We start from the raw sequence: 56,546 nt of genomic DNA on the forward strand, positions 1-56,546 counted from the left end.
CTCACCGCGGGCGGTGCGCCGACCTCGGCGGCGGCCCGCCCGATCAGGGCCTGGCAGGCCAGCGCGGACAACGGCGTCAGCTCGGAGGGCTTCCATACCACCGTGTCCCCGCAGACCAGGGCCACCGCGGTGTTCCACGCCCACACGGCGACCGGGAAGTTGAACGCGGTGATGACCCCGACCACGCCCAGTGGATGCCAGGTCTCGGCCAGCCGGTGCCCGGGGCGCTCCGAGGCGATGGTCCGGCCGTAGAGCTGGCGCGACAGGCCGACCGCGAACTGGCAGATGTCGATCATCTCCTGCACTTCGCCCAGGGCTTCGGAGGCGATCTTGCCGACCTCGAGCGTCACCAGCGTCGCGAGGTCGTTCTGGTGTGCGGTGAGCAGCTCGCCGAGGCGGGCCACCAGGGCACCGCGCACCGGGGCCGGGGTGGCGCGCCACGTGGTGAAGGCCCGGGCGGCCGCGGCGATCGCGCGGTCGGCCTGCTCGGGCGAGGTCTCTGCGACGGTGAAAAGCACCTCGCCGGTGATCGGCGTGCTGGCCGCCAGACCATGTTCGTCGGGCTCGCCGAGGCTGACGTCGGCGCCGGTCGCCCGCAGGGCCCGACGTGCCCGGTCGCGCAACTCGTCAGAGGTCGTCATGCCGATGCCTCCTCGTAGAGAAGATAGGGGTCATGGATATGGTGGCCGATCGACCCGGCCAGCCACTCGGCGCTGTAGCCAGAATCGTCGTCGCCGTCGGCTGCCCGGGCGTCGCGGTCCAGGTTGGACCGGAAGATGCCCGCCGCCGAGGCCGGCAGGAAGTCTTCGTAGACGATCGGGGCCGCCGGGTCACCGCCGCGGTAGTAGGCCAGCCCCTCGGCGGCCATCTCCGTGTCGGTCGGCGGGAAGTAGTCGCTCCACACTTCGGCGGGCTCCTCGGTGGCCATTGCGGCGTCGTAGCGTCCGCGCCCGCGCGGGGTCAGCGCCACCCCGCGCGCCTCGACCTCGCCGACCCGACCCCGCAGACTGCCCGCCGATACGGTCCCGTCGCGGCCGCGAAACAGGCATGATTCGGCCAGCGCGCGAAATGACGTCTGGCGCAACAACACCGCGGGTCCGTCGGTGCGCGGCGGGCCCTGGATTGCATCGATCATCGTGATGCCGCGCCCGGTCATCCGCTGGTACAGCTCGTCGATGTCCAGGACCCGCGGCGTCAGGTGGTTGAGGTGGGTCGAACCCACGCCCGCGATGTCGGCGGCCACCGCACACACCCGGGACAACTCGTCATACCAGGCCTTGTTGATCGGTTCCCGCGACAGCGCGAAGGCGCCCACCGCCGCGGCGACGAACGCGTCGGCTTCCTCGGCGTCGCAGGCACCCTCGGCGGCGATGAGCCGGGCCCGACCGAGCAGCGCGGGGTCGAACAGCTCGCGGCGCGCGATGAACGTCTCGACGCGGCCCCGCAGGTCGGGATCGAAATACCGCGCGTCGCGGGTGGCCAGCATCGACGTGAACACCCGAAAAGGATTGCGCGCCAACTCGTTTGTATCGATGGGCCGAAAAGCCGTCGATACCACCGGAATCGGCGTGCGGGCGCGACGCAGGTCGTAGTACCCGACGGGTCTCATGCCGAAGGCCGCGAACAGGTCCGCGATCGCGGCCAGTTCGGCCGGGCTGCCCACCCGGATGGCGCCATGGCGTTCGGCGGTGACCCGCGCCAAGGAGCCCAGACGTTCGGCGCTCCGATGGCGTGCCACGTACTCGGCGTTGACCTGTCCGCTGACCTCGACCAGGGTGCCGTAGGCGGGCACCTCGCCGGCGTACATCGCCGACAGCCCCGCCGCGAAGCGCTCGCGGAGCTGCCAGGTCACCAGCCTTTTGACGCCGCTCACGGTTAATCTCTGGCCATGAGTGAGACGCTCGACGACATCGACCGGATCCTGGTGCGCCGGCTGGTCGCGGACGGACGCGCCACCCTCGCGGAGTTGGCCGCGAGTGCCGGCCTGTCGGTTTCGGCGGTGCAGTCCCGGGTGCGCCGGCTGGAGGCCCGCGGCGTGATCTCGGGATACTCCGCGCGGATCGACCCCGAGGCGGTCGGGCACGTGCTATCGGCGTTCGTGGCCATCACTCCTCTTGATCCTTCCCAACCCGATGATGCGCCCGCCCGGCTGGCGCACATCGAGGAGATCGAGGCGTGCCACTCGGTGGCCGGCGAGGAAAGCTACATGCTGCTGGTGCGCGTCGAGTCTCCGCGGGCGCTCGAGGATCTGCTGCAGCGAATCCGGACCGCGGCGAACGTCCAAACCCGAAGCACCATCATCCTCAACACTTTTTACAGTGATCGCCAACACATACCATAAAAACTACGACAATATCGTCATAAATCCGTAAATACTCGGCTAGAATGGCCGGTATGACTGCCGTCCTGTCGCAAGCCCACGGCGTCCACGACGTGCTGTCGCGCAACCTGCTGGTCGATGGTTTCGATTTCGTGCTCGACCTGACCCGGTCGTCCGGCTCCTATCTGGTCGACGCCCGCGACGGCCGGCGCTACCTCGACATGTTCACCTTCTTCGCCTCGTCGGCGCTGGGGATGAACCATCCGGCACTGGCCGACGACGAGGAGTTCCGCGCCGAACTCACCGTGGCCGCGCTGAACAAGCCAAGCAACGCCGATGTGTACACCGCGGCCATGGCCGGCTTCGTCGAGACCTTCGCGCGGGTGCTCGGCGACCCGGCGCTGCCGCACCTGTTCTTCATCGACGGCGGCGCACTCGCGGTGGAGAACGCCCTCAAGGTGGCCTTCGACTGGAAGAGCCGGTACAACGAAAGCCGCGGCTTGCACTCGGGCGGCCCTGAACTGGGCACCCGGGTGCTGCACCTGCGCGGTGCCTTCCACGGCCGCAGCGGCTACACGCTGTCGCTGACCAACACCAAGCCGGTCACCGTGGCCCGGTTCCCGAAGTTCGACTGGCCGCGCATCGACGCGCCCTACCTCCGGCCGGGCCTGAACAAGACGGACATGGACGCGGCCGAAGCCGAGTCGTTGCGCCAGGCCCGGGCGGCGTTCGAGGCCCACCCGCACGACATCGCCTGCTTCATCGCCGAACCCATCCAGGGCGAGGGCGGCGACCGGCACTTCCGGCCCCAGTTCTTCGCGGCGATGCGCGAGCTGTGCGACGAACACGATGCGTTGCTGATCTTCGACGAGGTGCAGACCGGCTGCGGGCTGACCGGAACTCCTTGGGCCTACCAGCAATTGGGTGTGCAGCCCGACGTCGTGGCATTCGGCAAGAAGACTCAGGTGTGCGGGGTGATGGCCGGCCGGCGGGTCGACGAGGTCGCGGACAACGTCTTCGCGGTCTCCTCCCGGATCAACTCGACGTGGGGCGGCAATCTGACCGACATGGTGCGGGCGCGGCGCATCCTCGAAATCATCGAGGCCGACGGACTGTTCGATCGGGCCGCCGAGCGGGGCCGCTATCTGCTGGGCCGGCTGGTCGAGCTCGCCGGCGAGTTCGGCGCGCTGGTGTCCGACCCCCGCGGCCGCGGGCTGATGTGCGCGTTCAGCCTGCCGACCACCGCCGATCGCGACGAGTTGATCCGCCGGCTGTGGCAGCGGGGCGTGATCGTGTTACCCACCGGAGACGACGGCGTGCGATTCCGTCCCGCGCTGACGGTGTCGCGGGCAGAAATAGACGTGGCCGTCGCGGCGGTGCGTGACTGTCTGAGAGAAACGGGTAACTAATCCAGCAGTGCGGACGAAACACCACACGGAGTCAGCACGCGGAGTATGAGGTTCTCGATGCCGAAAGCAGACGAGCGATCACGAGGTGATCGTCTGGGTTCCGAAGACGGCGAGGTGCGCGCCGCCATCCGCTTTGCCGTCTTGGCGGCGGCCGCGGGGGTCGGATTCATCGTGATGGCCGCCTTGTGGGTCAGCACCTGCCCGGGAACGGGCGTGGACACGGCCGCCTGCGGGGCGCCGCAGCGCACCTTGCTGGCCGTCGGAGGTCCGCTGATCCTGTTGGCCGGCGGCCTATGGGCCTTCGTGCGGACCTACCGGGTATGGCGTGTCGAGGGCACCTGGTGGGGATGGCACGGCGCGGGCTGGTTCTTGTTGACGCTGATGATCGTCGCCGTCTCCATGGGTGTTCCGGCGATTGCCGGTCCGGCGCTGGGAGGCTCATAATCAGAGGTGCGACCCTAGGAGCAGCCATGGGAGACACCTATCACGACCCCGTCGACCATTTGCGGACGACGCGGCCGCTCGCCGGCGAATCACTGATCGATGTATTGCACTGGCCCGGATACCTGATGGTGGTGGCCGGGGTGGTTGCGGTGTGCGGAAGCCTCGCGGCCTTCGGCACCGGACATCAGCACGAGGGCATGACCGCTGGGGTGACGGCGCTCGTCGTCACGGTGGTGGGCCTGGTGTGGCTGGCCGCCGAACACCGTCGGGTGCGCCGGATCTTCGATCGGTGGTATCTCGACCACCCCGATGCCGTCAGGCAGTCGCCAGATTCGTAGGTTATCCGCGACGTCGACTGGGTATCAGGTCTAAACCATGATGAGTGCCCATGATGATTGTGCGCGCAGCGCCTACCGCATCATCGGGCGATGACGATCAGAAGGACCAGTGTGATTTCGGATTGCCGGTGGAGTCTGGCGCGTCCATACCGAGCGACATCCCCGGCCGCGATGAGGGCCAACCAGGCGGGCTGTCCCGACCAATGGAGCGCCCCTAAGCGAGGGGTAGTGTGAGCCAAACGTTGCCGGGAGACCAAATGACCGATGTTGGATTGCGCGCTGACAAGCGTCAGCGCGGCCACAGAGCCGTCGAATTACATGTTGCTGCGCGCCTGGAGAACCTGGCCATGCTGCGCACGCTGGTGGGTGCGATCGGCACCTACGAGGACCTGGACTTCGACGCCGTGGCGGATCTCCGGCTCGCGGTGGACGAGGTGTGCACGCGGTTGATCCGGTCGGCCACCCCGGATGCGACGCTGATCGTGGTGGTCGACCCGCGCGAAGACGAATTGGTGGTCGAGGCATCCGCCGCATGCGCCACCCACGACGTGGTGTCGCCGGGCAGCTTCAGCTGGCACGTACTGACGTCGCTGGCCGATGACGTCCAAACTTTCCACGACGGTCGTGAACCCAGTGAAACCGGCAGCATCTTCGGTATCAAGTTGACGGCGCGACGGGCGGCCGCTAGCCGGTGACAGCGCAAGCTGACGGCGGTTCGGGCTCGTCACGCCCAAACGAATACGCCGACGTTCCGGATATGTTCCGTGAGCTGGCCACTGTCGCGGCCGACTCCGCGGAATTCCAGCGCCAACGGGACAAGATCGTCGAGCGATGCCTGCCGCTGGCCGACCACATCGCCCGCCGGTTCGAGGGTCGCGGCGAGCCGCGCGACGACCTGGTGCAGGTTGCGCGAGTGGGATTGGTCAATGCCGTGGTCCGCTTCGACGTCGACGCCGGATCGGACTTCGTGTCGTTCGCGGTGCCCACGATCATGGGTGAGGTCCGCCGGCACTTCCGGGACAACAGCTGGTCGGTCAAGGTGCCGCGGCGCCTCAAGGAGCTGCATCTGCGGCTCGGCAGCGCGACCGCCGACCTGTCGCAGCGCCTCGGGCGGGCGCCCACCGCAACCGAACTCGCGGCCGAGCTGGAAATGGATCGCGCCGAGGTCGTCGAGGGTCTGGTAGCGGGCAGCTCGTACAACACCCTGTCCATCGACAGCGGTGGGGGCGGCGGCGACGAAGAGGACGCCCGGGCCATCGCGGACACGCTGGGTGACGTCGACGCCAGCATCGATCGAATCGAGGACCGCGAGTCGCTGCGTCCGTTGCTGGAGAGCCTGCCCGAGCGAGAGCGAACGGTGTTGGTGCTCAGGTTCTTTGAGTCGATGACGCAGACTCAGATCGCCGAACGAGTCGGCATCTCACAGATGCACGTCTCGCGGCTGCTGGCTAAATCGCTAGCTCGGCTCCGCGACCAGCTGGAGTAGCGGCCGAGCGTTGGGACCCGCGGGCCACGCGACCCGCTCCAGCAGCGGCTCCTCCATCGGTGTCGTCACCGGCAGGGTGCCATCCGGGTCGCACACCCGCAACAGCCGCATGACCGCCGGGCTGGGCACCATCGCCCAGCTGAGTTGGGCGCCCGAGCACACCACGTTGATGCGGTGCAGCGCCGAAAAGCCGGACGTACCAATGAAATCGAGACTGCGTAGATCCAGGATCACTCGCTTGGCGCGACGCGCGTTGCGTTGCACGTAGATCGCGAGCTGGTCGGAGTTCGCGGCGTCGAGTTCACCGTCGACCGTGATGACCGTGCCCGACGCGCTCCAGGTGGCGCTGAATTGAGCCGTGCGGCACTGCTGCCAGGATTGAGTCACAGACATTGCTTCACTCCCTCATACCGAGGATTGGTGTGAGGACTACGCCAACGGCGAAACGCTGAAAGCTGGGAATTCGCCTTCCGCGCGGCGCTCACATAGTCCGGGCGGCTGTGAACTCAACCTGACTCGAACCCTACCCCCGGTGCCGGAGACCGACAACGTTTACTTAGCTGATTCCCAGGTAGCCTGGTCAGCAGCTATTTGATTTCGGCGAGGACCGTGCCCTGGGTGATGGCGATGCCGGCTTCCACCGCAAGGCCGGTGATGGTGCCGTCCTTGTGGGCGGTGACCGGGTTCTCCATCTTCATCGCCTCCAGGACCACGACCAGTTCCCCGACCACGACCTGCTGGCCCTCCTCGACCGCGACCTTGACCACGGTGCCCTGCATCGGAGCGGTGACCGCGTCGCCCGAGGCCGCCGCGCCGCCGTGCGCGCCGCGCTTGCGCGGCTTCGGCTTCTTGCGGACGACGCCGGCACCGGTCACGCCGGTACTGCCGCCGTTGGACAGCGCCAGATCGCCGGGCAGCGACACCTCGAGCCGGCGGCCGTCGACCTCGACGACCACCTTTTGCCGGGGCTGAGTCTCCTCCTCGTCGAGCGGCTCACCGCCGGTGAACGGCTCGACGGTGTTGTCCCACTCCGTCTCGATCCAGCGGGTGTGCACCGCGAAACTCTTCCCGTCGCCGATGAACGCCGGGTCCGACACCACGGCGCGGTGGAACGGGATGACCGTGGCCAGGCCCTCGACGTGGAATTCGTCCAGCGCGCGGCGCGAGCGCGCCAGCGCCTCCTCGCGGGTGGCGCCGTACACGATCAGCTTGGACAGCATCGAGTCGAACTGGCCACCGATCACCGAGCCCGCCTCGACGCCGGAGTCCAGCCGCACGCCGGGGCCGGTCGGGATATCGTAGCGGGTGACCGGGCCGGGCGCCGGCAGGAAGCCGCGGCCGGCGTCCTCGCCGTTGATCCGGAATTCGATCGCGTGCCCGCGCGGTGTCGGGTCCTCGGTGATGTCCAGCTTTTCGCCGTTGGCGATCTTGAACTGCTGCAGCACCAGGTCGATGCCCGCGGTCTCCTCGGTGACCGGGTGCTCGACCTGCAGACGGGTGTTGACCTCCAGGAACGAGATCAGACCGTCCTGGCCCACCAGGTATTCGACCGTTCCCGCGCCGTAGTAGTGCGCCTCTTTGCAGATCCGCTTGGCCGACTCGTGGATCTCCTTGCGCTGCGCGTCGGTGAGGAACGGCGCCGGGGCCTCCTCGACCAGCTTCTGGAAGCGGCGCTGCAGCGAGCAGTCGCGGGTGCCGGCGACGATGACGTTGCCGTGCTGGTCGGCGATCACCTGGGCCTCGACGTGGCGCGGCTTGTCCAGGTAGCGCTCGACGAAGCATTCACCGCGGCCGAACGCCGCGACGGCCTCACGGGTGGCCGACTCGAACAGCTCGGGGATCTCTTCGAGGCTGCGGGCCACCTTCATGCCGCGGCCGCCACCACCGAAGGCCGCCTTGATCGCGACCGGCACGCCGTACTCCTTGGCGAAGGCCACCACCTCGTCGGCGTCCTTGACCGGGTCGGGGGTGCCGGGCACCAGCGGTGCCTGGGCGCGGGCGGCGATGTGGCGGGCGGTGACCTTGTCGCCGAGATCGCGGATCGACTGCGGGCTGGGCCCGATCCAGATCAGGTTGGCGTCCAGGACCGCCTGGGCGAAATCGGCGTTCTCGGACAGGAAGCCGTAGCCCGGGTGGATGGCGTTGGCGCCGGACTTGGCCGCCGCATCGAGAATTTTGCCGAAGTCCAGGTAGGACTCGGCGGAAGTCTGACCGCCCAGGGCGAACGCCTCGTCGGCCAGACGCACGTGCGGCGCGTCGGCGTCGGGCTCGGCGTACACCGCCACGCTGGACAGGCCCGCGTCGCGGGCCGCCCGGATCACCCGGACAGCGATTTCGCCGCGGTTGGCGACGAGCACCTTGGAGATCCTTGAGCTGGCGTGACTGGCCACTGCGCCTCCTGTTTGGGCCTATCGGCAGAGATTGTTCTGCGTGCGTCTCTAAGAGAATTTCTTACAACGATTTCGGGGGAAGTCTAAGCGCCGCGCCGTCGGGACGATGAGGCGGTGTCGGTATTCGGGGGTTACTCGGCGGTAGCTCGCAGCCGCCTTTTGATGCGGGCCAGCATCGCTGACATGCCCCGCAGCCGCAGCGGGCTGATCAGAGCGGCCAACCCCAGCTCGCTGTAGAAATCCTCGGGCACCGCCAGGATGTCGGCGGCCGGTTGCTCGTCGAGGCCGGCGGCCAGGATCGACGCGAATCCCCGGGTGGTGGGCGCTTCGGCGGGAGCGCTGAAATACAGCCGCACCCGGTTGGGGTCGCGCGCGTCGACATGCAGGAACAGCGGCGACTGGCACTCGGGAACCGGCTCCATCGCCGCTTCGGCCAGATCGTCGGGCAGGTCCGGCAGGTCGTCGGCGAACTCCAGCAGCAGCTTGAGTTTGTCCTGACCCTGCACTTCGGCGAAGTCAGACACCACCTCGGCCAGGGGAGCGGGCAGAGTCATCAGGCCGGTACGGCTCCCGGTGCCTGGCCCGGTTCGGAGCCCGCGACGATCGGCACCCGCACGGTGTTGCCCCACTCGGTCCAGGACCCGTCGTAATTGCGCACACCGGGCTTGCCCAGCAAGTGGGTGAGCACGAACCAGGTGTGGCTGGACCGCTCGCCGATACGGCAGTAGACGACCGTCTTGTCGTCGGGTTGCAGGAAACCGTAGAGCTCTTCGAGTTCCTGGCGGCTGCGGAACCGGCCGCTCTCGTCGACCGCCTTGCCCCACGGGATCGATCGGGCGGTGGGGATGTGGCCGGCACGCAGCGCGCCCTCTTCGGGGTAGTCGGGCATGTGCGTGCGCTTGCCGGTGTATTCGTCGGGGGAGCGCACGTCGATCAGTGGCTGGCTGCCCAGAATGTCGAGCACGTCGTCCTTGTAGGCGCGGATAGGCGGGTCGTTGCGGGCCACGACGGGGTAGCCGGTCGAGGTCTTGGTCGGCACCTCGAGGCTGGTGTCCCGTCGCTCGGACAGCCACAGGTCACGCCCGCCGTTGAGCAACCGCACATCGGGGTGGCCGAACAACGTGAAGACCCACAGCGCGTACGCGGCCCACCAGTTGCTCTTGTCGCCGTAGATGACCACGGTGTCGTCGCGCGAGATGCCCTTGCGGTCCATCAGCTCCGCGAATTGCTCACCGGAGATGTAGTCGCGGACCCGCGGGTCGTTGAGGTCGGTGTGCCAGTCGATCTTGACGGCGCCGGGGATGTGCCCGATGTCGTAGAGCAACACGTCCTCATCGGATTCGACGATCGCCAGACCGGGCGAGCCGAGGTGGCCGGACAGCCAGTCGGCGGTGACCAAGCGTTCGGGGTGGGCGTAGGCCGACAGCGTGGGGCTTGAATCGGGGGGTAGCGGCACATGGCAAAGCCTACTCAGCGCCGAGGTTCGGCGTTGTCCGCCCACAGTGCCGCGATGGACACCCCGGCGCGGCGCAGCAGCGCACGTGTCAGCGGCAGCCCAATTCCCACCACGGCCGATGGATCACCGTCGACGCCGTCGATGAACCAGCCGCCCAGGCCGTCCAGGGTGAAGCCGCCGGCGACCCGCAGCGATTCGCCGCCGGCCAGGTAGGCCTCCAGGTCGTCGGGCTCCGGTGTTCCGAAATGCACTGTGGTGATTGATGTTTGCGCTTCGCGATGGACAATGTCACTGTCCTGCAGCCGGATCACGCAATGGCCGGTGTAGAGCTGGCCGGAGCGCCCGGCCATCGACTGCCAGAGTTGGCGTGCGGCCTCGACGGATTCCGGCTTGCCGCACAGCGCGCCGTCCAGGTACAGCATCGAATCACAGCCGATCACAACACAATCCGTCGCGACGGCGGCATCCAGTTCGCCGGCCACCTGCTCGGCCTTGGCCTGGGCCAACGCACCGACCACGTCACCGGGCGCTGCGTCTTGGCCCAGACCGTCGATCAGGCGATCCTCGTCGACGCCGGAGACCACGACCAGGGGATCGATGCCCGCCTGGCGCAGCACCTTGAGGCGGCCAGCGGAGGCCGACCCCAGCACCACGCGAGTCATCGCTGCATGTGGATGCGTTCCTGCAGGGTGACTCGCTGGTAGTTGCTGATCGCGTAGCGCAGCTTGTCGACCGGAAGCCCCCAGCGGGTCTTTTCCGGTTGCTCGGGCGCCGCGCCACCCCCGGCACTGCCCAGCACGGTGATCAGCGCGGCCACCTCCGCGGCGGTGGGACGGCCCCGCAGAATCTGGATGTGCGGCTCACTCATAGCGGAATGTTCCCGTGCTTCTTCGGTGGCAGGTGGGAGATTTTGCGTTCCAGCAGCCGCAGCGCCGTGGCGATGTAGCCGCGGGTGTGCGACGGCGGGATCACCGAGTCGACGTAACCGCGCTCGGCGGCGACGTACGGGTTGACCAACGTGTCCTCGTACTCCTGCTGCAGCTGCAGCCGCAGCTCGTCGACGTCGCGGCCCTCGGCGGCGGCCTGCTTGAGCTGCTGGCGGTAGACGAAGCCGACCGCACCGGAGGCGCCCATCACGGCGATCTGCGCGGTCGGCCAGGCCAGGTTGACATCGCAGCCCATGTCCTTGGAGCCCATGACGCAGTACGCGCCGCCGTAGGCCTTGCGGGTGATGACGGTGATCTTGGGGACGGTGGCCTCACCGTAGGCGTACAGCAGCTTGGCGCCACGCCGGATGATGCCGTTGTATTCCTGGCCGGTGCCCGGCAGGAAGCCGGGCACATCCACCAGCATGATGATCGGGATGTTGAAGCAGTCGCAGGTCCGTACGAACCGGGCTGCCTTCTCGGAGGCGTTGATGTCCAGGCAGCCCGCGAACTGAGTGGGCTGGTTGGCCACGATGCCGACCGGCCGGCCGTCGACCCGGCCGAATCCGACGACGATGTTCTGCGCGTAACCGCCCTGAACTTCCAGGAATTCGTCGTCGTCGAGGATGCGGGTGATGACCTCGTGCATGTCGTACGGCTGGTTGGGCGAGTCCGGGATCAGCGTGTCCAGCTCGAGGTCCTCTTCGGTGAGGTTCTCCTCGATCGGACCCTCCGGGGCCGGCACCGCGTAGCGGGGCGCGTCGGTGAAGTTGTTGGGCGGCAGGTAGCCCAGCAGGTCGCGGACCCAGTCGAAGGCGTCCTGTTCACCGGAGGCGACGTAGTGCAGCGTGCCCGACTTGGCCATGTGGGTGTGGGCGCCGCCGAGTTCCTCCATCGTGACGTCCTCGCCGGTGACGGTCTTGATGACGTCGGGCCCGGTGATGAACATCTGGCTGGTCTGATCGACCATCACGACGAAGTCGGTCAGGGCGGGGGAGTACACGTGCCCGCCGGCAGCGGCGCCCATGATCAGCGAGATCTGCGGGATGACCCCGGAGGCCAGGATGTTGTTGCGGAAGATGCGGCTGTACAGGCCCAGCGAGACGACGCCTTCCTGGATTCGCGCGCCGGCGCCGTCGTTGATCCCGATCAGTGGGCGGCCGGTCTTGATGGCCAGCTCCTGGACCTTGACGATCTTTTCGCCGTAGACCTCGCCGAGGCTGCCGCCGAACACCGTGGCGTCCTGGCTGAAGATGCACACGTCGCGGCCGTCGATGGTGCCGTACCCGGTGATCACACCGTCGCCGAGCGGGCGGTTGGCTTCCAGGCCGAAGTTGGTGCTTCGGTGCTTGGCCAGCGCGTCGAGCTCGACGAACGAGTCCTCGTCCAGCAGGGCGAGGATGCGCTCGCGGGCGGTCAGCTTGCCCTTGGCGTGCACCTTCTCGACGGCCTCTTCACCGACGGGGTGCAACGACTCTTCCCGGCGCTTGTGCAGCTCGGCCAGCTTGCCCGCGGTGGTGTGGATGTCGATGGTGTGCTCGGCAGCGGGTTCCGCAGTGTGGTCGGTAACGCTCGTCATGGGAGTCGAGCTTAGCGGCGGGGGTAGGGTGCGCTGACTATGGGCACGCTGCAGTGGAGTGAAGAGTACGACGTGCTGGTCGCGGGGTCGGGTGGCGGCGGGGTCACCGGTGCCTACACCGCGGCGCGCGAGGGCCTCGAGGTGCTGCTGGTCGAGGCGACCGGGAAATTCGGTGGCACGACGGCTTATTCCGGCGGCGGCGGCGTCTGGTTCCCGTGCAACCCGGTGCTGGTGCGCGCGGGCCCCCCGGGCTCATTCGACGACACCATCGAGGACGCGCTCACCTACTACCGGGCCGTGGTCGGCGATCGCACGCCCCGCGACCTGCAAGAGACGTTCGTGCGCGGTGGCGCGCCGCTGATCGAGTACCTGGAGAAAGACCCCAACATCAAGTTCGTGCCGTTGCCCTGGCCGGACTACTACGGCAAGGCGCCCAAGGCGCGCCTGGACGGGCAGCGCCACATCGCCGCGAAGCCGCTGAAGGTGGCCGCGGCTCCTGAATTGCGCGACGCGATTCGCGGGCCGCTGGACACCGACCGGCTGGGCGCCGAGACGCCGCCCGACTACTACCTCGGCGGCCGCGCGCTGATCGCGCGTTTCCTCAAGGCCATCGAGCAGTACCCCAGCGCGTCGCTGCGACGCGACACCGCGCTGGTCGAACTGGTGATGTCCGACGGGCGGGTCACCGGAGCGATCGTCGAGACCGCCGGCCAGCGCCGCGCGATCCGCACCCGGCTGGGCGTGCTGCTGGCCGCCGGGGGTTTCGAAGCCAACGAGGAGTTGCGCCGCGCATACGGCGTGCCGGGCGTGGCGCGAGACACCATGGGCGGCCCGGGAAGTCGCGGTCTGGCGCTACAGGCCGGCATCGCCGCGGGCGCGGCCACCGACCTGCTGGACCAGGCGTGGTGGTCACCGGGGATGACCCATCCCGACGGCCGCTCGGCGTTCGCGCTGTGGTTCACCGGCGGCATCTTCGTCAACCAGCACGGCAACCGGTTCGTCAACGAGTCACGGGCCTACGACCGGGCCGGGCGCGAGATCATCGCGCAGCTGCAAGACGGCTCAATGTCGTTGCCGTACTGGATGATCTACGACGACAAGGAAGGCGAGGTGCCGCCGGTCAAGGCCGCCAACGTGTCCATCGTGGAGACCGAGCGCTACGTCGCCGCCGGGCTGTGGCACACCGCCGACACCCTCGAGGAGCTGGCCGCCAAGATCGGGGTCCCGGGGGATCGGCTGGCCGCAACTGTGGCCCGGTTCAACGGTTTTGCCGCATCCGGCGTCGACGAAGACTTCGGCCGCGGCGACGAGGCCTTCGACCGCGCCTTCTCGGCGGGCGCATCGCCGCTGGTGCCCATCGACTCACCGCCGTATCACGCGGCCCAGTTCGGTCTGTCCGACCTGGGCACCAAGGGCGGCCTGCGCACCGACACCGCGGCGCGGGTGCTCGACACCTCGGGCAACCCCATCCCCGGTCTGTACGCGGCGGGCAACACGATGGCCGCACCCAGCGGGCTGGCGTATCCCGGCGGCGGCAACCCGATCGGGACCAGCATGCTGTTCAGCCACCTGGCGGCGCTGGACATGCGAGACCGCCGGCACGCAGCTGCAGCCCTCTAGGCTGGACGTCGATGGATCGCGACTCATTGAGGCCGCCGCTGGATGCGGCCGCGCTGCGCACCGAGCTCGTCGGGACTGGATTGGGTTGGCGGCGACTCGATGTCATCGAGCAGACCGGTTCCACGAACGCCGATCTACTGGCTCGCGCCGCCGACGGCACCGACGTCGCCGGAGCGGTGCTGATCGCCGAACACCAGACCGCCGGTCGCGGACGGCACGGCCGTGCCTGGTCGGCGTCGCCGCGGGCACAGATCACGATGTCGGTCGCGGTGAGCGTCGTCGACGTCCCGGTCACCGGGTGGGGCTGGCTGCCGCTGGCCACCGGGGTGGCGCTGGTCGACGCTGTGGCCCCGCTGCTGCAGGGGGTGGAACTCGGCCTCAAGTGGCCCAACGACGTGCTGGCCGGGGGTGGCAAGCTGGCCGGGATCCTGGCCGAGGTGTCGCGCCCTGTCGTGGTAATTGGCTTGGGGCTCAACGTGACTCAGGCGCCTGAGGAGGTCGGCGGGCCGGGGGCGACCTCGTTGCTCGACCTGGGCGTGGCCGCCCCCGACCGCGATCAGCTCCTGCGCGCGGTGCTGCGCGAACTCGGCGGCCGGATCGTCGCGTGGCAGGCCGCTCGCGGGGCCGACTGGCAGTTAGCCGCCGACTACCGGGCACGCAGCCTGACCATCGGCACCCGGGTGCGCGCCCAGCTGCCCGGCGGTAAGGAAATCGTCGGGACTGCCAGCGGAATCGACGATCACGGCCGGCTGTGTTTGGAGACCGGCAACGAGACCGTCGTCGTTTCTGCCGGTGACGTCGTGCATTTGCGGGGCTAATGTCGCCACATGAGCTATCCCGACAACGCCCTGGCCGCCGGCGAACAGGTTGTCATACATCGCCATCCGCACTGGAAGCGATTGATCTGGCCGGTGGTGATTTTCATCCTGGTGACCGGGCTGGCGGCGTTCGGGTCGGGCTACGTCAACTCCACGCACTGGGAGCAGCTGGCCAAGAACATCATCCACGGCGTCATCTGGGGGATCTGGTTGGTGATAGTCGGCTGGCTGACGCTGTTTCCGTTCTTGACTTGGCTCACCACACATTTCGTGGTCACCAATCGCCGGGTGATGTATCGCCACGGATTGCTGACCCGCAGCGGTATCGATATCCCGCTCGCGCGGATTAACAGCGTGGAATTCCGGGACAAGATTTGGGAACGGCCGTTTCGCACCGGGACACTGATTATCGAGTCGGCGTCACAAGATCCGTTGGAGTTCTACAACATTCCGCGGCTGCGCGAGGTGCACGCGCTGCTGTATCACGAAGTCTTCGACACCCTGGGTTCCGAGGAGTCGCCGAGCTGATTGATCCGGCTGCGCCGGTTGCGCCAGGCGCGCAGCAGGGTGACGTTGCCGGACTCGACCTCGTCCTCGAACACCTCGGCGATCCCGCCCGCGGTGAGCGCGGATTCGATTGCCTTCTCGGGGTTGCGGGCGAACTGGTCGGGGAACACCCAGCGCCGGAACGCCCAGAAGCGGAAGGCCATCTGCAGCAGGTTGCCGATGATGTAGGCGGAGATGAAGTCGGCGATGTTCTCCACGGTCAGCGACACCATCGGTTCGCGCAGCTGCAGCACGTAGCTGGAGACCCACAGCGGCGCCATGCTCAGCAGCACGCCCACGCCGCTGAACGCGAAGAACAGCAGCGCTTCGTGGTGGCGCTCGCGACCGCCGCGGTCGCGGAAGCTCCACTCGCGGTTCAGCACGTAGGACGCGATGACCGCGACAATGCCCGCGATCACCTTCGCCGTCACCGGCTTGGTATCGAGAATCGTCAGCTTGAGCGTGTAGAAAATTGCCGAGTCGATGATGAAGGTGGTGCCCCCGACGATGGCAAATTTGATGAATTCATGATGGCGCTGTGCATAGGGCTGAAAAGCCCGGGGCAAGCGCGCGATTGTGGCATCGGCAAAGGACACAACACGTGAGTGTACGGACGGACTCGAAAACGGCGCAAAATGGTACATAACGATTTCGCGTCACGGCCGGTCAACACGCCTTCAACCAAGGAACCAGTGTGCCGTGACACCATGATGGCCGTGCCGAGTACACGCAGCCCGTTGGTCGCCATGGTCGGCGGCGGTCAACTAGCCCGGATGACGCACCAGGCCGCGATCGCGCTGGGGCAGAGCCTGCGGGTGCTGGCGTTGGCCGCCGACGAGCCTGCCGCCCAGGTCACCCCCGATGTGATGATCGGCTCGCACACCGATCTGGACGATCTGCGCCGGGTCGCCGCCGGCGCCGACGTGCTGACCTTCGACCACGAACACGTCCCGACGGAACTGCTGGAGAAGCTGGTCGCCGACGGTGTCAATGTGGCACCGCCACCGCAGGCTTTGGTGCACGCCCAGGACAAGCTGGTGATGCGCCGCCGGCTGGAGGCCCTGGGTGCCGCGGTGCCGCGCTATCTCGGCCTGGATTCCCTCGATCGCCTCGACGAAGTGGACGCCTTCGTGAGCCGTGTCGACGCCCCGCTGGTGGTCAAGGCGGCCCGCGGAGGCTACGACGGCCGGGGGGTGCGGCTGGCACGCGACCTGGCGGATGCGCGCGAGATCACCCGCGCCTACCTGGCCGACGGCGTACCGGTGGTGCTCGAGGAACGGGTCGAACTGCGTCGTGAATTGTCCGCGCTGGTGGCCCGCTCGCCGTTCGGTCAGGGTGCGGCGTGGCCGGTGGTGGAAACGGTGCAGGCCGACGGCATCTGCGTGCAGGTGATCGCGCCCGCGCCCGAGCTGCCCGAGGGCGTGGCCGCGACCGCACAGCAGCTGGCGCTTCGGCTGGCGGCCGAACTCGGCGTGGTCGGTGTGCTCGCTGTCGAGCTGTTCGAGACGACGAGCGGCGCGCTGCTGGTCAACGAGCTCGCGATGCGGCCGCACAACTCCGGGCACTGGACGATGGACGGTTCGCGCACCAGCCAGTTCGAGCAGCATCTGCGGGCGGTGCTGGACTATCCGCTCGGCGACACCGATGCCGTCGCGCCGGTGACCGTGATGGCCAATGTGCTGGGGGCTGCGCGCACCCCGGACATGACCGTCGACGAGCGGTTGCACCACCTGTACGCGCGCATGCCCGACGCGCGCGTGCACCTCTACGGCAAGGACGAGCGGCCGGGCCGCAAGGTCGGGCACATCAATTTCCTGGGCGACCAGGGCGCTGGGGTCGCCCAGGTGCCGAAGCTTCGTGAACGCGCCGAGCTGGCGGCACACTGGTTGTCACACGGGCAGTGGTCGGACGGATGGGATCCACACGCATGAGTAGCAACCCCCGCGTCGGGGTGATCATGGGCAGCGACAGCGACTGGTCGGTGATGGCCGACGCCGCCGCGGCGCTGGCCGAGTTCGGCATCCCCGCCGAGGTCCGGGTGGTCTCGGCGCATCGCACCCCGGGTGTGATGTTCGACTACGCCCGCGGCGCGGCCGACCGCGGCATCGAGGTGATCATCGCGGGCGCCGGGGGCGCTGCCCACCTGCCCGGCATGGTCGCGTCCGCGACACCGCTGCCGGTGATCGGGGTGCCGGTGCCGCTGGGCCGGCTGGACGGCCTGGACTCGCTGCTGTCGATCGTGCAGATGCCCGCCGGCGTGCCGGTGGCCACGGTCTCGATCGGCGGGGCCCGCAACGCGGGTCTGCTGGCGGTGCGGATTCTCGGCTCGTCCGACCCCGCGCTGCGGGCCCGGATCGTGGCGTTCCAGGAGCAGCTGGCCGACAGCGTGCGGGCCAAGGATGAGGCCCTGCAAGAGCTCCAGGGTAAAGTTACCGGCGAGTAGCAAGAGGGCTAGGAGATCTCACGATGGCTGGATGGGCCGGACACCCCGACTTCGATCTGTTCCAATTGCCCGAAGAGCACCAGGAGTTGCGGGCGGCGATTCGGGCGCTGGCGGAAAAGGAAATCGCGCCGCACGCCGCGGACGTGGATGAGAATGCCCGGTTCCCGCAGGAGGCGCTGGACGCGCTGAACGCCTCGGGCTTCAACGCGGTGCATGTGCCCGAGGAGTACGGCGGTCAGGGCGCGGACTCGGTGGCGGCGTGCATCGTGATCGAGGAGGTCGCCCGGGTCGACGCGTCGGCGTCGTTGATCCCGGCGGTGAACAAGCTCGGCACGATGGGCCTGATCCTGCGCGGTTCGGACGATTTGAAGAAGCAGGTCTTGCCGTCGATCGCTGATGGCACCGCAATGGCGTCGTATGCGCTGTCCGAGCGCGAAGCCGGCAGCGACGCGGCCTCGATGCGCACCCGCGCCAAGGCCGACGGGGACGACTGGATTCTCAACGGCGCCAAGTGCTGGATCACCAACGGCGGCAAGTCGAGCTGGTACACCGTGATGGCGGTGACCGATCCGGACAAGGGCGCCAACGGTATCTCGTCGTTCATGGTGCACAAGGACGACGAGGGGTTCACCGTCGGGCCCAAGGAGCGCAAGCTGGGCATCAAGGGTTCACCGACCACCGAGCTCTACTTCGAGAACTGCCGCATCCCGGGCGACCGGATGATCGGCGAGCCCGGTACCGGCTTCAAGACGGCGCTGGCCACGTTGGATCACACCCGCCCGACCATCGGCGCCCAAGCCGTGGGGATCGCCCAGGGCGCGGTCGACGCGGCCATCGCCTACACCAAGGACCGCAAACAGTTCGGCGAATCGATCAGCAGCTTCCAGGGTGTGCAGTTCATGCTGGCCGACATGGCGATGAAGGTGGAAGCCGCTCGGCTGATGGTCTACAGCGCCGCGGCGCGGGCCGAGCGTGGCGAGTCGAATCTGGGCTTCATCTCGGCGGCGTCGAAATGCTTTGCCTCCGATGTCGCGATGGAGGTCACCACCGACGCCGTGCAGCTGTTCGGCGGCGCCGGCTACACCGTCGACTTCCCCGTCGAGCGGATGATGCGCGACGCCAAAATCACCCAGATCTACGAGGGCACCAACCAGATCCAGCGCGTGGTGATGTCACGGGCGTTGCTGCGCTGAACTTGTGCCGGGACCCGTTAGCCTCACATTCAGCTCAACTAATAAGATCGAGCGCTACGACCAAGCTCAGCGTGTGCCGTTCGGAGGGTAGCGGCCACGCGTAGCGCCGAATGAGCAGGTTACGACTGCGGCAAGGGGTGCGGAATGCTTAGCCCTGTCACCCCGGCGGCGAACTGGCAGACGTTGTCGTTACTCCTGGTCGAAGACGACCGGGCCGACGCCGTGTTGGTCGAGGATCTGATAGCCGACGCGGTCGACGACATCCGGGTGACCTGGGCGCAATCGATGGCGCACGCCGAGCGCGAGCTGGCCTCGGCCCGGCCGGACTGCGTACTGCTGGATCTCAATCTGCCCGACGCCAGCGGCATCGATGCGCTGGACCGCATCGCCAAACACGACGCGACCGTCCCGATCGTGGTGTTGACCGGATTGAACGACGAGAACTTCGGGGCGTCCGCTGTCGCGGCCGGGGCGCAGGACTATCTGGTCAAGGGCCGCGTCGAACCCGAAATGCTGCGCCGTGCGCTGCTTTACGCGATCGAGCGCAAGCGCGTTGAGATCATCGCCGCGGACCTGCACGCGACTCAGCTTCGAGCCCGCGAGAACGCTTTGCTCGAACGCGGCCTGTTGCCGTCGCCGTTGCTGCTGGACAACCCGGGTGTCGAGATCGTCGCCCGGTACCGGCCGAGTCGGGTGGATGCGCTGCTGTGCGGTGACTTCTACGACGTCGTGCAGACACCGGACCGGGTTGTGCACGTCTTGATCGGGGATGTCGCCGGGCACGGGCCTGACGAGGCCGCCTTGGGCGCGGCGTTGCGAATCGCTTGGCGCGCACTGACATTCGCGGGTGTGCGTGCCGCCGAATCGATGCGCCAGCTGGAGCGGGTGCTGCAGGCCGAACGCGCCGGCAGCGGGGTCTTCGCCACGGTCCTGTCCTTGGAGATTCCGCCCGACACCCCGCGCATCACCTGTATCCGGGCCGGCCACCCGGGTATGTTGCGCCAAGACGCCGGCACGGCGGAATGGATCGAGCCGCCGGGCGGTCCGGCGCTGGGACTGCGCGCCGACGACTGGCCGCAGTCCGAGCTGGAACTGCCGGTGGGCCGGGGGCTATTGCTGCTCACCGACGGCCTCTTCGAGGGGTACAGCGGAACCGGCAACCAGCGACTAGGGGAGGATGGCTTGCTTTCACTCGCGCGTGACCATGCGGGGTTGCCCGGGACGGCATTCGTCGACGCGCTGATCGACGGCGCCGAGGAACTCGCCCAGCCGCGCGGTGGTCTCACCGATGACATCGCTGTGGTGCGGGTAGAGCGGACGGCGACATCATGACCGGCGCGCACCCGCGTGCTCAGCTGACCGTCCGCGGTTGGCTGTTCCTCGTCTTGTTGAGCATGGGCTTGCTGGTGCTTGCCGGCGCCGCGGCGGGCACGGCGTTGCTGAATCGCACCGACGAGGTGTCGCGAGGCCTGACCGACCAGATTCAGCCCGCGCGGCGGGCCGCCCTGCAGCTGCAGGCCGCGCTGCGCGACCAGGAAACCGGTGTGCGTGGCTATGCGATCGCCGCCGACCGGCAGTTCCTGACGCCCTACTACGACGGGCAGCATGCCGAACAGGCGGCGGCCGAGGAAGCCCGGCGGTTGCTCGGTCAGCGCGTGGACCTGGTCAACGATTTGGACGCCGTCGAGCGGGCCGCCGCCAATTGGCGGGCCAGCTCCGCCGAGCCGTTGATCGCGAGCGTGACCCCCACCGCCCCCGACGTGGTGAACAGCAGGATGGCGGATCGCGGAAAAGTCGAATTCGACCATTTGCGTGGACTTTTCGAAACCCAGAATACCGACCTCGCCGCGGCGGCAGCGCAGGCTAACGACGAATTGAACGACATCAAGGCATGGCGGGACCGCGTGCTGGCCGCGATTGTGCTGGTTTTCTTCGGCCTCGCCATCACGTTGGGGGGGCTGACCCGCAGTGCCATCACCCTGCCGCTGGCCGGGCTGGCCGCGTCATGCCGGCGGATCACCGAGGGCAACTTCACCAAGACCATCTCGGTCCCGCAGCGGCCCAAGGATATCCATGACATGGCGATCGATGTCGAGAACATGAGGCAGCGAATCGTTTCGGCATTGGACGTCTCGCGCGCGGCCGAGACGCGATTGGACGAGCAGGCAGTCGAGTTGAAGCGATCCAATGCCGAACTCGAGCAGTTCGCCTATGTCGCCTCACACGATCTGCAGGAGCCGCTGCGCAAGGTCGCCTCGTTCTGCCAGTTGCTCGAAAAGCGTTACGGCGACCAGCTCGACGAGCGTGGCATCGAATACATCAACTACGCGGTCGACGGTGCCAAAAGGATGCAGGTGCTGATCAACGATCTGCTGAGCTTCTCCAGAGTCGGCCGGGTAGGTGGCAAGCAAACCGAGGTCGACCTGGACATGGCGCTGGACGCGGCCATGGCCAACCTTGCCACCGCCATCGAGGAGTCGAACACCGAGATCGTGCGCCCGGCCCAGCCGCTGCCACAGGTGTTCGGAGATGCCACACTGCTGACAATGTTGTGGCAGAACCTGATTGGCAATGCGATCAAGTTCCGTCACGTGGATCGGTCGCCCCGGATCGTGATCGACTGCCGGCTGCGCCCCGATACTCACCAGTGGCTACTGACCGTGTCGGACAATGGTATCGGCATCGCCGAGGAGTTCACCGAAAAGGTGTTCGTGATCTTTCAGCGGCTGCACGGGCGCGAGGTATACCCGGGGACGGGTGTCGGCCTGGCGCTGGTGAAGAAGATCGTCGAGTATCACGACGGCGCAGTCCGGATCGACACGACCTACACCGACGGAACCCGATTCGAGCTCACGCTCCCCGCTGCCGTGGACGTAGCACACCCAGCCGCCCTGGAAGGAGCGCGCCCATGACACCCGCCAGCAGAGCAATCGAGATCCTGCTCGTCGAAGACGACCCGGGAGACGAACTCATCACACGGGAAGCATTGGAGCACAACAAGTTCCAGAATCGGCTACACGTCGCGCATGACGGTGAAGAAGGGCTCGACTTCCTCTACAAGCGCGGTCAATACGAGGGCGCCCCGCGACCGGATCTCATCCTGCTGGATCTGAACCTGCCCAAGTACGACGGGCGCCAGCTGCTGGAAAAGGTGAAGTCCGACGCGGATCTCGCGCGTATCCCGATCGTCGTGCTCACCACTTCTTCGGCGGAGGAAGACATCCTGCGCAGCTACAAGCTGCACGCCAACGCCTATGTCGCCAAGCCGGTCGACCTCGACCAGTTCATCAGTGCGGTACGGCAGATCGATGAGTTCTTCCTGCAGGTGGTTCGCCTGCCGGGCGTGTAGCCAGGGGTTCTTCCGGGCACACGATGCCGCGCGGCGTCACCTCGTACACCCGGGTGGTCGCGATGTCGAAGAAGATGCCGACCACCTGGACATCGCCGGCGGTGACCGCGGTCGCCAAGATCGGATGGCGGGTCAGTCTTTCCAGCTGGATGGCGACGTTGACGATGCTCAGCTGATCGATCTCCGAGTACCCGTTGGCCTGTGCGCTGGCGCGTGCCGGATGGTGATCCCGGTAGGCGGCCAGACTCTCGCCGGCGTATTGCAGCCACTGGCCCATCGGTGTCGCGGATTGACCGGGGTTGTCGTCTAGCAGCACCTTCATCGCCGCGCACGACGAATGCCCGCAGATGACAACCGAACGCACGCCCAACTGAGCGGCCGCGAATTCGATTGCGGCGTCGACCGATCGGTCGACGGGGTCGGTCGGCACCAGGTTGCCGAAGTTGCGGACGGTGTACAGGTCGCCGGGGCCACTGGCGGTGATGACGTTCGGCAGGATCCGGGAATCCGCGCAGGTGAGGAACAGCGCATACGGGTCCTGGGCACCGCCGAGTCCCGCGATGTGCTGGTGCAAAACGGCCGAACCATTGCGGTGGTACTCGTCAACGCGGTCGAGAATCGAAGCGTCGCCGTTGTTTTCGTGATTGGCGCGCGTCGACCGCCATGGCACCAGCCCGATCGGGGCGGACGCGAAGTGACGTTTCGGCGGACTCGCGTGCGCGTTCTGCAGCTTGGCTCCGGTGGTCTCCACAATTACCACGACTCCGCCGCGCGCCTCGTGGGTGCGTTGCCAATCCTCGATCGTTTCCGACACCGAGTCGTCGATGTAGTCCGCGTTCAGGTTCAGTGTCACCTCGGTCCCCTGCGGCACCGACGCGAGCGCTTTGGTCAGGCGTGGCAGCAGCAGGAAGCTCAGCGTGCCGTCGATATCGATGCGCCACTGCTTGGAGTGTTCACCGCCGATCGGTTGCACCGCGACCGGCGCGCGGGTCACCCTGATGAGTAGGAAGCCGATGGCCACGGCGAGCCCAATGAGCACACCTTCCAGCAGGTTCAGGAACACCACCGACAGTATGGTGACGGCGTATACGGCGAAGTTGCCTGTGCGCCAGGCTAATTTGATGTGAGCCAGCTTGATCAGCTGGGCGCCGACCACGATCAGCAGTCCGGCCAGCGCGGCCTTCGGGATGAGTTCCACCAGGTCGGTGAACAGCGATGCGAACAGCAGGATCCAAACGCCGTGCAGCACCGCCGACATGCGGGTGCGGGCGCCCGCCGCCACGTTGGCCGAACTACGTACGATGACACCGGTAATCGGGAGTCCGCCAAGCAATCCGGATACCACGTTCGCGGTGCCCTGCCCGATGATCTCCTTGTCGAAATTCGTGCGTGGGCCGTTGTGCAGTTTGTCGACACCGACCGCGCACAGCAGCGATTCCACACTGGCGATCAGGGCGATCGTCAACACACCGATGACGATGTCCTCGGTCTCGTCCAGCCACGGCTTGCCTTTCGGGGTCGCTCCCGAGAGGTGAGGCAGGTTGAGCGCGTCGAAGAAGTTGCCCGACAGTGAGATTCGATCAGTGTCCAGCCCCGCCGCGATCGCCAGCGCGGTCGCCGCGACGATGGCGACCAGCGGGGCGGGGATCATCCGAATCTTGGCGGGCAGCCTCGACCACACCAACAAGATCGCGATGACCGTTGCGCCGGTGATCACCTCGTGCAGTTCGTGATGCAGAATCCCGCTGGGTAATGCCACGAGATTCTGCCAGGCAGAGCTGTGTGACGATCCCCCCATCAGTACGTGAATCTGCTGCAAAATGATCGTGATACCGATGCCCGCCAGCATCGCGTGCACGACCACCGGAGCAATTGCCAGCGCGGCCCGCGCCAGCCGGCTCAGCCCGAACGCGATCTGCAGTGCACCCGCGCCGATTGTCATCAGGCACAGCATCGGGAACCCGAGGTCATCGATCAGTCCGGCGACCACGACGGTCAGGCCCGCGGCCGGGCCACTGACCTGGACCGACGACCCGCCGAAAGTGCCCGCGACGATGCCGCCCACGACCGCGGCGATCAAGCCGGCGGCCAGCGGGGCTCCGGAGGCGATCGCGATGCCCAGCGAAAGCGGCAGGGCCACCAGGAAGACGACGAGCGATGCGGGAACGTCGTGGCGCAGATTCTTCAGCAGCGGCCCGGATTTGGCCGTTTCTACCAGCGCATTCATAAGTCGACTCCTCCAACGGTTAGGAAGTCGGCAAGCGGCGGTCCGCTACCCCAAAGCTGACGACTCTTTATGACCGGTAGAACGTCGTGTGTCAATCATGCGCCCACCGGCCCCGGCGACCAAGACAAATCAGATAAGCGGACGACAAGACGTCGTGCCGCCTGCGGCTAGTTCGTGTGAGGAAGCTTTCCCCGACTGCCCGATCACCGGGATAAACGCCTACGAATTCATCGACAACTCAAAGAAACCCAGGTGTCCCGGCGTTGACAACACGTCGTTTCATCGGCGATTCAAAGAAAGCCGGTGCGCGAAATCAGGACTCGGCCAGAAACATGTCGTTGTGCTGGCCGGCCGCGGGTGGGGGATCGGCGGCGGCCGCATCGAAGCTGGAGTAACGGGCCGGAGTGCGGATCACCGTGATTTCATCGTCGCCACTGCCGACGGTCAGAGCCAGTTCGTTTTCCGCGAATAGCGGGGTGCTGACGACCTGCTTCCAGGTGTAGGCCAGGCAGGCCATCAAGCCGCCTTCTTGCAGTAGCTCAACCCATTCGGCGGCGGTCTTGGCGGCCAGCGCCGCCTCGAGTTCCTCGGTCAACTCGTGGTAGTTCATCGCACGGGACCGCTGGTCGATGAACCGTTCGTCTTCCAGCATGTCGGGCCGGCCGATGATCTCGCACAGCTTCGCCCAGTGCTTGGGCACATACGCGCTGATCACCAGGTACCCGTCTGCGGCCTTGAAGGCATCCGACGGCTGGGTGGCGAAGCCAACGCCCTTGCGTTTCTTGGCTGTTGGCGCCGGGTCCGGCTTCGGCTTGGGCTGCTCGGCGGGCTTGTTCAGGTGAATCGTGAGCTGGCTGGCCTGCAGGCCCACCGCGACGTCGTACATCGCGACTCGCACCACGTCGGCTACGCCGTGCCGCTCGCGATTGAGCAGCGCGGCCAGCACCGCCTGCGCCAGCACGTGGCCGCTGGCGGCGTCGACGAGCTGAAACGGAATGATCTGTGGTTTGCCGGTGGGCGTGGGCATTCCGGTGGTCATGCCCGACTCCGCGGCCACCATCAGGTCGACGCCCGGCCGGCTGCCCTGTGGGCCGTTGCCGCCGTAGGCGGACAAGCGGGCGTAGATCAGCTTCGGGTTGCGCGCTTGTAACTCATTGGGGCCCAGGCCCATACGCTCCATCACTCCGGGCCGGAACCCCTCCAGCACGACATCGGCGGTGTCGACGAGTCGCAAGATCTGTTGTTTGGCTTCGTCTTTGGTCAGGTCCACTGCCACCGACTTCTTGCCCCGGTTGTGGGGCCAGAACAGGGTGGGCAGCGGCGGCCGCCCGGGCAGCACCGCGACGATCTGCCGGGCCGCTTCGCCGTGGGGTGCCTCGACCTTGATGACCTCGGCACCGAGGTCGGCCATGATCTGTCCAGCCAGCGGCCCGGCGATGTTCTGCGTGAAATCGAGAACCCGGTATCCGTCAAGAGGCTTGGGCGGCTGGCTGTTTGGCATACTAGAGCCTTTCTCTTACCCTGCCTGGTGCAAAACTGCGGTGCAGTAGTAATTCTTGGCGAACGGGGCGTCGTCACCGTCGGGCTGCTGCGGTAATCCGTTGTCGGCCAACAGCTGATTCAGCGGGGTGCTGACCGGCTGCCAGCCGCGATCGGCCAGATACGTGGCCGCATCGCTGCGCTCACCGGGAAAACCCAGATCGTCGAGCACCACGTCGAGCCCGTGGTCCCGCCACCGCTGGCTGGCGCCGTTCAACGCGTTCTGATTGCGGCCGGTGTTGAGAAACACCTCGGCCACCAGCCGGCTGCCGTCGGCGGACAGCGCGGTGATGTTGTCCAGCAGGCGATCCTGGGCTTCGGGTGGCAGGAAACCGAGTAGGCCCTCCGCAGCCCACGCGGCGGGTTGGCCGGCATCGAACCCGGCCTGCTTCAGCGCCGACGGCCAATCGTGGCGCAGGTCGACCCCGACCGCGCGGATCTCGGCGGTGGGCTTGGCGCCGAGCGCTTCGATCGTGGTGGTCTTGAACTCGATGACTTCCGGCTGATCGATCTCGAACACCGTCGTTCCCGGAGCCCAGGGCAGCCGGTACCCGCGCGCGTCCAGGCCGGAGGCCAGGATGACGACCTGGCGGATGCCCGCGGCGGCCGCGTCGGCGAAGAACGCGTCGATGTAGCGGGTGCGCGCCGCCAGCAGGTCGGTCATGCGCTGCATGCCCCACGGCGCATCGGGCTCATCGACGTCGGCCGAGTCGATCTCGGCGTTGGCCCACCGGGTGAAGAAGTCGACGCCCACGGCACGCACCAGCGGCTCGGCGAACCGGTCGTCGATCAGCTTGTCCTTGGTGGCCCGGGCCCGTCCGGCGGCCACCATCGTGGCGGTAGCACCCACGCTCGTCGCGAGGTCCCAGGTGTCGTTGTCGCTGCGTGCCATGGTTAGACACAATAACTACGGGCGCTGCGGCGGTGACCAAAGACCTCCGGCGCGGTGGCATTACGCCCTTATCGACGACCGCCCGCCCCGGCAGCATCCAGGTAATGATCAGACGCCTCGGGTTGGAAGCCCGGTCGCTGTTGTGGTACGCGCGATCTGGCGGACTGAGGTTGATTCCGCCGAGTGCGATCCTGCCGGTGCTGCGTGCGGTGCAACGCTACGGCCTGCTGGGGGCGGCAACGGCGATCACCGCCGGGCGAGACCCCAACGGGTTGGCGCTGATCGACGAGCACGGTCCGCTCAGTTTCGGCGACCTGGACAGGCGGACCAACGCATTGGCCAACGAGTGGCGCCGCCTGGGCCTCGGCCCGGGCACCAGCGTGGCCATCCTGGTGGGCAACCACCGCGGCTTTTTGGAAGCGGTCTTTGCCGCCGGCAAATGCGGCGCGAGCATCCTGCTGCTCAACACCGGCTTCGGCAGCGTGCAACTCGCCGAGATGGTGGCCCGCGAGGGCGCCGACCTGCTGGTGTACGACGAGGAGTACGCCACCGTCGTCGCGGGCGTCCACCCCAGGCTGGGCCGCCTGCGCGCCTGGGCCGATACGCCCGCGGCGGACACGCTCGAGGGGCTGATCGAACGCGGCGACCCCGCTGCGCCGCCGCGTTCCGGCGGCCGTCCCAAGATCGTCATCTCGACCAGCGGGACGACGGGCGTCCCCAAGGGCGCGGTACGTTCGGAACCCTACTCGCTGATCCCGGTCGGCGGACTTCTCGGCAAAGTGCCCTTCCTGGGCCGCGAGGTCACCGAATGCTGTGTGCCGCTGTTTCATTCGAATGGATTCAGCCAGGCGATGTATGCGACGGTGCTGGGCTCGACGTTGGTGTTGCGCCGCCACTTCGATCCCGAGCAGGCCGTGGCGAGCGTGGCCGCACATCGTGCCAGTGCCATGATCGTCGTTCCCACCATGCTGCGGCGCATCCTCGATCTGGGCCCTGCGGCGCTGGCCGAACACGATCTGTCGTCGCTGCGCATCGTGTTCATCGGCGGCTCCCAGCTGGGCGCCGCGCTGGCCACCCGTGCCCTCGAGGCATTCGGCCCCGTGATCTACAACATGTACGGCTCGACCGAGGTCGCCTACGCGACCATCGCCACGCCCGCCGATCTGGCCGCCGAGCCGGGCTGCGTCGGTTCGGTGGCGCCCGGGTCGGTCGTCAAGGTCTTCACCGACGACGGGCGGGAAGCGCCCGTGGGAACGACGGGGCGGATTTTCGTCGGCAACATCCTGGCCTTCGAGGGATACAGCACCGGCGGCGAGAAGGAGTCGATCCAGGGCCTGATATCCACCGGCGATGTCGGTCATTTCGACCGCGCGGGCAGGCTGTTCGTCGACGGGCGCGACGACGAGATGATCGTCTCCGGTGGGGAGAACGTGTACCCGGGTGAGGTCGAGGATGCGCTCGAACACCACCCCGACATCGCGGACGTCGCGGTGATCGGCGTCGACGACGAGGAGTTCGGCCAGCGCCTGCGCGCCTACATCGTGCGGCGCCCCGGCGCATCGTTGACCGAGCACGACGTCCAGGAATACATCCGAAACCGGTTGGCGCGCTTCAAGATTCCGCGTGACGTGCTGTTCGTCGACGAATTGCCCCGCAACGCGGGCGGAAAGGTGCTCAAGCGTCTGCTCAACGCGCCGCAACGGCCGGCTTCGGCTAACCGGCCGAAAGCCCGGCTGCCGGTCGGCCCTCAGCCGAGGCGGTAGCGGATCAGGCGAGAACTGTTGGCCACCACGGCAACCGACGACGCGTTGTGCAGAACCGCGGCCAACACGGGGGACAGGGCCCCGCCCGCGCCCACGATCAGCCCGGCGGCGTTGACGGCGATGGACATGCCGTAGTTCTCCCGGATCACCTCGACTGCCCGAGCGCCCAGATCCCGGACGTCGAGCAGGCGGTGCAGATCGTCGTTGGCCAGCGCCACGTCGGCGGTTTCGACGGCGACGTCGGTTCCGGCCAGCCCCATCGCGATTCCGATGTCGGCGGCCGCCAGCGCCGGGGCGTCGTTGATGCCGTCGCCGACCATGCCCACGATGTAGCCTTCGCCCTGCAGATCGCGCACCACCTCTAGCTTGTCCTCCGGCAGGACCTCGGCGCGCCACTCGTCGATCCCCAGCTCGCCGGCGACTACCTGGGCGATGTCCGGATGATCGCCGGTGAGCATGACGATGCGGCGAATCCCGTTGGCGCGCAATTGCTGTAGCACCTTGGCGGCTTCGGGCCGGACTTCGTCGCGCAGGCTGATCAGGCCAACCAGTGTGCCGTCCACCGCGAGCAGCAGCGGGGTCTGCGCCTCGCGGCGCAGCTTGTCGACCCACTCCTTGGCCTTCTTGGACACCTTGACCTTCTCGGCCTGCAGCAGCGACGGGCTGCCCAGCAGCAGGGTCCGGCCGTCGGCCCAGGTCCGCATGCCCAGGCCGACCAGCACCTCGCACTCCTCGTGCGGCGGGATGCTGATGTGACGCTCCTCGGTGGAGCGGATGACGGCCTCGGCCAGCGGATGCCGCGAGTGGATCTCCGAGCTGGCCGCATACGCCAGAACTTGCTCGGGCTGCCAATCCTTGTGCATGGCAACGATATTGGTGACCACGGGACGTCCGACGGTGAGTGTCCCGGTCTTGTCGAACACGATCGCGTCGACCCGGCCCGCCTGTTCGAGGTGCGATCCGCCCTTGATCAGGATGCCGCGGCGCGCGCCGTTGCCGATCGCCGCGCTGATCGCGGTCGGGGTGGCCAAGCCCACCGCGCACGGGCAGGCGATCAACAGCATGGTCATCGCGCGCCGCACGTCCGCGGTGATCGCCAAAGTGATCGCCGAGACGATGAACGAGGTGGGAACGAAACGGCGAGAGAAGTTTTCGCCGACCGTCTGGATGGGGGCCCGGTCGTGCTGCGCCTCCTCGACGCGGGTGATGATGCGCCCGATCGTGGTCTGCTTCCCGACGGCCTCGGCACACACTACGACGCGGCCGCGCACCACGACCGACCCGGCGTGCACGTGGGTGCCCACACCGACGCTCACGGGCAGGTTCTCCCCGGTGATCGCGGATTGGTTGACGACGGCCTCGCCGTCGACGACCTGGCCGTCCACCGGAATCGCGACGTGGTCGTGCACCACCACCTCGTCGCCGATCTCGACGCTGTCGATCGGCACCTGGACTTCGTTGCTGTCCGGCAGCCGGATCCACGCCGTGTCCTGGCTGCCGCGCAACAGCTCCGAAATGGCCCGCCGGGTCCGTCGCAACGTCAGATCTTGCAGGTACTCACCGATATTGAGCAGCCACAGCACGGTCAGCGCGACCACGTTCTCGCGCAGGATCAGGCTCGCGACGGTCGCCGCGGAGACCAGCGCATCGGTACCGGCTCGGCCGGATCGCAGCGAGCGCAGCGCGCCGCGCAGGAACGGGTAGCCGGTGAAGATCGTGACGCCGGTGGCGACGACCCGCCCACTCGCGCCGAGCAGCGGTGGCCGGACGAACACGTAGCGGCGCACCCCGAGCAGGCTCAGCGCCAGGCCGCCGATCACCATGCGCAGCACGTCGGAGTTACGGATCTCCGCAGAATGTGGTGCGCGCGACGGAATCAGTTCGGCAGCAACATGTTTCGCGCTGCCGATCGCGGCCAGCACCTCGGTGCGATCGCAGCGGCGCGGTGAATACCAGACGACGACCGATCCGGTGCGCGGGTAAGCGTGCACGGCGCGCACGCCGGTCTGCCTGGCCACGGCCTCTTCGACCGCGACGGCCCGGCGGGAGCTTGAGCGCACCCACGGGACGGAAACCCGCATGCGGCCGGCCGCATCCGAAAGTATGTCGAGGGAAGGGTCTTTGGGAGTTGCGATGTCTTCAACGATCGCGAGGCTCATGGCGAGCGATCAGTGGTCGTGATCGTGGCTGTCGCCGACGGAAGGGGTGGGCGCCTCCTCGCCGATGCGCTCGCGGGCTTCGGCCATCACATCGGCGAGCCGCAGACGCGCCGACTCGGCGGCCGTTTCGGCTTTGCGGGTGCCGCGCAATCCGAGCTCCGCGGTCGCCACGGCGGTCTGGTGCAGCGGCGCCTTGGCCACGGCCTTACGGACGACCTCGTAGGCGGTCACTCCGACCAGACCGGTGAACACCGTTCCCGCCGCCTTTGCCAGTAGCCCGTATGCCGCCATCGCCTGATCCCTTCTCCCACCACGGTCGTTAATGACAATCATTATCAGATAGTCGTATCGCCGGCGACGCGAACAGCCAAGTTCCCGCGCCGTCCACCTGATGCTTCCACGAAATTAACATCGATGTATAGCGATATCAATATGTTTTGTCAGAGGACGCGGGTGACCTTTTCGGTCTCGACGCGGCGCTGCAGCGCCGCCGGATCGGGGTTGGCCACCTGCACCAGCGAGGCCCCGACGGACATGATCGCCAGCAGGCCGTCGACCAACTCGGCAGGGCCCGGCCACGCGGCGGTGGAAAGCACCCGATCCTTGGCCGTCAAACCCCTTGCCGTAGCGGAGCTTTCACAGTCGGCCAGGACTTCTTCGACGGATCGGCCGGCCAGCGCGGGACCGGGATGGGGCTCGGCGACGATCTGGTCGCCGTGCACCCGCACCGCGGTGGCGTAGTCGGTGACGCCGATCGGCAGATCGGGCGCGGGACGACCGAACGGGTCCAGCGACAACACCGCGACCTCGCCGCCGGGTTCGACCGTCGCGTCGGCCTCGTCGAGCCGTTCGATGGTGCACAGCGCCAGGTCGGCCGGCCCGTCGAGCACCGCCTCGGCCCCGATCCACCACACCCCGAACAGGACCGCCGCGGTCTGCCAATGCGCCGGCAATAGGATTGCCACCCGGCTGTCCGGGCCCGCCCCCAACTCGTCGCGTAATAGGTTGCCGGTCTTGGCCGCCCAGTTGGCCAGGGTCACCGCGGACAACTCGATGCGCTCGCCGGTGGCATCGTCGTAATAGGTGATGCGCGGACCGACCGGGTCGGCGGCCAGCATCGGATCGAGGATCGCCCCGGATAGCGTGGTCAGTTGATGCACTCCGGCTTGTCGCTGCCGGCGGTCAGGATCGGTGAGGGCGCGGGAACATTCGGATCGGTGGCCGATTGGTTCGTCACCCGTGCCGGTGCGGTCGTGCCGCCGGACAGGCCCGAGCCCGGTCCCGTGTAGTCGTTGGCCAGCACCACCCGGACCGATCCCGGCGCCAGCGACGCATCTCCGACGACGGGTAATCCGCCCAGCTCCTTGGAGACTTCCTGGGCTCCCATGTCGTCGGGCTTGTTGGCGCGCACCTGGCTGGATTTGACGTGGCCGCCGTCGTTGTTTCCCGCCGCACCGGTGGTGAATCCCTTGGAGCTCAACACATCTGACACCGCGGCCGCCAGTCCGTTGATGTCGGTGTCGTTGACGACGGTGGCGGTGGTCTTGGCGGGTGTGTAGGCCAGTTGTTCGGTCTTGCCCTGATCCTGGTCGTGCAACAGGCCGGCCACCCAGTCCTGAACCTGGTGCGGGTCCACCCGGACCACGCTCTGCATGCCGTCGTCGCTCCAGCCGGCCCCGTCGAGCACCGGGATGGTGGCGAAGGCGACGTTACCGCCGGCCAGCTTCTGCAACTGCTGGACGAAATCCATCACATCCCAGCCTTGGGAGATCACCACCGAGCGCTGCACCGCGGCTTCCAGCTTTTTCAGCGTGCCGGGGCTGGACAACGTCTGGCCCGAGATAACCCGGTGCGCCAGCGACGCCATCACGACCTGCTGGCGTACCACCCGGTCGAGGTCACCGCGCGGCAGGTCGTGGCGCTGACGCACGAAGCTGAGCGCCTCCGCGCCGTCGAGCTTTTGCGGACCCGCCGGGAAGTCCGCACCCGAAAGAGGTTCGTATACAGCGTCTTTGAGGCACACGTTGACGCCGCCGAGTGCATCGGTTATCAACGCGAAACCCAGCAGCCCGATCTCGGCGTAGTGGTCGACGGTGACGCCGGTGAGGTCGGCGACGGTCTTGATCAAGGCCTCGCGGCCGGCCTCGGTTCCCTGAGTGGCGGCGTCCTCGGCCGAATCGCCGGCCTTGACCAGGTTGGTCCGCTTGGCTTCCCGGGTTTGGCCGTAGACGCCATTGATCTTCGTCTTGCCCAGACCGGGCGCCACTACATAGGAGTCGCGCGGAATCGAGATCGCGGTGGCCGACTTACCGTTGTTCGGTATCCGGACCAGGATGATGGTGTCGGTGTTGGTGGCTTCCTCGTCGCCGGCCTTCAGCGTCGCCAGCTCCTCGGCGGTCAACGGGTTGCCGTGCGCGTCGGTGCGGCTGTCCAGGCCGACCAGCAGGATGTCGATCGCGCCGTCATCGCCGCCCTTGCCCAGCGAAGGTGCCGACATGTGGAAGATGCCGTCTTCGAATGCTCGGACGTTGTTCCACGCCACACCGGTGCCGAGAACGACGACGACGGCTAGCACAGTGGCAACAACACGAACCACACGATGCACAGGCATCACACTAGGTTACTTGCGACACAGTCGCTTCCCGGGTAGCGAGCAGCGGCGTGGCCCGAGCTTTCCGGTCCTTTCTGAGACATGCCAGACTCGAACCATGTCGGGCAGGATCGTCGTCACCGGAGCAGGTGGCCAGCTGGGCGGGTGTTTGGCGGCCCGCGGCGTTGAGCAGGGGCGCCACGTCCTCGCGCTGACGTCCGCGCAGTGGGACATCACCGACCCCGCCGCCGCCGAGGCGATCGTGACAAGCGGGGATGTCGTGATCAATTGCGCCGCCTACACCGATGTCGACGGTGCTGAGAGCGACGAAGCGCGCGCGTACGCGGTCAATGAGGCCGCGCCGGCGCACATCGCGCGGGCCTGTGCGCGCGCCGGCGCCCGGCTGATCCACGTCTCGACCGACTTCGTTTTCGCCGGTGATTACGCCGATCCCCACCCGTTCGAACCCGGCGACGAGACCTCGCCGCGCGGCGTCTACGCCTGCAGCAAGCGCGCCGGCGAGGTCGCCGTGCTGGCGGCGCTGCCGGAGGCCTCGCAGTGCGCTGTGGTCCGCACCGCCTGGGTGTACACCGGCGGCACCGGCAAGGACTTCGTCGCGATCATGCGCAAGCTCGCGGCCGGTGACGGCCCGATCAAGGTCGTCGACGACCAGGTCGGCTCGCCGACCTACGTCGCCGATTTGGCCGCGGCACTGCTCCAGATCGCCGATGACGGTGTGCCCGGGCCGATCCTGCACGCCGCCAACGAGGGCGCCGTCTCGCGATTCGAGCTGGCCCGCGCGGTGTTCGAGGAGTGCGGCGCCGACCCCGAGCGGGTGCACCCGGTGAGCACCGCCGAATTTCCCCGTCCCGCACCCCGCCCGACCTACTCCGCGTTGTCGGGCCGGCAGTCGGCGGCGGCGGGCATGACGCCGCTGAGGCCCTGGCGCGCCGCGCTCGTCGCCGCGCTGGCCGCGTCGCAAGGGCCTGTCCCGGCCGAACGACCGATAACCTCGACGCGTGACTGACGTCCTGCCGGTCGTGACGGTGACCTATTCGCCGGGCCACCACCTCGAACGTTTTCTGGCTTCGCTGTCGTTGGCGACCGAGCGCCCGGTCAGCGTCCTGATGGCCGACAACGGTTCCACCGACGGCGCCCCGCAGGCGGCGGTGGAGCGGTATCCGAACGTGCGGCTGTTCAGCACCGGAGGCAATCTCGGGTACGGCACCGCGGTCAACCGCGCGATCGAGCACCTGTCCGAACGCGGGGAGATCGACGAATGGGTGCTGGTTGCCAACCCCGACGTGCAGTGGGGCCCGAACAGCATCGACGCGCTGCTGGAGGCCGCTGCCCGCTGGCCCCAAGCCGGCGCGCTGGGCCCGCTGATCCACGACCCCGACGGCTCGGTGTATCCGTCAGCGCGCCATCTCCCCAGCCTGATCCGCGGCGGCATGCACGCGGTGATCGGGCCGTTCTGGAAGCGCAATCCCTGGACGGCGGCCTACCGCCAGGAGCGGCTCGAGCCCAGCGAACGGCCGGTGGGCTGGCTCTCGGGATCGTGTCTGCTGCTGCGCCGTTCGGCCTACGGTCAGATCGGCGGATTCGACGAGCGCTACTTCATGTATATGGAGGACGTCGACCTCGGCGACCGGCTCGGCAAGGCCGGCTGGCTCAACGTTTATGTGCCGTCCGCCGAAGTGCTGCACCACAAGGGCCATTCCACCGGGGACGATCCGGCCAGCCACCTCGCGGCACATCACCGCAGCACCTATATCTTTCTGGCCGACCGCCATACCGGTTGGTGGCTGGCCCCGCTGCGCTGGGTGTTGCGGGCCTCGTTGGCGCTGCGCTCGGCTCTGATGGTGCGCAACTCGCGCCGGCAGCGTTCGGAGAAGTCCTCGGAAGGGCGGCGCTGAGTTGGCGATTTCTTCAGTGGATGCGGTGATTCTGGTCGGCGGCAAGGGCACTCGGCTGCGGCCGCTGACGCTCTCGGCGCCCAAGCCGATGCTGCCGACGGCCGGGGTGCCGTTTCTCACCCACATGTTGTCGCGCATCGCCGCGGCGGGCGTCCAGCACGTCATCCTGAGCACCTCGTACAAGGCCGGGGTGTTCGAAGCGGAGTTCGGCGACGGGTCGGCGCTCGGTCTGGAGATCGACTACGTCACCGAGGAGGAACCGCTGGGGACCGGCGGTGGCATTGCCAACATCGCGGACCAGTTGCGCTATGACACCGCGCTGATCTTCAACGGCGATGTGCTCTCCGGCGCCGATCTCGGCCAGCTGGTGGATTCGCACCGGGCGAACGAGGCCGACGTGACGCTGCACCTGGTGCGGGTGGGTGATCCGCGTGCCTTCGGGTGTGTGCCGACCGACGAGAACAACCGCGTCTTGGCCTTCCTGGAGAAGACCGAGGATCCGCCGACCGATCAGATCAACGCCGGCACCTACGTCTTCGAGCGCAACATCATCGACCGGATTCCGCGCGGGCGGCCGGTGTCGGTCGAGCGCGAGGTGTTCCCGGCATTGTTGTCGGACCCCGGCGTCAAGTTCTGTGGCTACGTCGACGCCACCTACTGGCGCGACATGGGTACCCCGGACGACTTCGTCCGCGGATCGTCGGACCTGGTGCGCGGCATCGTCACGTCCCCCGCGCTGCAGGGCCATCACGGCGAGAAGCTGGTGCACGAAGGCGCGGCGGTGTCGCCCGGTGCGGTGCTGATCGGCGGCACGGTCGTCGGGCGCGGCGCCGAGATCGGTCCCGGTGTGCGGCTGGACGGCGCGGTGATCTTCGACGGCGTCAAGATCGAGGCGGGCAGCGTCGTCGAGCGCTCGATCGTCGGCTTCGGGGCCCGCATCGGTCCGCGCGCGTTGATCCGCGACGGGGTGATCGGCGACGGCGCCGACATCGGTGCGCGCTGCGAGCTGTTGCGCGGCGCGCGGGTCTGGCCCGGTGTCTCGATTCCCGACGGCGGGATCCGCTACTCGAGCGACGTGTGATCGCGAGCCAACGCCCGCGAGTGTGAAGCTGGCCGCACATTCGGCCTCGAGTGTGAAACTAGCCGCACATTCGACGGCTTACCCCGTCGTGCCGGTCGCGCGCGAAACCAGGTAGGCCAGCGCGTGGTCGGTGCCATCGGGCAAGCCGTCGGCCGGCCACCACCGCAAGTCGTCGGATTCCTCGCTGATCGCGATCTGCGCACCCGAAGGTGCGTGCGCGACGAATTGCAGGTCCAGATGCCGGGTCGGGACGCCCAACGAGCAGGTGACCGGGTGGACGTGAATCGCGGCCAGCTCCGGAGCGATGCGCAGATCGGGCACGCCGGACTCCTCGACGGCTTCGCGCAGCGCCGCGGCCACGATGTCGGCGTCGTCATCGTCGCAGTGGCCCCCGAGCTGGACCCAGCGTCCTAGCCGGGGATGCAGGGTCAACAACACCTGGGTGCCGGTGTGGTCGAGCACGATCGCCGACGCCGTGACGTGGCCGGCCTCGCACTCGCGGCGGCAGGCGTCGGGGCGACCGTGCACGAAGGCCAGCACGGCGTGCCGCAGCGACTCCTGCGTCGGGTCGGGTCCCCGCCAGTCGGTCAGCACCGAGATGGCCGAATCGCGGATGCTCACCGGGCGCCGCGCCTGGTCCGGCGGTCGCGCAGCGTATGCCATGCCGCTCGGCACTGCGCGACGACATCGGGTGACCAGCCGAGCCCGTCGATCAGGACATGACGGTCGACGGTGTCGAGTGCCTTCTCGATTTCGTTGGCCTTCAGCAAAAGATTCACATCCGCGGCCAGGTCGGCGCCGGCCAGCGCAGGGGCGGGAATGGGCAGCTGCTCGGCTTCGGTGGGCTCGAGTTCCAAGATGCCTCCACCATAACTACGGCCCATGATCTCGGCGAAGGCGAACGTCGCGCTGTTGTGGAACACCGCGGCCAACGCAGTGGGCTCGACACCGTGCACCAGCCGCACCCGATGGACGGTGTCGGTGCTGGTCGCCGCGGCGGCGTTGACGGCCAGCCGCGGGGCCAGGTGAATCTGGCGCAGCAGGAACAGATCGGGAACCCACAGCGACGGGGTGCGCCACCACGGCGTGCGGATCGAGCACTTGTAGCCCAGGTGCACGCCCGCGGCCTCACCGGCACCGAGGTGCGCGATGAGCGCGGGATCGGCGGGCTGCTGCGGGGCGTCGAGCAACCAGGTCCGCTGGCCGGCCGCGATATCGCTTGCCCGGCAATCGGTGTCGTATACCAGGCCGCACAGTTGGCTGCTGCGCGAGACCAGCGGCACGCAGTGTGGTTGCAGGCCCAGCTCGCGGGCTTGTGCGTCGGTGAAGGTGAAGAAGCTGTTGCGACCGGTCACGATGCCGACGTCGACGTCGGCGACGGCCCCGAGCCGGGTCATCGTGTCCGACCGGTTGAGCGTGCGCAGCAGCCGGATCGCGGCGGGGTCCAGGAAATACTTGGTCCACTTCTCCTTCTCGTGCAGTAGCGCGGGTGCGGCTTGGCCGTCGAGGCTCGCGTGCGCGAGCGCGTCGGCGTCGGTCAAATTGACGGTGCGAATGCGCGCCGGCCCGGTGCCGACCACCCCGCAGAACAACACGACCTCCTGCAGAATGCCGTCGAATACTAGGCGTGCAAAAGTGACCAGAGTGATTTCGCGGTAGCGGGAAAGCAGAAATTCGCGCAATTGTGCGGCATAACCGACTTGCAGTAATTCGGCGGGTAATACCAATCCCACCCGGCCACCGTCGCGCACCATGACCGTGCTCGCGACGACGAAAGGAACCCAGGCATTGGTCAGCCTGCTGGGCCGCAGCCCCGCGCGCCGCATCAGGTCCAGCGCCGGCTCCCGTTGCTCGGACGCCCAATTGCCGAACCTGATGTAAGGCGGATTGCCCGCCACCCCGTCCCAGCCGGCCGCCTCGTTGCGGGCGATCCAGCTGAACAGATTCGCGGCGTCGACGGGAGCGAATTGTCGTGCCTTGAGCGCCTCTTGGGACACGAGTTCCACGCCCCGTGCCTGCTCGCTGAGCGCGGCCAGCTCGCGCAGGATCCGGCCGTCGCCGCACGAGGGCTCGAGGATGCGGGGTCCGGCCCCGCGCACCCAGCGGGCCAGAAACCGTGCCACCGACGCCGGCGTGTAGTAGCCGCCGCGAACCTTGTCGGCCGATGCGGCCGTCTTGCCCGCGAACGTCTTCACCGGGTCAGTATCACTTGCGGATCAGCAGATCTCCGGGATTCACGGGTTCGCGCAACCCGTCGGGCCGTGCGTCTTCGGAGGCGTAGCCGATCGCGATGCCGCCCAACGGCTCCCAATCGGCGGGCAGCTCCAGCTCGGTGCGGACCAAGTCGGCGGCGAAGATCGTCGAGCCGATCCAGCAGCTGCCCACTCCCCGAACGGCCAGCGCGACCAGCAATGCCTGCACGGCCGCGCCGACCGCTACGGTGAACATGGTGTGCTCGGCATCGGTGCGCTCATCGTCGGAATAGGTGTGGGCGCCCTCGGGCACCAGCATCGGAACGATGACCTCGGGTGCGTCGTAGAGGATCTGGCCGCGCGCCACCCGCCGGTCGATCGCGTCGTCCGGCTTGCCGTCACCGGCCAGGTCGGTGCGCCACTTGTCCTTCATCCGATCGAGCAGCCGGGTCCGGGTCGCCGCGGTGCGCAGCCAGACGAACCGCACCGGGCGGGTGTGGTGCGGCGCCGGCGCGGTCAGCGCCTCGGCGACGGCCGCCTCGATCAGCTCCGGTGGCACCGGCTCGGCGCTGAACCGGCGCACCGACCGGCGCAGCAGCTGGGCTTCGCGACGGCCCTTCTCGATGGCTTCGGCGGTGCCGAGCCAGAACAGATCTTCGGGTCCGGGCCGCAGCAGCCGGCGCGCCGTGGTGCCGTCGTCGACGACGGTCAGCCCGCGCACGACGGCCACCGGCATCGCGGTCAGCTTGCCCTTGACCAGATCGGCCGCGGCGGCCACCTCGTCGGCCACCGCGATCTCGGTGACCACCAACTCGTTGCCGTGCTCGTCGATCGCGCCCGAATAGCCGTGCAGCACAGCCAGTCCCGCCGCGCCGATCGCCGCGTCGATCTGACCGTTGCGCCAGGCGCGGCCCATGGTGTCGGTGATCACCACCGCGACGTCGACGCCGAGCTTCTCGCGCAGCGCGGCGCGCAGGGCCGCGGCACTGCCGTCGGGGTCGAGGGGCAACAGCGCGAGTTCGCTTCGGCCGACGTTGGATCCGTCGACGCCGGCGGCGGCCTGCACCAGGCCGATCCGGTTCTCGGTGATCAGCGTGCGGCCCTTGCGGGCCAGCACCCGCACCGCCTCGTCGTCGACCAGTTTGCGCCGGAGCTCGTCACGCTCCTCGGGGTCTTCGGGCGCGGTCACCAGCCGGCCCTCGCACTTGGACACCACCTTGCTGGTGACCACGACGACGTCGCCGTCGCGCAGCCACGCGGCGGCGGCGGCGACCGCCGCACCGAGATCGTCGCCGGGGCGGAACTCCGGAAGCCCGGGCACCGGGAGGATCTCGATGGCCGCGGCAGTGCCGTGCTCTTTCGGTGCGGGCGTCACGGCGCCACGCCCGCGATATCCAGTCCGGCCCGCACCATTTCGGCCGTCGCCTTCGGATCGGTCATCAACAGCGGCACCGCGCGCACCGCGACGCCGTCGATGTCCGCTTTGAAATTTTCCAAGTCGCCCTCGTGCACCAGCCAGCAATCCAATATCCCGGTGGCGCTGCGCGCGCCGTAATATCCGCCGACCGCTTCGGCGGTGGACTCGACCCCGATCACCTCGAGGCAGGCATCGGCCATGCCGCGCAACGGTTTTCCACCGATGATCGGGGAGTAGCCGACGATCGGTGCGGATGCCGCCCGCAGTGCGCCGCGAATGCCCGGCACGGCCAGGATCGCGCCGACGCTCACCACGGGATTGGACGGCGCCAGCATGATGATGTCGGCGTCGCCGATCGCGTCGACCGCATCGGTTGTGGCGCTGGCTGTTTCGGCGCCGACGAACGCGAAACTGTGGGTGGTCACGTTGGCCCGGTAGCGCACCCACCATTCCTGGAAGTGGATCGCGCGCCGACTGTCGTCGGCCGGATCGGTGATCACCACATGGGTTTCACAACGGTCGTCGCTGGCGGGCACCAACCGCGCGCCGGGTTGCCAGCGGTCGCACAACGCCGTGGTGATCTGCGAGAGCGGGTAGCCGGCGTTGAGCATCTGGGTACGCACCAGGTGCGTACCCAAATCGCGGTCGCCGAGTTGAAACCAGTCCGGCTGCATGCCGTAGCGCGCCAATTCCTCTTTGGCGTGCCAGGTTTCGTCGCGATGACCCCAACCGCGCTCCGGGTCTACGCCTCCACCTAAGGTATACATGCAGGTGTCCAAATCCGGACAAACCCGAACCCCGTGGATCCAGGCATCGTCGCCAATGTTGACGACGGCGGTCAGCTCGTGGTCGGAAGTTTCTCCCCCGGTTGCGAACTGACCCAGCCCGAGTAATTGTTGAACACCCAGCAGGAACCGGGCGCCGCCGACCCCACCGACCAGAACGGTGACCTTCACACCGGACGACAGTACCGGCCGGGAACTTTGGCGAGCGTTTGTGATGGACACGCCGAAGGGCCGAAATAACGGAAACGCCGGAAATTGATCACGAGATGGTATGGAAATACGCCGAAACGCTTGACCGGGCAGGTTAACCCGTGTCTAATCACATCAGTGTCATTTCCCGGTTGGCCGGCCGGTTCCGGTGTCGCAGACCGAGATTCGATCACTTGTTCGAATTGTCTGTTACATCAGAACAGCGGGACACAACCACTCTCTCAAAGACCAAGCTGAGGAGGCGTACGACGCATGTCTTACGAGCACCTATGGGGCGTCATGCCAAGCACTGAGCGCGCCACGATCAGCTCCGCGCCGGCGCCGATTACCCGACCGCACTTGACCGTGGTCCCCGATGCGCCAATCGCATTCGAGCCCGAGCCACTGCCGGAGCCCGAACTGACTCCGGACCAATGGCAGGACCGCGCGCTGTGCGCGCAGACCGACCCGGAGGCCTTCTTCCCGGAGAAGGGCGGATCGACTCGCGAAGCCAAGAAGATCTGCCTGGGTTGCGAGGTACGTCATGAATGCCTGGAGTACGCGCTGGCACACGACGAGCGCTTCGGCATCTGGGGCGGCCTGTCCGAACGTGAGCGACGCCGCCTCAAACGCGGCATCATCTGACCGACGAACCCGCCTGGGTTATTCGTCGTCGATCGTCGGGTCGATGACGGTCGGTTCGACGTCGAGGTAGATGGCCACCTGCGCCACCAGAATCTCGTGCAGTAATTCGCCAAGTTCGACGGTGTCTTTGGCGCGTCGTTCGATGGGCTTGCGGAACAGGACAATTCGCGCTCGCGTCGAGTTTCCTCGAACGTCGACCCCGGCGGGGATCAAGCGGGCCAGCGCGATCGGCCCGTCGGCGACGACCTCGGGCGGCCATTGCACGCTGTCCGGATCCTTGGCGGCGATGCGTGGAATTTCGTCGACCGCCACGTCGAGTTCCGACACTCGTGATTGCCAGCGCCGCTCGATGGGTTCGTAGGCCTCGAGCACCGCCATGTCGAATCGCTCGGCCCGGCTGCGCCAACCCGGCACCGTGGGCGGCAGCAAAGGACCGCGCATATCGCGCCCGCGCCGAGTTGCCCGGTGCCCCGGCGTTCGGCCCGACGGCCGTCCGTTGCGCGGGAAACTGCGCGAATCACCCACGCGCCGATGGTAACGGTTGGACATCGTGGCCCGAACGGATGCGCGTGTCCGGCGCTTCGGCGGCGTTTGCGCACGATAGCCTTTCCGACGTGAACGTTCCCCGTCGCTGCTGCCGGCCAGGGTGCCCGCATTACGCCGTGGCGACCTTGACGTTCGTCTACTCGGACTCGACGGCAGTGGTGGGCCCGCTGGCGACCGCGCGCGAGCCGCATTCGTGGGACCTGTGCGTCGGCCACGCCGGCCGCATCACGGCCCCCCGCGGATGGGACCTCGTGCGCCACGCCGGGCCGCTGAATTCGGAGCCCACGAATCCCGATGAAGACGACCTGGTCGCGCTTGCCGACGCCGTCCGCGAACGCGGTGCGGGCAAGGCGTCCCTGCCGCACGCGGGCGGCACCAGCATGCCGTTGAACGGATTTCCCCCGCAAGCGGGAGGTACCCCCACATCTGCGCATCTGCACCACACCGGAGCCCAGGCCACCGCGCCCAGCAGCCATCTGCTCGCGCAGCCGGAAAAACGGTCAGGTCGCCGCCGCGGGCATCTGCGAGTGTTGCCCGATCCGTCCGACTAGGGGACCGCTGGGGCCGATAGGCTGACGCCAAGAGGCAAATCAATCCACGGCGTCAAGGAGGCCCCGCATGTCTCGGCCCGCCGCGACTGTCCACCGTGTCATCAAGGCATATGACATCCGTGGGCTGGTCGGCGAAGAGATCGACGAGTCGCTGGTTGCCGATGTCGGGGCTGTGTTCGCCGCGCTGATGCGAGGCGAGGGCGCGCAACGCGTGGTGATCGGACACGACATGCGCGATAGCTCGCCGTCGCTCGCCGCTGCCTTCGCGGCGGGAGTGACCAACCAGGGCCTGGACGTGGTGCGGATCGGGTTGGCCTCGACCGACCAGCTGTATTTCGCCTCGGGTTCGCTCGATTGCCCCGGCGCGATGTTCACCGCCAGCCACAACCCCGCCGCCTACAACGGCATCAAGCTCTGCCGGGCCGGCGCCAAACCCGTCGGTGCGGACACCGGGCTCAAAGTGATCACCGAAGACCTGATCGCCGGAGTCGGCGGCTACGACGGGAAACCGGGGTCGGTCACCGATCGCGATGTGCTCTCGGACTACGGCGAGTTCCTGCGGTCGCTGGTGGCGACGTCCGGGTTGCGGCCGTTGCGGGTGGCGGTCGACGCCGGCAACGGCATGGCCGGTCACACCGCGCCGGCAGTGCTCGGCCCGATCGACTCGATCACGTTGTTGCCGTTGTACTTCGAGCTCGACGGGTCGTTTCCCAACCACGAGGCCAACCCGCTCGACCCGGCCAACCTGCTGGATCTGCAGTTCTACGTCCGCGAAACCGGCGCCGACATCGGGTTGGCTTTCGACGGTGACGCCGACCGGTGCTTCGTGGTCGACGAGCGCGGGATGCCGGTCTCTCCGTCGACGGTGACGAGCCTGGTGGCCGCGCGCGAGCTCGGCCGCGAAATCGGCGCCACCGTCATCCACAATCTGATCACGTCGCGGGCGGTGCCCGAGCTGGTCGTCGAGCGCGGCGGTACACCGTTGCGCTCGCGCGTCGGGCACTCCTATATCAAGGCGCTGATGGCCGAAACCGGTGCGATCTTCGGTGGCGAGCATTCCGCGCACTATTACTTCCGTGACTTCTGGGGCGCCGACTCGGGGATGCTGGCCGCGCTGTATGTACTGGCCGCTCTCGGTGAGCAGGACCGTCCGCTGTCCGAGCTGACCGCGGACTACCAGCGCTACGAGTCGTCCGGTGAGATCAATTTCAAGGTGGCCGACGCCGCCCAGTGCGTGGACGCCGTGTTGAAGTCGCTCGGCAGCCGGATCCACTCCATCGACCACATGGACGGGGTGACGGTGGATTTGGGCGACGGCAGCTGGTTCAACCTGCGCACCTCCAACACCGAGCCGCTGCTGCGGCTGAATGCGGAGGGCCGCACCACCGAGGACGTAGCAGCGATGGTCGCCGAGATCAGCGCCGAAATCGCCGGACAGGTGCAGCGCAATGAGGGTGTGCCGTGAACGCCACCCGGGCGATCGATCTCGAAGACACCGACGGCCTGATCGCCGCCGACCGGCAGGGCCTGTTGCGGTCCGCCTCGTCGGCCGGTGCGCAGGTGCGCGCCATCGCCGCCGCGGTCGAGGAAGGCGAGCTGGACTCGCTGCGCACCGGCGACCGGCCACGCAGCGTGATCTGGGTGGCCGGGCGGGGCACCGCCGAGACGGCCGGCGCGATGCTGGCCGCGACGCAGGGCGGCGCGGCGTCCGCGCCGATCGCGATCGTCGACGAGGCGCCGCCGTGGATAGGCCCGCTCGACGTGCTGATCGTCGCCGGCGACGACCCCGGCGACCCGGCCCTGGTCGGAGCCGCCGCGACCGGGGTGCGCCGCGGTGCGCGGGTTGCCGTCGTCGCGCCGTACGAAGGTCCGCTGCGCGACTCCACCGCCGGGCGCGTCGCGGCGCTGGCGCCGCGGCTGTGGTTTCCCGACGAGTTCGGCCTGTGCCGCTACCTGGCCGCCGGCTTGGCGACGCTGCAAACCGTGGACCCCCGGCTGGACATCGATCTGCCGGCGCTCGCCGACGAACTGGACGCCGAAGCGCTGCGCAACAGTGCGAGCCGCGACCTGTTCACCAACCCGGCCAAGACCATCGCCGCCCGCTTGTCGCACCACCCGGTGGCGCTGGCGGGTGACTGTCTCGCGACGCTGGCCCTGGCGCGGCACGGCAGTTCGCAGCTGCTGCGGATCGCGCACCAGGTGGTCGCCGCCACCGGGCTGGCCGATGCGGTGGTGGCGCTGCGTGAGCCCGTCCATGTCGGTGATGGCGCGGCGCCGCTGGATGCGCTCTTTCACGACGAACAAATCGACGGGCCGCTGCCCGAGCGGATGCGGGTGCTGGCGTTCACGCTGGCCGGTGACCGGACCGTGGTGGCCGCCCGGGTGGCCGGGCTGGACGAGGTCTACCTGATCGCGGCCCACGACGTGCCCGAAGCACCCGGCGGCCTGGGCGGGTCCGGCGGCCTGGTCGCAGCGGTGGCGCCAGGAGGCGCGACCCGGCCCGAACAGCAACTGGCAGTATTGGCCGTTCGGCTGGAGATGGCCGCCGTTTACTTGCGACTGGTGCGGGGATAGATAGAAAAGTGGAACTGCTTCGCGGGGCTGTACGGACGTACGCGTGGGGATCGCGCACGGCGCTGGCCGAATTCACGGGGCGTCCGGTGCCCGCGGCTCACCCCGAGGCGGAACTCTGGTTCGGCGCGCATCCGGGGGATCCGGCCTACCTGGAGACCGAGCGGGGTGAGCTGTCCCTGTTGGAGGCGGTGACCGCTGATCCGGAGGGACAGCTCGGCTCCGCGTCGCGCGAACGGTTCGGCGACGTGCTGCCGTTCCTGGTCAAGGTGCTCGCCGCCGACGAACCGCTGTCGCTGCAGGCGCATCCGAGTGCCGAACAGGCGATCGAGGGTTACCTGCGTGAGGAGAAGTTGGGCATCCCGGTGGCCTCGCCGGTCCGCAACTACCGCGACACGTCGCACAAGCCCGAATTGCTGGTAGCTCTGCACTCATTCGAGGCGCTCGCCGGATTTCGTCAGGCTTCGGCCAGCATCGAGTTGCTGCGGGCGCTGGCCGTCACGGACCTCGACCCCTACATCGAACTGCTGAACGACCAGTCCGACGCCGACGGTCTGCGCGCGCTGTTCACCACCTGGATCACCGCGCCGCAGCCCGACATCGATGTGCTGGTGTCCGCGGTGATCGACGGCGCCATTCAGTACGTCAGTTCCGGCGCAACGGAATTCGCGGCTGAGGCCAAAACGGTGCTCGAACTCGGCGAACGCTACCCCGGGGACGCCGGAGTGCTGGCGTCGTTGTTGCTCAACCGGATCAGCCTCGCCGCGGGCGATGCGCTCTATATCCCGGCCGGCAACCTGCACACCTATCTGCGCGGGTTCGCGATCGAGGTAATGGCCAACTCCGACAACGTGTTACGCGGCGGCCTGACACCCAAACACGTCGACGTGCCCGAGTTGCTGCGGGTGCTGGACTTCGCACCGACCGCCGAGGCGCAGCTGCGGCCGCATGTGCATCGAGAGGGCCTTGGGCTTATCTACGACACCCCGGCCGACGAGTTCGCCGTGGCGCTGCTGACCCTGGAGGGCGAACACCTCGGCCACGAAGTCGACGCATCACCACACCATGACGGTCCGCAGATCCTGTTGTGCGCCGAGGGTTCCGCGGTCGTGCACGGAAAGTCCGGATCGTTGTCGCTGGAGCGCGGGATGGCGGCGTGGGTCGCCGCCGACGACGGACCGGTGGGGCTGGTCGCCCACCAGCCCGCCAAGTTGTTCAGGGCGACCGTAGGTTTGTGACGGCCCGACCCTTGGCGGCCTGACGCGCCTCGCGGCGCTCGCGCAGCCACAGCCGCAGGTTGTGCGCGATGGTCCGGCCGACGATCCGCGGCGGCGGAACCATATAGAGACTGTCGAGCAGCGAGAATCGGCGCAAAAACCATTCGGCGAGAACGGGTTCGGTCTCGGCGGCTCCGAGGAATTGGTCGAACAGCGCTCCCGACGGCCGCCACCACCAGGGGACCGGGGCACTGGTGCCGGCGTGGTGAAAAGCGAAGTCGCCGATCGCGTTCATCGTCCACACCGGATAGGTCGTCTTGGCGGTCGCCCGGTTGAGCTCGCCGGCCAGGTCTTCATCCGCGGTTCGCAAGGCCCGCCGCAGATGACCCGCCTGCAGCGACGTCATCGTCATGCCCTGCCCGAAGGTGGGATTGAAGCTGGCCACGGCGTCGCCGAACGGGATGATGCCGGCCGGGAAGCGGTCCAGCTTGTCATAGCGGCGCCATCTGCTGGCCGGGAAGGCGTGAAATGCCGGTGTGCCAACGGGTTTGGCCGCGGTGAGCGCGTCGGTGAAGTGCGCCGGGAGCAGCTTGATGGCCAGCGCGACCATTTCCGGGAACGTCGTCGGCGGCTTCTCGCCGGCCACGCCGAAGGTGGTCAGCACCCAGGTGCCGTCCTCGTAGCACAGCATGCCCATGCCCAACGACTGGTCGTGGGAGGCGCCGGCCACCACCACCTTCTCCGGGATCAGTCCGTCCGGGATGCGGAACTGGTGGCTGGCGTAGTTGATGCCGATGTCCAGGCTCTGCTCGATGGGCCGCTGATACCCCCACTGTGTCAACCACACCGGCAGCCGAGTGCCCCGACCCGCTGCATCGACCACCAGGTCGGCGCGCACGAATTCCGGCTCGCCGCCGACCTCGTCCTTGGGGGGGTCCTTGGGGTCCAGCACCACACCGGTCACCCGCTGCCGCGCCGGGTCGAACCGTGGCTCGGCGACGGATCGGCGCACGATCGTGACGTTGTCGATGTCGCGGACGCGGCTGCGCAACTGCCACTCGAGATGCGGCCGGCTGGGCACGTAGGCGGTGAATTCGTCGCGCAGCGTGTGGCCCGTCCCGAGGACATGGCCCGCCGCACCCAGGTGGATGCAGTCCGGGCGGTTTTCCAGCATCGGCACACCCGCGGCCACCATGTCCTTGAGCAGGCCCGGGAACAAGGAGTCGAGTTCGCTCGCTCCGCGCGCCATCAGCAGATGCAGATGCCGGTCCTGAGGAATCGTGGCGCGATTTGCCGGGGTGTTCGGTAGTTCGTCGCGCTCATAGACGCTGACCTGCGAATACCGGTCAGCAAGCACTCGGGCGGCGCACAAACCCGCGATGCTCGCGCCTATCACTATTGCGTGGTCTCGCGTGGTTGCGCAGTCCGGCATCCGGGGGGAGTACCCAGTACTGTGCGGTCCAATGACTTCTGACGTTAACGAGAGGCAGGCAAATGTCCAACCGATGGCGTACTAAGTCAGTCGAACAGTCCATCGAGGACACCGACGAGCCGGCCACTCGACTCCGCAAAGTCCTCACCTGGTGGGACCTGATGGTCTTCGGCGTCGCCGTGGTGATCGGCGCCGGCATCTTCACGGTCACCGCATCGACCGCCGGTGATATCACCGGACCCGCGATTTGGATCTCGTTCCTGATCGCCGCGGCCACCTGCGCGCTGGCGGCGCTGTGCTACGCCGAATTCGCCTCGACGCTGCCCGTCGCGGGCAGCGCGTACACCTTCTCCTATGCCACCTTCGGCGAGTTCCTGGCGTGGATCATCGGCTGGAATCTGTTGCTGGAGTTGGCAATTGGTGCCGCCGTGGTGTCCAAGGGCTGGTCCAGTTATCTCGGCACCGTTTTCGGATTCGGCGGTGGCACCGTCAACGTAGGGTCGGTCGACATCGACTGGGGTGCGCTGCTGATCGTCGCGGTGGTGGCGACCCTGGTCGCGTCGGGCACCAAAGTGTCGTCCCGGGTTTCGGCGGTGATCACCGCCATCAAGGTGTCGGTGGTCATCTTCGTCGTGCTGGTCGGCCTCTTCTACATCAAGGGCTCCAACTACTCGCCGTTCATCCCCAAGCCGGAAAGCGGGCACGAGGCGAGCGGCATCAACCAGTCGGTGCTGTCGCTGCTCACCGGGGCGCACAGCAGCCACTACGGTTGGTACGGGGTGCTCGCCGGGGCTTCGATCGTGTTCTTCGCCTTCATCGGCTTCGACATCGTCGCGACGATGGCCGAGGAGACCAAACAGCCGCAGCGCGACGTGCCGCGCGGGATTCTGGCGTCGCTGGCCGTCGTCACTGTTCTGTATGTCGCCGTCTCGGTCGTGTTGTCCGGCATGGTTTCCTACACCCAGCTCAAGACCGTCCCCGGCGGCAAGCCGGCAAACCTGGCCACCGCATTCACTGCGAACGGGATCGGGTGGGCGAGCAAGATCATCGCCATCGGGGCTCTGGCCGGGTTGACCACCGTCGTGATGGTGCTGGTGCTCGGGCAGTGCCGGGTCCTGTTCGCGATGGCGCGCGACGGCTTGGTGCCGCGGTCGCTGGCCAAGACCGGCTCGCGCGGGACGCCGGTCCGGATCACCGTGCTGGTCGCACTGGTGGTCGCGGCGACGGCGTCGGTCTTCCCGACCAGCAAGCTTGAGGAGATGGTCAACGTCGGGACGCTGTTCGCGTTCGTCCTGGTCTCCGCCGGGGTCATCGTTCTGCGCCGCACCCGCCCCGATCTGGAGCGAGGGTTCCGCGCGCCGTGGGTGCCACTGTTGCCGATCGCCTCGATCTGCGCGTGTATCTGGCTGATGCTCAACCTCACCGCCCTGACCTGGGTCCGGTTCGGCGTGTGGTTAGTGGTGGGAACCGCGATCTATCTCGGCTACGGATACCGCCACTCCATCCAGGGCCGTAGGCAGGCCGTCCGGCAGACGTAAAGCCACCTGCTTTACAAATCATTATCCTTTGTCTAGACAGAGGACGTGTGGCGAGGTATTGTCCAATCTCAACGTGGTGTGACTCACAAGGAGGTTTGGCATATGACCACACAGATCCATGCGCCCCAGCCAGAGCGCCAGGAACTCGGCGCCACCGAGTGGCGCGACAAGAAGCGCTACCTGTGGCTGATGGGCCTGATCCCGCCGACGGCGTTGTTCGTGATGCTGCCGATCGTCTGGGGACTGAACCAACTCGGCTGGCACGGCGCCGCCCAGGTGCCGATGTGGATCGGGCCGATCCTGCTCTACATCCTGTTGCCGATCCTGGACCTGCGGTTCGGGCCCGACGGGCAGAACCCGCCCGACGAGGTGATGGAGCGGCTGGAGAACGACAAGTACTACCGCTACTGCACCTACATCTACATCCCGTTCCAGTACCTCAGCGTCGTGATGGGCGCCTACCTGTTCACCGCGTCGGACCTGGGATGGCTGGGCTTCGAAGGCGGCCTGGGGTGGGTCGGCAAGATCGGCGTCGCACTGTCGGTCGGCGTGCTCGGCGGCGTCGGCATCAACACCGCGCACGAGATGGGGCATAAGAAGGACTCACTGGAGCGCTGGCTGTCCAAGATCACCCTGGCGCAGACCGCTTACGGCCACTTCTACATCGAGCACAACCGCGGTCACCACGTGCGCGTCTCCACGCCGGAGGACCCGGCGTCGGCCCGCTTCGGCGAGACCTTCTGGGAGTTCCTGCCCCGCAGCGTGTTCGGCAGCCTGCGCTCATCGGTTCATCTCGAGGCACAGCGCATCCGCCGGCTCGGCCGCAGCCCCTGGGACCCCCGGACGTATGCGTCCAACGATGTGATCAACGCCTGGGCGATGTCGGTGGTGTTGTTCGGCGCGCTGATCGCGGTCTTCGGCGCCGGCGTGATCCCGTTCATCGTCATCCAGGCGGTCTTCGGCTTCTCGCTGCTGGAAACCGTCAACTACCTGGAGCACTACGGACTGTTGCGGCAGCGCAACGCCAACGGCCGCTACGAGCGGTGCGCGCCGGTGCACAGCTGGAACTCCGACCACATCGTCACCAACTTGTTCCTCTACCATCTGCAGCGGCACAGCGATCACCACGCCAACCCGACCCGGCGGTATCAGACGTTGCGCAGCATGGCGGACGCGCCCAACCTGCCGAGCGGATACGCGTCGATGATCGCGCTGACGTACGTCCCGCCGGTCTGGCGCAAGGTGATGGACCACCGGGTGCTGGCGCATTACGACGGTGACATCACCAAGGTCAACGTTCACCCGCGGATGCGCGACAAGCTGCTGGCCAAATACGGGGTGCCGGCATGACGGCCTACCGCTGCCCGGGCTGCGACTACATCTACGACGAAACCAAAGGCGCTCCGCGGGAAGGCTTCCGGCCGGGCACGCCGTTCAGTGAGATTCCCGACGACTGGTGCTGCCCCGATTGTGCGGTGCTCGAGAAGGTCGACTTCGAAAAAATAGGAGTGAACCAATGACCGACTACAAGCTTTTTGTCTGCGTGCAGTGCGGATTCGAGTACGACGAGGCCAAGGGCTGGCCGGAAGACGGCATCGCCCCGGGCACCCGGTGGGACGAGATTCCGGACGACTGGAGCTGCCCGGATTGCGGCGCGGCCAAATCCGACTTCGAGATGGTGGAGGTCGCGCGTCGGTGAGCACTATTGTCGCGCCTGTGAAGCGGATTCCTTATGCCGAGGCGTCGCGCGATCTGCTGCGCAACTCGGTGTTGGACGCGATGCGCGACTTGCTGCTGACCCGAGACTGGTCCGCGATCACGCTGTCCGACGTGGCCCGCGGCGCCGGGATCAGCCGGCAGACCATCTACAACGAGTTCGGCTCGCGGCAGGGCCTGGCGCAGGGATACGCCCTGCGCCTAGCCGACCGCCTGGTCGACGCCGTCCACGCGGCGATCGACGCCAACGTCGGCCGCATCTACGAGGCGTTCCTGGAGGGCTTCCGCGCATTCTTCGCCGAATCGGCGGCCGACCCGCTGGTGACCTCCTTGCTGACCGGCGTCGCGAAGCCCGACCTGCTGCAGATCATCACCACCGACAGCGGTCCGATCATCACCCGGGCGGCGGACCGGTTGACCCTGGCCTTCACCCATAGCTGGGTGGCGACCAGTGACGAGGACGCTGGTGTGCTGGCGCGCGCCATCGTGCGGCTGGCGCTCAGTTACGTCTCGATGCCGCCGGAGGCCGATCACGATGTTGCGCAGGACCTCGCCCGGTTGATGACGCCTTTTGCCGAGCGTCACGGCGTCATCAACATCCCCTGACCTGGCCGCCTTTCGGCGGCCTACTACAGTGGCGGACGAGCCTATACCCAAGCTAACTAAATCCACTTTGAGGAACAGACACGCCATGACTCTGACGCCCGACGTTGTAAACGGCATCGATTTCAAGATCGCCGATCTGTCGCTCGCGGAATTCGGCCGCAAAGAGCTTGACCTGGCCGAATACGAGATGCCCGGCCTGATGTCGCTGCGTCGCGAGTACGCCGAGGTGCAGCCGCTGAAGGGTGCGCGCATTTCCGGCTCGTTGCACATGACCGTGCAGACCGCGGTGCTGATCGAGACGCTGACCTCGCTGGGCGCCGAGGTCCGCTGGGCCTCCTGCAACATCTTCTCCACCCAGGACCACGCCGCAGCCGCGGTCGTCGTCGGCCCGCACGGCACCCCGGAGGAGCCCAAGGGTGTGCCGGTGTTCGCCTGGAAGGGCGAGTCGCTCGAGGAGTACTGGTGGTGTGCCGAGCAGATGCTCACCTGGCCCGGCGAGCCGGCCAACATGATCCTGGACGACGGCGGCGACGCCACCATGCTGGTGCTGCGCGGCGCTCAGTACGAGAAGGCCGGCGTGGTACCGCCTGCCGAAGAGGACGACTCCGCGGAGTGGAAGGTCTTCCTGAACCTGCTGCGCACCCGGTTCGAGACCGACAAGGGCAAGTGGACCAAGATCGCCGAGTCGGTCAAGGGTGTCACCGAGGAGACCACCACCGGCGTGCTGCGTCTCTACCAGTTCGCCGCGGCCGGCGACCTGGCCTTCCCGGCGATCAACGTCAACGACTCGGTCACCAAGTCCAAGTTCGACAACAAGTACGGCACCCGGCACTCGCTGCTCGACGGCATCAACCGTGGCACCGACGCGCTGATCGGCGGCAAGAACGTGCTGATCTGCGGCTTCGGCGACGTGGGTAAGGGCTGCGCCGAGGCCGCCAAGGGCCAGGGTGCGCGGGTGTCGGTCACCGAGATCGACCCGATCAACGCCCTGCAGGCACTGATGGAGGGCTACGACGTGGTGACCGTCGAGGACGCCATCGCCGACGCCGACATCGTCGTGACCGCGACCGGCAACAAGGACATCATCTCGCTGGACCACATGAAGGCGATGAAGGACCACGCCATCCTGGGCAACATCGGCCACTTCGACAACGAGATCGACATGGCCGCGCTGGAGCGCTCCGGGGCGCACAAGCTGAACATCAAGCCGCAGGTCGACCTGTGGACGTTCAAGGACTCCGGCAAGGCGATCATCGTGCTGTCCGAGGGCCGGCTGCTGAACCTCGGTAACGCCACCGGGCACCCGTCGTTCGTGATGAGCAACAGCTTCGCCAACCAGACGATCGCGCAGATCGAGCTGTGGACGAAGAACGACGAGTACGACAACGAGGTCTACCGGCTGCCCAAGCACCTCGACGAGAAGGTGGCCCGCATCCACGTCGAGGCACTCGGCGGTCAACTGACCAAGCTGACCAAGGACCAGGCGGAGTACCTGGGTGTCGACGTCGAGGGCCCGTTCAAGCCGGACCACTACCGCTACTGAGCCGTTTCCCCCTCGCCGAGTGTCACGCCAGCGTGACGTTGGACGCCGAGCGTCACGCGAGCGTGACGCCCGCGGCGCTGGATAGCGCGTGCTGATCGCGATCGAGGGTGTCGACGGCTCCGGCAAGCGGACGCTGACCGACGGCCTGCGCAGGGCCTTCGAAGCCGCCGGCAAGTCGGTGGCCACGATGGCCTTCCCGCGGTACGGCCAGTCGGTGACCGCCGACGTCGCGGCCGAGGCGCTGCACGGCGAGCACGGTGACCTCGCGACGTCGGTCTACGCGATGGCGATGCTGTTCGCACTGGACCGTGCCGGCGCGGTCGACGACATCGAGGAGCTGCGTCGCGGCCACGACGTGCTGATTCTCGACCGCTACGTCGCCTCCAACGCGGCCTACAGCGCCGCGCGCCTGCACCAGGACGCCTCCGGAGACGCGGCGTCCTGGGTCTACGCGCTGGAATTCCAGCGGCTCGGGCTGCCCGCGCCGGACTGGCAGGTGCTGCTCAACGTGTCGACCGAGCTGGCCGGACAGCGGGCTCGCAGCCGGGCCGAGAGCGATCCCGGCCGGGCGCGCGACAGCTACGAGCGCGACGACGGGCTGCAGCAGCGCACCGGCGAGGTGTACGCCGGGCTGGCCGACGCGGGCTGGGGCGGGCGGTGGCTGGTGGTCGACGCGGACGTCGATCCGGCGCGCCTGGCGGCCGATTTGGCCGTCAATTAGCACAAATTTGTCACGATTTGCCCGTATCGAAGGCGAAACGCCCGTGTGGCGCCCGAGTTTTGTCCCGATCTGGTGACACCATGGACTCCATGAGGCAAAGGATTTTGGTCGTCGACGACGACGCTTCGCTCGCGGAGATGCTGACCATCGTTCTTCGTGGGGAGGGCTTCGACACTGCGGTCATCGGTGATGGCACGCAGGCTCTGACCGCGGTGCGCGAGCTGCGGCCCGACCTGGTGCTGCTTGACCTGATGTTGCCCGGTATGAACGGCATCGACGTGTGCCGGGTGCTGCGCGCCGATTCCGGCGTTCCGATTGTGATGCTGACTGCCAAGACCGACACCGTGGATGTGGTGCTCGGCCTGGAGTCGGGCGCCGACGACTACATCATGAAGCCGTTCAAGCCCAAGGAGCTGGTGGCCCGGGTGCGGGCGCGGCTGCGGCGCAACGACGACGAGCCGGCCGAGATGCTCTCGATCGCCGACGTCGAGATCGACGTGCCGGCCCACAAGGTCACCCGCAACGGCGAGCAGATCTCGCTGACCCCGCTGGAGTTCGACCTGCTGGTCGCGCTGGCACGCAAACCGCGCCAGGTGTTTACTCGTGATGTACTGCTCGAACAGGTGTGGGGCTACCGGCACCCGGCGGACACCCGCTTGGTGAACGTGCACGTCCAGCGACTGCGGGCCAAGGTCGAGAAGGACCCCGAGAACCCGACTGTGGTGTTGACCGTTCGAGGAGTGGGTTACAAGGCCGGACCTCCGTGATCCGCGCCGGCGACGATGCAGAGCGCAGCGATGCTGAGGAGCGGCGCTTATGCACGACCGGCGCCGGTGTAAGTCGTCAAGATGCTGAGGAGCGCCGTCATTGATCTGGGGCTCGCGGCGACGTATCCACGGTCACCGCTGGGGACGCACCGGCCCCATGACTCGGGGCATGAGTGCGCTGAGTCGAGCCGTCGGCATTGCCTGGCGCCGTTCGCTGCAGCTACGAGTCGTGGCGTTGACGCTCGGGCTGTCGCTGGCGGTGATCCTGGCGCTCGGCTTCGTGCTCACCAGCCAGGTCACCAACCGCGTTCTTGACGTCAAGGTCAAGGCGGGCATCGAGCAGCTCGAGCGGGCCCGCACCACTGTCGGCGGGATCGTCAACGGCGAGGAGACCCGCTCGCTGGACAGCAGCCTGCAGCTGGCCCGCAACACGTTGATGTCGAAAACCGATCCGGCGTCCGGTCCGGTCCTGGCCGGGGCGTTCGATGTGGTGCTGATGGTGCCGGGCGACGGCCCGCGCGCCGCGACCGCCGCCGGACCCGTCGACCAGGTGCCCGCCTCGTTACGTGGCTTCGTCAAGGCGGGGCAGGCGGCCTACCAGTACGCCACCGTGCACACCGAGGGCTTCTCGGGACCGGCGCTGATCGTCGGTACGCCGGCATCGTCGCAGGTGGCCAACTTGGAGCTGTACCTGATCTTCCCGCTGGCCAGTGAGCAGGCCACGATCACACTGGTGCGCGGCACGATGATCACCGGTGGCGCGGTGCTGCTGGTGTTGCTGGCCGGAATCGCGCTGCTGGTTTCGCGGCAGGTGGTGGTGCCGGTGCGATCGGCGTCGCGGATCGCCGAACGGTTCGCCGAGGGCCACTTGTCCGAACGCATGCCGGTACGCGGTGAGGACGACATGGCGCGGCTGGCGGTGTCGTTCAACGACATGGCCGAAAGTTTGTCGCGGCAGATCACCCAGCTCGAGGAGTTCGGCAACCTGCAGCGCCGGTTCACCTCCGATGTCAGCCACGAACTTCGGACACCGCTGACCACGGTGCGAATGGCCGCCGATCTGATCTACGACCACAGCTCCGAGCTGGACCCCACCCTGCAGCGCTCCACGGAGCTGATGGTCAACGAGCTCGATCGCTTCGAGACCCTGCTCAACGACCTGCTGGAGATTTCCCGGCACGACGCCGGTGTGGCCGAATTGTCCGTGGAGGCAGTCGATCTGCGCACCACGGTGCAGAGCGCACTGGGCAATGTCGGCCACCTTTCCGAGGACGCCGGCATCGAGCTGCTGGTGGACATGCCGTCCGAAGAGGTGATCGCCGAAGTCGATCCGCGGCGGGTGGAGCGGATCCTGCGCAACCTGATCGCCAACGCCATCGACCACGCCGAGCACAAACCGGTGCGCATCCGGATGGGCGTCGACGAGGACACCGTCGCCGTCACCGTCCGCGACTACGGGGTGGGGCTGCGGCCCGGCGAGGAGAAGCTGGTGTTCAGCAGGTTCTGGCGCTCGGATCCGTCGCGGGTGCGGCGCTCCGGTGGAACCGGGCTGGGCCTGGCGATCAGCGTCGAGGACGCACGCCTGCACCAGGGCCGGTTGGAGGCATGGGGCGAGCCCGGTCAGGG

General features: G+C 67.5%; 56 protein-coding genes (2 of these 56 cut by a window edge). 33 read left to right on the forward strand and 23 right to left on the reverse strand.

All coding sequences use genetic code 11. The annotated features are described in order from the left end of the window. A protein-coding gene (gene amaB, locus MAAFP003_RS05710) for an L-piperidine-6-carboxylate dehydrogenase (protein ID WP_096285179.1) crosses the window boundary here: on the reverse strand, positions 1 to 641 show its beginning. Its footprint begins 883 nt before the window's first position; 641 of the gene's 1,524 nt are visible here — the first part of the coding sequence; the start codon lies at positions 639 to 641; the stop codon falls past the left edge of the window. Then, positions 638 to 1,873: a 2-oxoadipate dioxygenase/decarboxylase gene (gene hglS, locus MAAFP003_RS05715; RefSeq protein ID WP_096285181.1), complete on the reverse strand. Its 1,236-nt coding sequence runs from the start codon at positions 1,871 to 1,873 to the stop codon at positions 638 to 640. Before hglS ends, amaB begins: the two co-directional genes overlap by 4 nt. 15 nt (positions 1,874 to 1,888) lie before the next feature. On the opposite strand from hglS, the gene MAAFP003_RS05720 reads away from it, so the two are divergent. From MAAFP003_RS05720 to MAAFP003_RS05745, 6 genes are all read left to right on the forward strand, one after another. Continuing rightward, the gene (locus tag MAAFP003_RS05720) at positions 1,889 to 2,341 is read left to right on the forward strand and encodes an Lrp/AsnC family transcriptional regulator (protein WP_096285183.1); all 453 of its coding nucleotides are present in this window, start codon (positions 1,889 to 1,891) and stop codon (positions 2,339 to 2,341) included. A gap of 44 nt (positions 2,342 to 2,385) precedes the next feature. After that, on the forward strand, positions 2,386 to 3,729 hold the full coding sequence (lat, locus tag MAAFP003_RS05725; protein WP_096285185.1) for an L-lysine 6-transaminase: 1,344 nt from the start codon (positions 2,386 to 2,388) through the stop codon (positions 3,727 to 3,729). A gap of 57 nt (positions 3,730 to 3,786) precedes the next feature. Continuing rightward, positions 3,787 to 4,173: a hypothetical protein gene (locus MAAFP003_RS05730; protein WP_096285187.1), complete on the forward strand. Its 387-nt coding sequence runs from the start codon at positions 3,787 to 3,789 to the stop codon at positions 4,171 to 4,173. A gap of 26 nt (positions 4,174 to 4,199) precedes the next feature. After that, positions 4,200 to 4,511, forward strand: coding sequence for a protein UsfY (gene usfY, locus MAAFP003_RS05735; protein ID WP_096285189.1), 312 nt, complete (start codon positions 4,200 to 4,202; stop codon positions 4,509 to 4,511). A gap of 257 nt (positions 4,512 to 4,768) precedes the next feature. Then, positions 4,769 to 5,206, forward strand: a complete 438-nt coding sequence (locus tag MAAFP003_RS05740; protein ID WP_096285191.1) for an ATP-binding protein — start codon at positions 4,769 to 4,771, stop codon at positions 5,204 to 5,206. Next, complete coding sequence (locus MAAFP003_RS05745; RefSeq protein WP_090600696.1) at positions 5,203 to 5,997, forward strand: RNA polymerase sigma factor SigF; 795 nt, start codon at positions 5,203 to 5,205, stop codon at positions 5,995 to 5,997. Before MAAFP003_RS05740 ends, MAAFP003_RS05745 begins: the two co-directional genes overlap by 4 nt. On the opposite strand, the gene MAAFP003_RS05750 is transcribed toward MAAFP003_RS05745, so the two are convergent. The 7 genes from MAAFP003_RS05750 to MAAFP003_RS05780 all read right to left on the reverse strand — a co-directional run bounded on the left by MAAFP003_RS05750 (position 5,968) and on the right by MAAFP003_RS05780 (position 12,348). Next, positions 5,968 to 6,390, reverse strand: coding sequence for an STAS domain-containing protein (locus tag MAAFP003_RS05750; protein ID WP_096285193.1), 423 nt, complete (start codon positions 6,388 to 6,390; stop codon positions 5,968 to 5,970). The two genes, MAAFP003_RS05745 and MAAFP003_RS05750, sit on opposite strands and share 30 nt — an antisense overlap. 194 nt (positions 6,391 to 6,584) lie before the next feature. Next, positions 6,585 to 8,387, reverse strand: a complete 1,803-nt coding sequence (locus MAAFP003_RS05755; RefSeq protein WP_096285195.1) for an acetyl-CoA carboxylase biotin carboxylase subunit — start codon at positions 8,385 to 8,387, stop codon at positions 6,585 to 6,587. Between the two features lie 131 nt (positions 8,388 to 8,518). Further along, positions 8,519 to 8,941 (reverse strand): SufE family protein, encoded by a 423-nt coding sequence (locus MAAFP003_RS05760; RefSeq protein ID WP_096285197.1) that lies wholly within the window; start codon positions 8,939 to 8,941, stop codon positions 8,519 to 8,521. Continuing rightward, positions 8,941 to 9,843, reverse strand: a complete 903-nt coding sequence (locus MAAFP003_RS05765) for a sulfurtransferase (protein ID WP_096285199.1) — start codon at positions 9,841 to 9,843, stop codon at positions 8,941 to 8,943. The genes MAAFP003_RS05760 and MAAFP003_RS05765 overlap by 1 nt, the downstream gene beginning before the upstream one ends. A gap of 14 nt (positions 9,844 to 9,857) precedes the next feature. Continuing rightward, the gene (locus MAAFP003_RS05770) at positions 9,858 to 10,505 is read right to left on the reverse strand and encodes a Maf family protein (protein ID WP_096285201.1); all 648 of its coding nucleotides are present in this window, start codon (positions 10,503 to 10,505) and stop codon (positions 9,858 to 9,860) included. Then, complete coding sequence (locus tag MAAFP003_RS05775; protein ID WP_096285203.1) at positions 10,502 to 10,711, reverse strand: acyl-CoA carboxylase subunit epsilon; 210 nt, start codon at positions 10,709 to 10,711, stop codon at positions 10,502 to 10,504. Before MAAFP003_RS05775 ends, MAAFP003_RS05770 begins: the two co-directional genes overlap by 4 nt. After that, positions 10,708 to 12,348 (reverse strand): acyl-CoA carboxylase subunit beta, encoded by a 1,641-nt coding sequence (locus tag MAAFP003_RS05780; RefSeq protein WP_096285205.1) that lies wholly within the window; start codon positions 12,346 to 12,348, stop codon positions 10,708 to 10,710. Before MAAFP003_RS05780 ends, MAAFP003_RS05775 begins: the two co-directional genes overlap by 4 nt. Before the next feature lie 39 nt (positions 12,349 to 12,387). On the opposite strand from MAAFP003_RS05780, the gene MAAFP003_RS05785 reads away from it, so the two are divergent. From MAAFP003_RS05785 to MAAFP003_RS05795, 3 genes are read left to right on the forward strand one after another with little or no spacing between them, the layout of a single operon-like run. Beyond that, entirely contained in the window at positions 12,388 to 13,968 is a 1,581-nt protein-coding gene (locus MAAFP003_RS05785; protein ID WP_096285207.1) for an FAD-binding protein, read from the forward strand. Between the two features lie 11 nt (positions 13,969 to 13,979). Then, entirely contained in the window at positions 13,980 to 14,786 is an 807-nt protein-coding gene (locus tag MAAFP003_RS05790; protein ID WP_096285209.1) for a biotin--[acetyl-CoA-carboxylase] ligase, read from the forward strand. A gap of 9 nt (positions 14,787 to 14,795) precedes the next feature. Next, a complete protein-coding gene (locus tag MAAFP003_RS05795; RefSeq protein WP_096285211.1) occupies positions 14,796 to 15,314 on the forward strand; it encodes a PH domain-containing protein in 519 nt (172 codons plus the stop codon). On the opposite strand, the gene MAAFP003_RS05800 is transcribed toward MAAFP003_RS05795, so the two are convergent. Next, complete coding sequence (locus tag MAAFP003_RS05800) at positions 15,269 to 15,928, reverse strand: GtrA family protein (RefSeq protein WP_096285213.1); 660 nt, start codon at positions 15,926 to 15,928, stop codon at positions 15,269 to 15,271. The genes MAAFP003_RS05795 and MAAFP003_RS05800 overlap by 46 nt on opposite strands. A 111-nt stretch (positions 15,929 to 16,039) precedes the next feature. Between MAAFP003_RS05800 and MAAFP003_RS05805 the strand changes: the two genes are divergently transcribed. The 6 genes from MAAFP003_RS05805 (at position 16,040) to MAAFP003_RS05830 (ending at position 22,317) form a co-directional block, all read left to right on the forward strand. Then, positions 16,040 to 17,263 (forward strand): 5-(carboxyamino)imidazole ribonucleotide synthase, encoded by a 1,224-nt coding sequence (locus MAAFP003_RS05805; protein WP_096285215.1) that lies wholly within the window; start codon positions 16,040 to 16,042, stop codon positions 17,261 to 17,263. Further along, positions 17,260 to 17,775 carry a 5-(carboxyamino)imidazole ribonucleotide mutase gene (purE, locus tag MAAFP003_RS05810; RefSeq protein WP_096285217.1) on the forward strand — a complete coding sequence of 172 codons (516 nt, stop codon included), beginning with the start codon at positions 17,260 to 17,262 and terminating at the stop codon, positions 17,773 to 17,775. Before MAAFP003_RS05805 ends, purE begins: the two co-directional genes overlap by 4 nt. Positions 17,776 to 17,798: 23 nt before the next feature. Continuing rightward, the gene (locus MAAFP003_RS05815; protein ID WP_096285219.1) at positions 17,799 to 18,968 is read left to right on the forward strand and encodes an acyl-CoA dehydrogenase; all 1,170 of its coding nucleotides are present in this window, start codon (positions 17,799 to 17,801) and stop codon (positions 18,966 to 18,968) included. A gap of 144 nt (positions 18,969 to 19,112) precedes the next feature. Continuing rightward, positions 19,113 to 20,300, forward strand: a complete 1,188-nt coding sequence (locus MAAFP003_RS05820; protein WP_096285221.1) for a PP2C family protein-serine/threonine phosphatase — start codon at positions 19,113 to 19,115, stop codon at positions 20,298 to 20,300. Next, positions 20,297 to 21,880: a sensor histidine kinase gene (locus MAAFP003_RS05825; RefSeq protein ID WP_096285223.1), complete on the forward strand. Its 1,584-nt coding sequence runs from the start codon at positions 20,297 to 20,299 to the stop codon at positions 21,878 to 21,880. The genes MAAFP003_RS05820 and MAAFP003_RS05825 overlap by 4 nt, the downstream gene beginning before the upstream one ends. Continuing rightward, positions 21,877 to 22,317, forward strand: a complete 441-nt coding sequence (locus MAAFP003_RS05830) for a response regulator (protein WP_096285225.1) — start codon at positions 21,877 to 21,879, stop codon at positions 22,315 to 22,317. The genes MAAFP003_RS05825 and MAAFP003_RS05830 overlap by 4 nt, the downstream gene beginning before the upstream one ends. Here the strand turns inward: MAAFP003_RS05830 and MAAFP003_RS05835 are convergent. The 3 genes from MAAFP003_RS05835 to MAAFP003_RS05845 all read right to left on the reverse strand — a co-directional run bounded on the left by MAAFP003_RS05835 (position 22,256) and on the right by MAAFP003_RS05845 (position 26,975). Beyond that, on the reverse strand, positions 22,256 to 24,544 hold the full coding sequence (locus tag MAAFP003_RS05835; protein WP_096285227.1) for a SulP family inorganic anion transporter: 2,289 nt from the start codon (positions 24,542 to 24,544) through the stop codon (positions 22,256 to 22,258). The genes MAAFP003_RS05830 and MAAFP003_RS05835 overlap by 62 nt on opposite strands. A gap of 313 nt (positions 24,545 to 24,857) precedes the next feature. Then, entirely contained in the window at positions 24,858 to 26,045 is a 1,188-nt protein-coding gene (locus MAAFP003_RS05840; protein ID WP_096285229.1) for a CoA transferase, read from the reverse strand. Between the two features lie 15 nt (positions 26,046 to 26,060). Continuing rightward, on the reverse strand, positions 26,061 to 26,975 hold the full coding sequence (locus MAAFP003_RS05845; RefSeq protein ID WP_096285231.1) for a class I SAM-dependent methyltransferase: 915 nt from the start codon (positions 26,973 to 26,975) through the stop codon (positions 26,061 to 26,063). 104 nt (positions 26,976 to 27,079) lie between these two features. On the opposite strand from MAAFP003_RS05845, the gene MAAFP003_RS05850 reads away from it, so the two are divergent. After that, a complete protein-coding gene (locus MAAFP003_RS05850; protein ID WP_096285233.1) occupies positions 27,080 to 28,738 on the forward strand; it encodes an AMP-binding protein in 1,659 nt (552 codons plus the stop codon). Here the strand turns inward: MAAFP003_RS05850 and ctpC are convergent. The 4 genes from ctpC to MAAFP003_RS05870 form a co-directional block, all read right to left on the reverse strand. Then, positions 28,723 to 30,897 carry a manganese-exporting P-type ATPase CtpC gene (gene ctpC, locus MAAFP003_RS05855; RefSeq protein WP_096285235.1) on the reverse strand — a complete coding sequence of 725 codons (2,175 nt, stop codon included), beginning with the start codon at positions 30,895 to 30,897 and terminating at the stop codon, positions 28,723 to 28,725. The genes MAAFP003_RS05850 and ctpC overlap by 16 nt on opposite strands. Positions 30,898 to 30,906: 9 nt before the next feature. Beyond that, on the reverse strand, positions 30,907 to 31,188 hold the full coding sequence (locus MAAFP003_RS05860; RefSeq protein ID WP_096285237.1) for a DUF1490 family protein: 282 nt from the start codon (positions 31,186 to 31,188) through the stop codon (positions 30,907 to 30,909). 149 nt (positions 31,189 to 31,337) lie between these two features. Continuing rightward, positions 31,338 to 32,057, reverse strand: coding sequence for a TIGR03089 family protein (locus MAAFP003_RS05865; protein WP_207768470.1), 720 nt, complete (start codon positions 32,055 to 32,057; stop codon positions 31,338 to 31,340). Further along, positions 32,045 to 33,511 (reverse strand): LCP family protein, encoded by a 1,467-nt coding sequence (locus MAAFP003_RS05870; protein WP_423790859.1) that lies wholly within the window; start codon positions 33,509 to 33,511, stop codon positions 32,045 to 32,047. Before MAAFP003_RS05870 ends, MAAFP003_RS05865 begins: the two co-directional genes overlap by 13 nt. 94 nt (positions 33,512 to 33,605) lie before the next feature. Here MAAFP003_RS05870 and rfbD point away from each other — a divergent pair, with 94 nt between their 5' ends. From rfbD to manB, 3 genes are read left to right on the forward strand one after another with little or no spacing between them, the layout of a single operon-like run. Beyond that, on the forward strand, positions 33,606 to 34,514 hold the full coding sequence (gene rfbD / locus MAAFP003_RS05875) for a dTDP-4-dehydrorhamnose reductase (protein ID WP_096285241.1): 909 nt from the start codon (positions 33,606 to 33,608) through the stop codon (positions 34,512 to 34,514). Beyond that, entirely contained in the window at positions 34,507 to 35,403 is an 897-nt protein-coding gene (locus tag MAAFP003_RS05880) for a glycosyltransferase family 2 protein (RefSeq protein WP_096285243.1), read from the forward strand. Before rfbD ends, MAAFP003_RS05880 begins: the two co-directional genes overlap by 8 nt. A 1-nt stretch (position 35,404) precedes the next feature. Further along, positions 35,405 to 36,484 carry a mannose-1-phosphate guanylyltransferase gene (manB, locus tag MAAFP003_RS05885; RefSeq protein ID WP_096285245.1) on the forward strand — a complete coding sequence of 360 codons (1,080 nt, stop codon included), beginning with the start codon at positions 35,405 to 35,407 and terminating at the stop codon, positions 36,482 to 36,484. Between the two features lie 78 nt (positions 36,485 to 36,562). On the opposite strand, the gene MAAFP003_RS05890 is transcribed toward manB, so the two are convergent. The 4 genes from MAAFP003_RS05890 to cofD are packed head-to-tail and all read right to left on the reverse strand — an operon-like array spanning position 36,563 to position 41,049. Further along, positions 36,563 to 37,105 carry an NUDIX hydrolase gene (locus tag MAAFP003_RS05890; RefSeq protein WP_207768471.1) on the reverse strand — a complete coding sequence of 181 codons (543 nt, stop codon included), beginning with the start codon at positions 37,103 to 37,105 and terminating at the stop codon, positions 36,563 to 36,565. Further along, entirely contained in the window at positions 37,102 to 38,679 is a 1,578-nt protein-coding gene (locus MAAFP003_RS05895; RefSeq protein ID WP_096285247.1) for an Eco57I restriction-modification methylase domain-containing protein, read from the reverse strand. Before MAAFP003_RS05895 ends, MAAFP003_RS05890 begins: the two co-directional genes overlap by 4 nt. Positions 38,680 to 38,689: 10 nt before the next feature. After that, a complete protein-coding gene (locus tag MAAFP003_RS05900; RefSeq protein WP_096285248.1) occupies positions 38,690 to 40,051 on the reverse strand; it encodes a coenzyme F420-0:L-glutamate ligase in 1,362 nt (453 codons plus the stop codon). Further along, entirely contained in the window at positions 40,048 to 41,049 is a 1,002-nt protein-coding gene (gene cofD, locus MAAFP003_RS05905) for a 2-phospho-L-lactate transferase (RefSeq protein ID WP_096285250.1), read from the reverse strand. The genes MAAFP003_RS05900 and cofD overlap by 4 nt, the downstream gene beginning before the upstream one ends. Positions 41,050 to 41,340: 291 nt before the next feature. On the opposite strand from cofD, the gene MAAFP003_RS05915 reads away from it, so the two are divergent. Beyond that, the gene (locus tag MAAFP003_RS05915; RefSeq protein WP_341477073.1) at positions 41,341 to 41,712 is read left to right on the forward strand and encodes a WhiB family transcriptional regulator; all 372 of its coding nucleotides are present in this window, start codon (positions 41,341 to 41,343) and stop codon (positions 41,710 to 41,712) included. Between the two features lie 18 nt (positions 41,713 to 41,730). On the opposite strand, the gene MAAFP003_RS05920 is transcribed toward MAAFP003_RS05915, so the two are convergent. Then, the gene (locus MAAFP003_RS05920; RefSeq protein ID WP_025737691.1) at positions 41,731 to 42,153 is read right to left on the reverse strand and encodes a metallopeptidase family protein; all 423 of its coding nucleotides are present in this window, start codon (positions 42,151 to 42,153) and stop codon (positions 41,731 to 41,733) included. A 173-nt stretch (positions 42,154 to 42,326) separates the two neighbouring features. Between MAAFP003_RS05920 and MAAFP003_RS05925 the strand changes: the two genes are divergently transcribed. The 4 genes from MAAFP003_RS05925 to manA all read left to right on the forward strand — a co-directional run bounded on the left by MAAFP003_RS05925 (position 42,327) and on the right by manA (position 46,618). Beyond that, positions 42,327 to 42,809, forward strand: coding sequence for a DUF3499 domain-containing protein (locus MAAFP003_RS05925; RefSeq protein WP_207768472.1), 483 nt, complete (start codon positions 42,327 to 42,329; stop codon positions 42,807 to 42,809). Between the two features lie 67 nt (positions 42,810 to 42,876). Further along, positions 42,877 to 44,274, forward strand: a complete 1,398-nt coding sequence (locus MAAFP003_RS05930) for a phosphomannomutase/phosphoglucomutase (protein WP_096285256.1) — start codon at positions 42,877 to 42,879, stop codon at positions 44,272 to 44,274. Further along, on the forward strand, positions 44,271 to 45,383 hold the full coding sequence (locus MAAFP003_RS05935) for a TobH protein (RefSeq protein ID WP_096285258.1): 1,113 nt from the start codon (positions 44,271 to 44,273) through the stop codon (positions 45,381 to 45,383). Before MAAFP003_RS05930 ends, MAAFP003_RS05935 begins: the two co-directional genes overlap by 4 nt. An 8-nt stretch (positions 45,384 to 45,391) precedes the next feature. Next, positions 45,392 to 46,618, forward strand: coding sequence for a mannose-6-phosphate isomerase, class I (manA, locus tag MAAFP003_RS05940; protein WP_096285260.1), 1,227 nt, complete (start codon positions 45,392 to 45,394; stop codon positions 46,616 to 46,618). Here manA and MAAFP003_RS05945 read toward each other — a convergent pair. Next, complete coding sequence (locus tag MAAFP003_RS05945; protein WP_096290907.1) at positions 46,596 to 47,996, reverse strand: FAD-dependent oxidoreductase; 1,401 nt, start codon at positions 47,994 to 47,996, stop codon at positions 46,596 to 46,598. The genes manA and MAAFP003_RS05945 overlap by 23 nt on opposite strands. Positions 47,997 to 48,091: 95 nt before the next feature. On the opposite strand from MAAFP003_RS05945, the gene MAAFP003_RS05950 reads away from it, so the two are divergent. From MAAFP003_RS05950 to mtrB, 9 genes are all read left to right on the forward strand, one after another. Further along, on the forward strand, positions 48,092 to 49,567 hold the full coding sequence (locus MAAFP003_RS05950) for an amino acid permease (RefSeq protein ID WP_096285262.1): 1,476 nt from the start codon (positions 48,092 to 48,094) through the stop codon (positions 49,565 to 49,567). 102 nt (positions 49,568 to 49,669) lie between these two features. Continuing rightward, entirely contained in the window at positions 49,670 to 50,917 is a 1,248-nt protein-coding gene (locus tag MAAFP003_RS05955) for an alkane 1-monooxygenase (protein WP_096285264.1), read from the forward strand. After that, positions 50,914 to 51,087, forward strand: a complete 174-nt coding sequence (locus tag MAAFP003_RS05960; RefSeq protein WP_096285266.1) for a rubredoxin — start codon at positions 50,914 to 50,916, stop codon at positions 51,085 to 51,087. The genes MAAFP003_RS05955 and MAAFP003_RS05960 overlap by 4 nt, the downstream gene beginning before the upstream one ends. Next, complete coding sequence (locus tag MAAFP003_RS05965) at positions 51,084 to 51,266, forward strand: rubredoxin (protein ID WP_096285268.1); 183 nt, start codon at positions 51,084 to 51,086, stop codon at positions 51,264 to 51,266. The genes MAAFP003_RS05960 and MAAFP003_RS05965 overlap by 4 nt, the downstream gene beginning before the upstream one ends. Positions 51,267 to 51,283: 17 nt before the next feature. Beyond that, complete coding sequence (gene alkX / locus MAAFP003_RS05970; RefSeq protein WP_423790860.1) at positions 51,284 to 51,889, forward strand: TetR family transcriptional regulator AlkX; 606 nt, start codon at positions 51,284 to 51,286, stop codon at positions 51,887 to 51,889. Between the two features lie 85 nt (positions 51,890 to 51,974). Then, positions 51,975 to 53,432 carry an adenosylhomocysteinase gene (gene ahcY, locus MAAFP003_RS05975; RefSeq protein WP_096285272.1) on the forward strand — a complete coding sequence of 486 codons (1,458 nt, stop codon included), beginning with the start codon at positions 51,975 to 51,977 and terminating at the stop codon, positions 53,430 to 53,432. Positions 53,433 to 53,520: 88 nt separating this feature from the next. After that, positions 53,521 to 54,153, forward strand: coding sequence for a dTMP kinase (locus tag MAAFP003_RS05980; RefSeq protein ID WP_096285274.1), 633 nt, complete (start codon positions 53,521 to 53,523; stop codon positions 54,151 to 54,153). A gap of 80 nt (positions 54,154 to 54,233) precedes the next feature. Further along, a complete protein-coding gene (gene mtrA / locus MAAFP003_RS05985) occupies positions 54,234 to 54,920 on the forward strand; it encodes a two-component system response regulator MtrA (protein ID WP_007168097.1) in 687 nt (228 codons plus the stop codon). A 100-nt stretch (positions 54,921 to 55,020) separates the two neighbouring features. Then, positions 55,021 to 56,546, forward strand: partial view of an MtrAB system histidine kinase MtrB gene (mtrB, locus tag MAAFP003_RS05990; RefSeq protein ID WP_096285276.1) — the 5' portion only. The gene runs 166 nt beyond the window's last position; 1,526 of the gene's 1,692 nt are visible here — the first part of the coding sequence; its start codon is at positions 55,021 to 55,023; its stop codon lies beyond the right edge, outside the window.

Source organism: Mycobacterium ahvazicum (assembly GCF_900176255.2).
GTDB lineage: Bacteria > Actinomycetota > Actinomycetes > Mycobacteriales > Mycobacteriaceae > Mycobacterium > Mycobacterium ahvazicum.

Coding starts and splice junctions, on each gene's coding strand:
- MAAFP003_RS05740 (WP_096285191.1), top strand. CDS start 4,769: ATGACCGATGTTGGATTGCGCGCTGACAAGCGTCAGCGCGGCCACAGA.
- MAAFP003_RS05795 (WP_096285211.1), top strand. CDS start 14,796: ATGAGCTATCCCGACAACGCCCTGGCCGCCGGCGAACAGGTTGTCATA.
- MAAFP003_RS05830 (WP_096285225.1), top strand. CDS start 21,877: ATGACACCCGCCAGCAGAGCAATCGAGATCCTGCTCGTCGAAGACGAC.
- ctpC (WP_096285235.1), bottom strand. CDS start 30,897: ATGAGCCTCGCGATCGTTGAAGACATCGCAACTCCCAAAGACCCTTCC.
- MAAFP003_RS05840 (WP_096285229.1), bottom strand. CDS start 26,045: ATGCCAAACAGCCAGCCGCCCAAGCCTCTTGACGGATACCGGGTTCTC.
- MAAFP003_RS05750 (WP_096285193.1), bottom strand. CDS start 6,390: ATGTCTGTGACTCAATCCTGGCAGCAGTGCCGCACGGCTCAATTCAGC.
- MAAFP003_RS05825 (WP_096285223.1), top strand. CDS start 20,297: ATGACCGGCGCGCACCCGCGTGCTCAGCTGACCGTCCGCGGTTGGCTG.
- MAAFP003_RS05845 (WP_096285231.1), bottom strand. CDS start 26,975: ATGGCACGCAGCGACAACGACACCTGGGACCTCGCGACGAGCGTGGGT.
- MAAFP003_RS05805 (WP_096285215.1), top strand. CDS start 16,040: ATGATGGCCGTGCCGAGTACACGCAGCCCGTTGGTCGCCATGGTCGGC.
- MAAFP003_RS05820 (WP_096285221.1), top strand. CDS start 19,113: ATGCTTAGCCCTGTCACCCCGGCGGCGAACTGGCAGACGTTGTCGTTA.
- MAAFP003_RS05760 (WP_096285197.1), bottom strand. CDS start 8,941: ATGACTCTGCCCGCTCCCCTGGCCGAGGTGGTGTCTGACTTCGCCGAA.
- mtrA (WP_007168097.1), top strand. CDS start 54,234: ATGGACTCCATGAGGCAAAGGATTTTGGTCGTCGACGACGACGCTTCG.
- MAAFP003_RS05720 (WP_096285183.1), top strand. CDS start 1,889: ATGAGTGAGACGCTCGACGACATCGACCGGATCCTGGTGCGCCGGCTG.
- rfbD (WP_096285241.1), top strand. CDS start 33,606: ATGTCGGGCAGGATCGTCGTCACCGGAGCAGGTGGCCAGCTGGGCGGG.
- lat (WP_096285185.1), top strand. CDS start 2,386: ATGGCCGGTATGACTGCCGTCCTGTCGCAAGCCCACGGCGTCCACGAC.
- MAAFP003_RS05780 (WP_096285205.1), bottom strand. CDS start 12,348: ATGACGAGCGTTACCGACCACACTGCGGAACCCGCTGCCGAGCACACC.
- purE (WP_096285217.1), top strand. CDS start 17,260: ATGAGTAGCAACCCCCGCGTCGGGGTGATCATGGGCAGCGACAGCGAC.
- MAAFP003_RS05955 (WP_096285264.1), top strand. CDS start 49,670: ATGACCACACAGATCCATGCGCCCCAGCCAGAGCGCCAGGAACTCGGC.
- MAAFP003_RS05860 (WP_096285237.1), bottom strand. CDS start 31,188: ATGGCGGCATACGGGCTACTGGCAAAGGCGGCGGGAACGGTGTTCACC.
- MAAFP003_RS05815 (WP_096285219.1), top strand. CDS start 17,799: ATGGCTGGATGGGCCGGACACCCCGACTTCGATCTGTTCCAATTGCCC.
- MAAFP003_RS05950 (WP_096285262.1), top strand. CDS start 48,092: ATGTCCAACCGATGGCGTACTAAGTCAGTCGAACAGTCCATCGAGGAC.
- MAAFP003_RS05920 (WP_025737691.1), bottom strand. CDS start 42,153: ATGCGCGGTCCTTTGCTGCCGCCCACGGTGCCGGGTTGGCGCAGCCGG.
- MAAFP003_RS05730 (WP_096285187.1), top strand. CDS start 3,787: ATGCCGAAAGCAGACGAGCGATCACGAGGTGATCGTCTGGGTTCCGAA.
- MAAFP003_RS05790 (WP_096285209.1), top strand. CDS start 13,980: ATGGATCGCGACTCATTGAGGCCGCCGCTGGATGCGGCCGCGCTGCGC.
- MAAFP003_RS05850 (WP_096285233.1), top strand. CDS start 27,080: ATGATCAGACGCCTCGGGTTGGAAGCCCGGTCGCTGTTGTGGTACGCG.
- MAAFP003_RS05960 (WP_096285266.1), top strand. CDS start 50,914: ATGACGGCCTACCGCTGCCCGGGCTGCGACTACATCTACGACGAAACC.
- MAAFP003_RS05835 (WP_096285227.1), bottom strand. CDS start 24,544: ATGAATGCGCTGGTAGAAACGGCCAAATCCGGGCCGCTGCTGAAGAAT.
- MAAFP003_RS05785 (WP_096285207.1), top strand. CDS start 12,388: ATGGGCACGCTGCAGTGGAGTGAAGAGTACGACGTGCTGGTCGCGGGG.
- ahcY (WP_096285272.1), top strand. CDS start 51,975: ATGACTCTGACGCCCGACGTTGTAAACGGCATCGATTTCAAGATCGCC.
- usfY (WP_096285189.1), top strand. CDS start 4,200: ATGGGAGACACCTATCACGACCCCGTCGACCATTTGCGGACGACGCGG.
- MAAFP003_RS05775 (WP_096285203.1), bottom strand. CDS start 10,711: ATGAGTGAGCCGCACATCCAGATTCTGCGGGGCCGTCCCACCGCCGCG.
- MAAFP003_RS05915 (WP_341477073.1), top strand. CDS start 41,341: ATGTCTTACGAGCACCTATGGGGCGTCATGCCAAGCACTGAGCGCGCC.
- MAAFP003_RS05965 (WP_096285268.1), top strand. CDS start 51,084: ATGACCGACTACAAGCTTTTTGTCTGCGTGCAGTGCGGATTCGAGTAC.
- MAAFP003_RS05930 (WP_096285256.1), top strand. CDS start 42,877: ATGTCTCGGCCCGCCGCGACTGTCCACCGTGTCATCAAGGCATATGAC.
- MAAFP003_RS05770 (WP_096285201.1), bottom strand. CDS start 10,505: ATGACTCGCGTGGTGCTGGGGTCGGCCTCCGCTGGCCGCCTCAAGGTG.